The organism is Streptomyces sp. NPDC088732 (assembly GCF_044751205.1).
GTDB lineage: Bacteria > Actinomycetota > Actinomycetes > Streptomycetales > Streptomycetaceae > Actinacidiphila.
Genome location: NZ_JBIVLI010000009.1, coordinates 1 through 57,671 on the forward strand (window position 1 = coordinate 1; position 57,671 = coordinate 57,671).

Below are 57,671 nucleotides of genomic sequence, written 5' to 3' on the forward strand. Positions count from 1 at the left end.
GGCGTAGGCCTGCATCATGGCGTACTCGATGCCGTTGTGGACCATCTTCGCGAAGTGGCCGGCGCCGACCTTGCCCGCGTGCACCGACCCGAAGTTGCCCACAGGCTTGAGGGCGTCGAAGACCGGCTGGACCTTCTCGACGTGCTCGGCGTCGCCGCCGTACATCAGCGCGTAGCCGTTCTGCAGGCCCCACACGCCGCCGGAGACACCGCAGTCGACGAAGCCGATGCCCTTGGCCGCCAGCTCCTCGGCGTGCTTCTCGTCGTCCGTCCAGCGGGAGTTGCCGCCGTCGACCACCACGTCCCCGGGGGACAGCAGCTCGCCCAGCTCGTCAATGGTGAACTGGGTCGCGGCACCGGCCGGCACCATCACCCACACCACACGCGGCGCCGCCAGCTTGTCCACAAGTTCCTGCAGGCTGTGGACGTCGGCGAGGTCCGGGTTGCGGTCGTAGCCGATGACAGTGTGTCCGGCCTGGCGGATGCGGGTGCGCATGTTCCCGCCCATCTTGCCGAGACCGATGAGACCGAGCTCCATCGTTGATCCTTCGTTCGAAGCCTGCCTGACCTAGGTCGAGCCTACGTCGGCCCCTGAGGGCCGACGTGACCGGACAGGCCTCGCATCAGCCGGACAGCCGGACCGGCATGATGAGGTACTTGTACGCATCGTCCGCCTCGGCGTCGGCCGCCGGACGGCCGCTCAGCAGCGCGGGCTTGGTCGACGTGGTGAACGACAACTGCGCCACGGGGGAGTCGATCGCGCTCAGACCGTCCAGCAGGAACGTCGGGTTGAAGGCGATCGAGATGTCGTCGCCGTCCAGCTTCGCGTCCACCCGCTCCACAGCCTGTGCATCGTCGCTGGACCCGGCCTCCAGGGTCAGCACGCCCTGCTCGAAGCTCAGCCGCACCGGCGTGTTGCGCTCGGCCACCAGGGCGACGCGCTTGACGGCCTCGACGAACGGGGCGGTCTCGATGACGGCGACGGAGTTGAACTCGGTCGGGAAGAGCGTGCGGTACTTCGGCAGGTCGCCCTCGAGCAGCCGGGTCGTCGTACGGCGGCCCGCGCCCTCGAAGCCGATCAGGCCCTCGCCCGCGCCGGAGCCGGCCAGGGCGATGGAGACGGAGTCGCCGTTGGTGAGCGACTTGGCGGTGTCCAGCAGCGTCTTGGCGGGCACCAGGGCGACCGCGGAGATGTCCGGGGTCTCCGGCTTCCACAGGAACTCGCGGACCGCGAAGCGGTAGCGGTCGGTGGCGGCCAGGGTGACGGTGTCGCCCTCGATCTCGATCCGCACACCCGTCAGCACCGGGAGGGTGTCGTCACGGCCGGCGGCGATCGCGACCTGGGCGGCGGCCGCGGCGAAGACCTCGCCGGGGACCGTGCCGGAGGCGGTCGGCATCGCGGGCAGCGCCGGGTACTCCTCCACAGGCAGGGTGTGGAGTGTGAATCGCGAACTGCCGCAGACGACGGTCACGCGCACACCGTCGGTGGAGATCTCCACAGGCCTGTTGGGAAGTGCCCGCGAGATGTCGGCGAGCAGCCGGCCGGAGACCAGGACGGTGCCGTCCTCCTCGATGTCGGCCTCGACGGAGACCCGGGCCGAGACCTCGTAGTCGAAGCCGGACAGGCTCAGCTGGCCCTCCTCGGCCTTCAGCAGCAGCCCCGCAAGGACCGGCACCGGGGGACGGGCCGGGAGACTGCGGGCCGCCCAGGCCACTGCCTCCGCGAGTACATCGCGCTCCACCCGGATCTTCACCGGAACCGCCTCCTGCTGTTGCTGGCTGTCTGTGGCCGACTGTCTCTTGGCCCTGCTGGCCCTCTTGCCGGGGAACAGTCTGACAGCCGCCACCGACATGCGGTGCGCGTTGGGGTCAAGCCGGCGCGGGAGGGGTCGGGCGGTCGACGGCTCGTTTGTGCACAGGCCCCGCTTCGAAGCAGGTCTCCCGGTATCTATCCCTGGTCGTAGTAATAGGGGGTGTGGATACCGTGGATAAGTGGTTCCTGTGCAGGTCAGGCCGCGTTTTTTGTCCACCGCGCCTGTGGGTGGGGCCCGTGGACAAACAGCCCCGTCTGTGGACAGCCCGACGTTGTGCACACCCGATGCACAGGGCGATGCCAGTTCTCCCCAGGCCTGTCCCCAGGAATACCCAGGTTCTCCCCAGCCCAACCCACCACGTTGGTGTGACGCGGTTCACTCCGACCGGTGATGGGCCGTGTCGGGTTGCCGAACAGTGGACAGAACTGTGGAGAAGCCACCCGGATGTGGGGACAACCGCCCCGATCCTGTGGGCGGCCGGTGGACAACTTCGTGGACGTCCCCGGAGGGCGTCGGCGCATCCACAGTCTGTGGATCCGGGTTGCCCACAAATCCACACGCCTCCCAGCAGGCGCGATGAGTCTCCCACAGCCCCGGCTGTGGACGAGTTCTGGACAACTCGGGCGTCCCCAGGCTGTGGACGGGGAAATCCCTGCCGTCGCTGTGGAGAGACGTTCCTGTGCCCGGCCCGCGACCGGCACGTTCGAACAAGGCGAAGCGCCCCGGGAGTTGGACCCGGGGCGCTGAGGAGGTGCGGAGGCCGCAGAAGCCGCAGAAGCCGCTGAAACAGCCCGCGGAGGGCCGGCGGAAGCCCGCGGTCAGCTCTTGATGCGGTTGGTGAGCTCCGTGACCTGGTTGTAGATGGACCGCCGCTCCGCCATGAGGGAACGGATCTTCCGGTCGGCGTGCATCACCGTCGTGTGGTCGCGGCCGCCGAACAGCGCGCCGATCTTCGGCAGCGACAGATCCGTCAGCTCACGGCACAGGTACATGGCGATCTGGCGCGCCGTGACCAGCACCCGGCTGCGGGAGGAGCCGGAGAGGTCCTCCACGTCCAGCCCGAAGTAGGAGGCCGTCTCCGCCATGATCGCCTGGCCGCTGATCTCCGGAACGGAGTCCTCGCCGCCCGGGATCAGGTCCTTGAGGACGATCTCGGTCAGCTGGAGGTCCACCGGCTGCCGGTTGAGGCTCGCGAACGCGGTCACCCGGATCAGCGCGCCCTCCAGCTCGCGGATGTTGCGCGAGATCCGGGAGGCGATGAACTCCAGCACCTCCGGCGGGGCGTTGAGCTGCTCCTGCACGGCCTTCTTGCGCAGGATCGCGATCCGCGTCTCCAGCTCCGGCGGCTGGACGTCGGTGATCAGGCCCCATTCGAAGCGGTTGCGCAGCCGGTCCTCCAGGGTGACCAGCTGCTTGGGCGGCCGGTCCGAGGAGAGCACGATCTGCTTGTTCGCGTTGTGCAGGGTGTTGAAGGTGTGGAAGAACTCCTCCTGCGTCGACTCCTTGCTCGCCAGGAACTGGATGTCGTCGACGAGCAGGATGTCCATGTCGCGGTACCGCTTGCGGAACGCGTCCGCCTTGCCGTCGCGGATGGAGTTGATGAATTCGTTGGTGAACTCCTCCGAGCTCACGTACCGGACCCGGGTGCCCGGGTACAGGCTCCGCGCGTAGTGCCCGATGGCGTGCAGCAGGTGGGTCTTGCCGAGGCCGGACTCGCCGTAGATGAACAGCGGGTTGTACGCCTTGGCCGGCGCCTCGGCGACCGCCACCGCCGCGGCGTGCGCGAAGCGGTTGGAGGATCCGATGACGAAGGTGTCGAAGAGGTACTTGGGGTTCAGCCGGGCGGTCGGCTCGGCAGGGCCGCCGGAGCCGCCCGAACCCGTGCCCATGCCTCCCGGGCCCGCGCCCGGACCGCCGCTGTGGCCGGTGTGAGCGCTGTGGCCGCCGTGGCTGTTGTGGTTGCCGTGCCCTCCGGGGCCGACGGGACCGCCGCCGTTGTGGCCGCCCGGAGTGCGGGGGGCCGGCATCGGGGGCAACGGAGTCGCGGGAGGCTCGCGGCGGGGCGGGACCTGGTGCGCCGGCGGCATCTCGTAGCGCGACGGGGGCGACGGATACGGCTCGCGCTCCTGGAAGTCGGCGAGCCGCTGCTGCTGCCAGTGGTCCTCGGGGTCCCGGGGCGGCCAGCCGCCGGGAGCGCCGACCTGGTGCTCGGGGTAGGCGCGGCGCATCCGCGGGCCCTCCCCGTAGCCGTGCTGCGGCTCGTCATAGGGGGACGGCTCGGGGTCGTACGGTCCCTGCGGCATCTCGTGGGCGGGCGGCGGTGCGGGAGCCGCCTCCTGCTCGCTGCCCGAGGCGACGGCGATGGCGATGCCCACCGGGTGACCGAACTCACGGCTGAGCACTTCGGTGATCAGCGGGAGGAGCCGTCCCTCCAGCACGCTCTTGGCGAACTCGTTGGGAGCCGAGAGCACGGCGGTGCCCGCGACCAGGGCGAGCGGTTGGGTGCGCTGGAGCCAGTCCGCGTCCTTCGGCTTCAGGTCGTCGCCGTCGACAAGGAGTTTCTGCAGGACCCTTGGCCAGACTGAGGCAAGATCGGCAGTTACGTCAGCCACAGGGCACGCTCTCTCGGTCGCTGGTCGGTGCCGATGGGTCCCACGAAGGTGTGGTTCTTGGGACGGACGGGAATGTTTTGGGGTTCCGCCACGGTAGTCAGCAGGGCCTGCCTGGTTCAAGTCGTTGTCCACAGGGTGTGCAAAACCACGTCCGTATGGCGGCGCCGACGGGCCGCCGGACCCGCTGGTTTGACCTGATGCCTCAGCCGCGCGTACCGTAACCAGGTCGAGTTGTCGATGGCTGCTGCCGCCTGCCTACCGATGGGCGAGGATCACCATGGTGATCGTTGAGCGGTGCACACCTGGGATGTTCCGCGAGTTTCTCGTGGGCGCACGGTGACAGCCATGCGACGCCCCGCCAACACACGATTCATCCTGGAGCCCCCGAGTGAGCAAGCGCACCTTCCAGCCGAACAACCGTCGTCGCGCCAAGACCCACGGCTTCCGGCTGCGCATGCGTACGCGTGCCGGCCGCGCCATCCTCGCGACCCGCCGTAGCAAGGGCCGCGCCCGTCTGTCCGCCTGATCGCACCGAAGCGCGAGGTGTGATGTCGTGCTGCCCACCGAGAATCGGCTGAGGCGGCGACAGGACTTCGCGAGCGCGGTACGTCGAGGACGCCGGGCCGGACGACCCCTGCTGGTCGTCCACCTGCGCACCGACAGTGAGACAAAGGACCCGCACGCGGCGGGGGGAAGTGCTCCCCCGGCGCGTGCGGGTTTCGTTGTCAGCAAGGCCGTCGGAGGCGCTGTCACCCGGAACCTGGTCAAGCGTCGGCTTCGTCACCTTGTTCGCGAACGTCTGTCCGTGCTGCCCCCCGGTAGCCTGGTAGTCGTACGAGCGCTGCCCGGTGCGGGTGACGCAGACCATTCACAGCTGGCCCGAGACCTGGATGCCGCCCTCGGGAGGCTCCTGGGGGTGGCGAGATGAAGTACCCGCTGTTGGCGTTGATCAAGATTTATCAGTGGACCATCAGCCCGTTGCTCGGTCCGGTCTGCAAGTACTACCCCTCGTGTTCTCACTACGGGTATACGGCGATCGATCGGCATGGCGCGATCAAGGGCACCGCCTTGACCGCGTGGCGGATCCTGCGTTGCAACCCGTGGTCGCTGGGTGGCGTGGACCATGTCCCGCCCCGTAAGCGACCGCCGTGGCACGCTCGCCTGCGTGAAGCCCTCCGGGGCCGCACGGCAGGCGGGTCCGTTACTCCCGAGCCCGTCGAGACCCCTAATGCCCAAGGAGCCTGACCGTGGGGATCTTGAACCCCCTCTACGACGCAGTTTCGTGGATCATCGTCCAGTTCCACTCGCTGTACAGCCTTGTCTTTGACAAGGACAGCGGATTGGCCTGGGGTCTGTCGATCGTCTCACTGGTGGTCCTGATCCGGATCTGCCTGATCCCGCTCTTCGTGAAGCAGATCAAGGCGACCCGGAACATGCAGGCGCTCCAGCCGAAGATGAAGGCGATCCAGGAGCGCTACAAGAACGACAAACAGCGTCAGTCCGAAGAGATGATGAAGCTGTACAAGGAGACGGGCACCAACCCGCTCTCCTCGTGCCTTCCGATCCTGGCGCAGTCGCCCTTCTTCTTCTCGCTGTACCACGTCCTCAGCAACATCGCGCAGGGCAACCAGGTCGGTGTGCTCAGCGCCGACCAGGTCGCCAGCGCCCAGAAGGCCCACATCTTCGGCGCCCCGCTCGCCGCGAAGTTCACCGACGGCGCCGACAAGCTGGCCGCGCTCGGCGCCTCCGTGACCGACGTGCGCATCGTCACGATCATCATGATCGTCCTGATGTCGGCCTCGCAGTTCTACACGCAGCGCCAGCTGATGACCAAGAACGTCGACATGACGGTGAAGACCCCGTTCATGCAGCAGCAGAAGATGCTGATGTACGTCTTCCCGATCATGTTCGCCGTCTTCGGCATCAACTTCCCGGTCGGTGTCCTCATCTACTGGCTGACCACCAACGTGTGGACCATGGGCCAGCAGATGTTCGTCATCCGCCGCAACCCCACGCCGGGCAGCCTGGCCTACCAGCAGCGCCAGGAGCGCCTGAAGGCCAAGGGCATGCTCAAGGAGGAGCCGGTCGCCGCCAAGGAGGCGCAGGACGCCGCCCCGGTCAAGCGCGCGCAGCCCAAGCGGCAGACCAAGTCCCAGCGCCAGACGGGCGGGCCCGCCCAGCCGGCCACGGGCAGCAGCAAGCCCAAGCAGGGCGGTGGTGGCGCCGCGGGCAGCAAGCCGCCGAGGCCCAGCAGCGGTGCGGACAAGCCGAACCTGTCGAAGAAGAAGTAGTAGAGGAGCCCCGTCGTGACGGACGGCAACACCACCGACGCGCTGACCCGCCTCGAGCAGGAGGGTGAGATCGCGGCCGATTACCTCGAGGGGCTGCTGGACATCGCAGACCTCGACGGTGACATCGACATGGACGTCGAGGGCGACCGCGCGTCGGTCTCCATCGTCGGCGAGTCGTCGAGCCGGGATCTGAACAAGCTGGTCGGTCGGGACGGTGAGGTCCTGGAGGCACTCCAGGAGCTCACCCGCCTTGCGGTGCACCGGGAGACCGGTGACCGGAGCCGGCTGATGCTGGACATCGCCGGCTTCCGGGCGCGCAAGCGCACCGAGCTGACGGACCTGGGTGTCAAGGCCGTCGAGGAGGTCAAGGAGAGCGGTCAGCCGGTGAAGCTCAAGGCGATGACGCCGTTCGAGCGGAAGGTCGTGCACGACGCCGTCGCCGCGGCGGGGCTGCGCAGCGAGTCCGAGGGCGAGGAGCCCGAGCGCCGCGTGGTCGTTCTTCCGGCCTGACCGCCGTCCTTTTCATTTCCCCGCCGTATCTACGTGGCCCCGTCTGCTCGCAGGCGGGGCCGAATCTTGTCAGCCTGATGACGACGGCCCCTCATGGTTCTGAGGACCCCGCACTACGGAAGGACAGTTCTCGTGACGGAAGCAGCGGCGGAGCTTCCCCCGGCGCCGGAAGTGGCGCGGGAGGTCTTCGGGGAGCGTTTCGCGGACGCGGTGCGCTACGCGGAGCTGCTGGCCGACGCGGGGGTGGGGCGCGGGCTCATCGGGCCGCGGGAGGTTCCCCGACTGTGGGAGCGGCATCTGCTGAACTGCGCGGTCCTCTCCGAGGTGATCCCGTACGGCGCCTCGGTCTGCGACGTCGGTTCCGGAGCGGGCCTGCCGGGCATTCCCCTGGCGCTGAGCCGTCCCGACCTCACGATCACGCTTTTGGAACCGCTGCTGCGCCGGACCACCTTCCTGGAGGAGGCCGTCCGGCTGCTCGGTCTGGACAATGTCGGGGTGGTGCGCGGCCGCGCCGAGGAGATGATCGGCAAGCTGCCCCCGGTGGACGTTGTGACCGCTCGCGCTGTGGCGCCGCTGGACCGGCTGGCCGGCTGGGGGATGCCGCTGCTGCGTCCGCACGGCGAGATGGCCGTGCTGAAGGGGGACACCGCCGAGGAGGAGCTGAAGGCCGCGCGGGCCGCCCTCAGCCGGCTCGGTGCCGCCGAGACCTCCGTGGTGCAGGTCGGCGAAGGCGTGGTGGACCCCCAGTCCACGGTCGTCCGTGTGCTGGCGGGGGAGAGCCCCGGCGGCGTCCGTGCCGCGACCCGGCGTGCCAAGGCCGCCCGGGCGAACCGCCGTCGCCAGCGCTGAATGTGACGTTGGCGACATCCCCTGGCTGTGCTCCATACAACCGGTCAAACCAGGACAACCCGGAGTGTCGGATAGGAAACAGATGCGCGGCTGCGCATCGTGTTTCACGTGAAACGGCGCTCTCTGCTTCCAGGAATCCTCGGTCGCGCCCGTGCGGCGGCCGAATCGCTGACCCAACGGGCCTCGGAATCGATCGCTCCGGCGAGCCGACCGGAGGATTCATCCACAGGAGAACGGGCCTCACTGGTTCGCGACCCCGAAAGCATGGCAGGCTCTGTTCATTGCGAGCTTGTAGTCGAGGAGAGTGAATCCTTGCGGTCCGACGCCAACATCGCGGGACCGATGGCCGATCCGGTCCCCGGTCCCCGTACCGAGCTGTTCGGGGAGGATGTTTCACGTGAAACACCGCCCCCGATGGATGACACCCCCATCGGCCGAGCCGCCCAACTGGCCGTCGAGGCTCTGGGGCGGGCCGGTGAAGGACTCCCCCGCCCAGCCGAGACCAGAGTGATCGTCGTCGCCAACCAGAAGGGCGGCGTCGGCAAGACCACCACGACCGTCAATATGGCGGCCTCCTTGGCCCTCCACGGGGCCCGGGTGCTCGTCGTGGACCTCGACCCCCAGGGCAATGCCTCCACGGCGCTGGGGATCGACCACCACGCCGAGGTGCCGTCCATCTACGACGTCCTGGTCGAGAGCAAGCCACTCTCCGATGTCGTGCAGCCGGTGCCGGACGTGGAGGGGCTGTTCTGCGCCCCCGCCACGATCGACCTCGCCGGTGCGGAGATCGAGCTGGTGTCCCTGGTGGCACGAGAGAGCCGGCTGCAGCGGGCCATCGAGTCCTACGAGCAGCCCCTCGACTACATCCTCATCGACTGTCCGCCCTCGCTCGGTCTGCTGACCGTCAACGCCCTGGTGGCCGGCGCCGAGGTGCTCATCCCGATCCAGTGCGAGTACTACGCCCTGGAAGGTCTGGGACAGCTGCTGCGGAACGTGGAGCTGGTGCGCGGCCACCTCAATCCCAAGCTGCACGTCTCCACCATCCTCCTCACCATGTACGACGGCCGGACCCGGCTCGCCTCACAGGTCGCGGAGGAGGTGCGCACCCACTTCGGCAAGGAAGTGCTGAGCACCAGCATCCCGCGCTCGGTCCGTATCTCGGAGGCGCCCAGCTACGGCCAGACCGTGCTGACCTACGACCCGGGATCCAGCGGAGCGCTGTCCTACCTCGAGGCAGCACGGGAGATGGCGATGCGGGGTCTCGGGGGCGGTAGCGAGTTCAACGAACAGAAGAGCAGCACGGAGGGGATCCAGTGAGTGAGCGACGCAGAGGGCTCGGCCGTGGTCTTGGCGCGCTGATTCCTGCCGCACCCAACGGTGCGGACCAGGCAGCCGCGACCGTGGTGGCCACGGCGGCGGCTGCGGCCGCTCCCGCTGTGGCGGTCCTGGCGCCGGAGCGGGGGATCGCGGTGGCGAAGGTTGCCGCTCTGCCTGAGCACAGTGGGACCGTGGAGATCCCTGTTTCACGTGAAACGCAGGAAGGGACCGTCGACCAGGGGCCGGCCCCGGTGGCGGGAGCCTACTTCGCGGAGGTGCCGCTCGACGCGATCACCCCCAACCCCCGGCAGCCGCGTGAGGTCTTCGACGAGGACGCCCTGGCCGAACTCGTCGCCTCCATCAAGGAAGTCGGTCTGCTGCAGCCGGTGGTGGTCCGGCAGACCGGCACCGACCGCTACGAGCTCATCATGGGTGAGCGTCGCTGGCGGGCCAGCCGCGAGGCCGGGCTGGAGCGCATTCCGGCGATCGTCCGCGCCACCGAGGACGAGAAACTCCTCCTCGACGCGCTGCTGGAGAACCTGCACCGGGCGCAGCTGAACCCGCTGGAAGAGGCGGCCGCCTACGACCAGCTGCTGAAGGACTTCGCCTGCACGCACGAGCAGCTGGCCGACCGTATCGGCCGGTCCCGTTCCCAGGTCTCCAACACCCTGCGGCTGCTGAAGCTCTCGGCGCCCGTCCAGCGCCGTGTGGCGGCCGGTGTGCTCTCCGCCGGGCACGCCCGCTCCCTGCTCGCCCTGGAGGACGTGGAGGACCAGGACAAGCTCGCCAGCCGGATCGTGGCCGAGGGGCTGTCGGTGCGCGCGGTCGAGGAGATCGTGCATGTGATGAACTCCGAGACCGCACCCGTCCGGAAGTCCGCGACGCCACGGGCCGGCAGGCGGGTCTCCCCCGCCCTCACCGATCTGGCGCTCCGTCTGTCGGACCGCTTCGACACCCGGGTGAAGGTGGACCTCGGCCAGAAGCGCGGGAAGATCGTCGTTGAGTTCGCCTCGATAGAAGATCTGGAGCGCATCCTCGGTTCGATGGCTCCCGGTGAGAGCAACACCCTCCAGCGGTCGCTCACCGAGGAGACCGACGAAGACGAGGAGTGAGACCGGCCTGACCGCCCGGCTCCCAGAGCCGTCTCACCACAGCACAGCGGGCCACGTTCCCTTCCGGGAATGTGGCCCGCTTTTTGCTGGACCGTTGGTGTTGTCCGGTGTCGGACATGTCCTCCCGCAGCTACCATGCCTACCAGATGGAGCACGACCCCCCGAGGTGGGAGGCCCCATGCGATCGGTGCGGCGCGCTGGTGTGGAGCACGATTGGCAGACGGCCGCCTTCTTGGCCGCGGGACTGGGGCTGGGGGCGGTGGGTGGCTTCGTCGGCAGTTGGGTCCACGACAGAAACGAGGGTCTGACCTCATGGGGCGTCGGCTCGTTCCGCTCACTCTGGACAACCTCCCGGATCTCCCCAACCGCTGCCGCTCGTGCGTCTTCTGGGAACTCGACCCGGTAAGCGGTGAGGCCGCCGTCCAGGCCGGGAAACCGGAGCTGGAGAAGGAGTCCTGGATATCGGCCGCCCTGCTGGAGTGGGGATCGTGCGGCCGGGTCGTCTATGTGGACGAGGTTCCCGCCGGCTTCGTGCTCTACGCGCCGCCCGCATATGTGCCGCGTTCCACGGCCTTCCCCACGAGCCCCGTCTCCGCCGACGCCGTGCAACTGATGACGGCACGGATCATGCCGGGCTTCCAGGGCCAGGGGCTGGGCCGGGTGCTGGTGCAGACCGTCGCCAAGGATTTGGTGCGACGGGGCTTCCGTGCGATCGAGGCGTTCGGCGACGCGCGGTGGGAGGAGCCCGCGTGCGTGCTGCCGGCGGAGCATCTGCTGGCGGTCGGGTTCAAGACGGTCCGCTCCCACCCCCGCTTCCCCCGGCTGAGGCTGGAACTGCGGACGACGATCTCCTGGCGTGAGGACGTGGAGTTGGCGATCGACCGCCTGCTGGGAGCCGTGCAGAAGGAACCCGCACTGCGCCCGCTGTGAGAGAGCGTGAAAAGGCCCGCCCCCGAGAGGGGGCGGGCCTTTTCGCTGTCCGCCGTCAGGACCGGTGCGTCAGCCGATGAAGTCGGAGAGGTCGCGCTCGATGGCGGCCTTCGGCTTGGCGCCGACGATGGTCTTCACGACCTCGCCGCCCTTGTAGACGTTGAGGGTCGGGATCGACATGACGCCGTACTTGGCGGCGGTGACCGGGTTCTCGTCGATGTTCAGCTTGACGATGGTGATCTGCTCGGCGTGCTCGGCCGCGATCGCCTCCAGGGACGGGGCGATCTGGCGGCAGGGACCGCACCACTCGGCCCAGAAGTCGACGAGGACAGGCTTGTCGCTGGCGAGGACCTCCTCGTCGAAGGTCGCATCGGTCACGATCTTGGTGTTGCCGGCCACGGGTGTCTCCTCGGGGTGTTGTGCGGGTACTTCGGTGGGGGGCAGGTCAGACTGCGGCGGTGGTCTGCTCGGGCTCGCGGGTGTGCTCGGCCTCCGCGTCGCTCAGGGCGGCGAGGAAGCGCTCCGCGTCCAGTGCGGCGGAACAGCCCGTGCCGGCCGCCGTGATGGCCTGACGGTAGGTGTGGTCCACGACGTCACCCGCGGCGAAGACACCGGGGATCCGTGTGCGGGTGCTGGGGGATTCGACCTTCAGGTAACCCTCGCCGTCCAGGTCGAGAATGCCCTTGAAGAGGTCGGTGCGGGGGTCGTGGCCGATCGCGATGAACAGGCCGGTGACCGGAAGCTCCGAGGTCTCGCCGGTCTTGGTGTTGCGCAGCGTCAGGCCGGCGAGCTTGCCCTCGCCGTGGATCGTGTCGACCTCGCTGTCCCAGATGAACTTGATCTTGGGGTCGGCGAAGGCACGCTCCTGCATGGCCTTGGAGGCACGCAGGGTGTCACGGCGGTGGACCACCGTCACGGTCTTGGCGAAGCGGGAGAGGAAGGTCGCCTCCTCCAGCGCGGTGTCGCCGCCACCGATCACGGCGATCTCGTTGTCCTTGAAGAAGAAGCCGTCACAGGTGGCACACCAGGAGACACCACGGCCGGACAGAACGTCCTCGTTGGGCAGGCCGAGCTTGCGGTGCTGCGAGCCGGTGGCGATGATCACGGCCTTCGCCCGGTGCACGGTGCCCGCGGAGTCGGTGACGGTCTTGATGTCACCGTCGAGGTTCACCTCGATGATGTCGTCCGGGATCAGCTCGGCACCAAAGCGCTCGGCCTGGGCGCGCATGTTGTCCATCAGGTCCGGGCCCATGATGCCGTCGCGGAAGCCGGGGAAGTTCTCCACCTCGGTCGTCGTCATCAGTGCACCGCCGGCGGTCACCGCTCCCTCGAAGACCAGAGGCTTCAGCGAGGCGCGTGCGGTGTACAGCGCGGCTGTGTAGCCCGCCGGCCCGGAACCGATGATGATCACGTTTCGGACGTCGCTCACGGGTTCATTCCTCGTCTCTGTCTGCCAGCTGCGCCGGTGTCCCGGCGGGACTGTTGTATCCGCCTAACGGATCCTACGGGCCCCGCATTCCCAGCGCTCCGGCCCTAACGAGGGTATGTCTCCTCACGCAGCAGAGTGCCCGTTGCGGACGGCGTGGCGGCCGTGCAGGAGGCATCCACCACGAAGGCGTCGACCAGTGACCGGTCGCCGGGATGGGGGAGGACGACGAGGTAGGAGTCCGATCCCTCATAGGCCCCCCGACGGGAGGCGAGCGGGGTGCCGTCGTCCGGACGGCCGATCGCCCGCAGGACGCATGAGGGCGGCATGCCGTTGACGTCCATGAGCGGGGACTCCGCGGCGGAGTTGTTTTGCGGGCGGTTCGCCGTACCGCCCGACAGGAGCTGCTGCACCTGTGTGCGGAGTGGGTCGGCTGCTTCGGCCCGCTCGTCCGGTTGGCCGGCGACGGCCGCCGAGTCCTTGGTGTCCGCGTTGGCGGACATGTCGGTCTGCCCGGACGAGGACTCCACGAGGGCGGCGGCCAGCCCGCCGAGACCGAGCACCGCCATCGCGGAGACGGTCAGCAGCAGTCCCTTGTGCCAGCGACGGCGCGTGCGTACCGGCGGGCGGCCTGGACCGGTCGTGGCGGCGGCACGGCCCTCGGGTCCCCGTCCGGCGCCGTGCGATGTTTCACGTGAAACATGCGTCGCCGCCACCACGGGTGATGTTTCACGTGAAACATCGGGGGCGGTGGAGTCCAGCAGGACCTCTGCGGCGAGTGCGGCGTCGATCCGCCCGGCGATGTCCGCGGGCATCCGCGGCGGCCCGGGGAGCGTGCCGAGCAGTCCGCGGATCTCCTCCAGGGAGTCGCGTACGTCGGCACACAGGGGACAGCCGTCGAGATGGCCGCGGATGGAGGCGGACCGCTGGGGCGGCAGAATGCCCTCGGTGAAGTCCGAGATCTCGGCGACCTCGGGATGTTCGTTCGTTCCCGCCGGTGACGTCATCGATGTCCACCTCCGCCCTTCGTGATCCCGTGGCCCGGCCCGGTCTCCGTCTCTGGGACGGATGCGTTCTCCGTCCGGTTCCTTCCCCCGCCCCGATCGGGGCTACTCCCGGTCCCTTCGCGCAGATGGGTCAGGAGTGGCAGCAGCCGCGCACGACCCCGGGCGCATCTGCTCTTGACCGTTCCCGGCGGCACGTCCAGGACGGCCGCGGCCTCCGCCACGGGGTAACCCTGCATGTCGACCAGGACGAGGGCGGCGCGCTGTTCGGCCGGCAGTGTCGCCAGGGCCTTCAGCAACTCCCGATGGAGTTCCCCCCGCTCCGCCGGTGCCGCCGCCGACTCGTGCGGTTCGAGGAGTTCCTCGAACTGCTTCTCGTCGATGACCGACGAGGTCCGGCGGGAGGCCGCCTTGCGGGCCCGGTCCAGGCAGGCGTTCACGGTGATGCGGTGCAGCCACGTCGTGACGGCGGACTGACCCCGGAAGGTGTGGGCGGACCGGAAGGCGGAGACCAGCGCGTCCTGCACGGCGTCCGCGGCCTCCTCGCGGTCCCCCAGCGTTCGCAGGGCCACGGCCCACAGCCGGTCGCGGTGCCGGCGGACCAGCTCCGCGAAGGCGTCCGGATCCCCCGCTACATGACGGGCGAGGAGGTCGCTGTCCGCGACCTCCTCGCCCGTGTTCTGCTTCGGCACACTCCCCCCGTTCTTCCGCTAGCCGCTGACCTTGATCTCGGAGATCCGGCCGCGGTAGTTGCCCTCATCGGTGTGGGGGAGCTGGGTCAGCCAGACCAGCAGGTAGCGGGTCTTGACCGCCTGGCCCGGCTGGAAGGTGACCTTGCCGCCGGAAGCCTCGGCCACCTTGGTGAAGTCGTTGAGAGCGGTCGGCATGGAGTCGGCGCTCGCGTCCGCGGCCATCAGCTCGGCGGTGGTGTCGTCCCCTATGAAGTCGACCTTCACCTTGCCGACCTGCTGGGCACTGCCCAGGTCGACGATGACGCCGACACCGGACTTCAGACCGCCGAGGTTGGCCTGGGTGTACCAACTGGTCTCCCAGAAGGTGGACCCCTTGCCGTCGTACACGTTGCCCACGTCCCGGGGGTTCTCCGAGCCGTCGGTGCCCAGCGGGTCGAAGTCCTTGGCCCCGGTGATGGCGACGGGCTTGCCGGACGTCAGCTGTGCGGTGCCGCTGGGGTTGTCACTGCCACCCGTGGTGTGGGAGGTGGTCGTGCCGCCGTCCTTGGACCGGTTCTCGCGGTCCATGAGCGTCTCGGCGACCTGCCAGCTGCCGAGACCGAGGGCGGCGATCAGAAGGGCCGACACGGACCACTTGAGGGCCTTGCCGGTGCGACCGGTGAGGGTCGGGGGCGGGGTGGCCGGGAGGACCGTGGTGACGTGGGTCGAGGGGTGGGAGGCGGGCTGGCGGTAGGCGCCCTGCTGGTAGGTCGTCCGCGAGTACGAGGCCGTGGACGGCTCCGGGGGGCGGATCTTGGGGGTCGCGGCGACCGCCTTCGACAGCTCCTCCGGGGTGGCGCACGGGCCCGGTTCGCGGGACGCCGTGGCGCCGTCGTTGACCAGTGCCCGCATGGCGAGCTCGGACAGTCCGCGGTGGATCCCCGCCCGCACCTTGTCCGGGGCGACGAGACCGACGTCCTTGGGCAGGCCGCTGAGCCCGTACGCGTCCTCGGGGTACGGCCAGCGCTGGGTGAGGCACGCGTACAGCAGGGCGCCGATCGCCTCGGTGTCCTCGCGCTGCGGGCGCTCGGAGGTGATGCCGCGCAGCGCGGCCGCGACGGCCAGACCGCGGATGCGGTACTGGCCGGCCTCGGTGCGGAGCACGGCGTCCGGGTTGAGCCGGAGGTGGGCCAGGCCCTCGCGGTGGGCGGCGGCCATGGCCTGGGTGACCTGGCTGACCATCTGGTAGGCCTCGTGGGGCTCCAGCGGGTCGACGGCGATGAGCTCGCTCAGCTCACGCGCGTCGGGCAGCCACTCGTGGATGACGTAGACCAGGTCGTTCTCCTCGACGGCGTCGAGGACCTGGACGAAACGGGGGTCGCCGAGGAGTGCCGCCGAGCGGGCCGCGGCCAGCACCAGGCGGGCGCGGCCGTGGTCGGCGGGCAGGATGTGGATGCCCACGGCGCGGCGGAGTTTCTCGTCGAAGGCCTTCCAGCTGCTGAAGCCGTCGACACGGGTGAGGCAGTCCTCCAGGCGGTACCGCCTGGCGAGCTTGTGGCCGCTGTGGAGCTCCGGCGGCGCGTTCCTGGTCGGTGCTGTCTCCTCGGGGAGGGTCTTTTGCGGTGCGTCCTGCTCTTCGCTCAGGTCGGTCGCCTCGTCGGCCGTGGCACTGTCCGCGTGAGCGGTGAGCGGCTTGTCGCCGCTCTCGTTGGCCACTCCGACGGCAGCCGTGCTCCGTTCCGCCACCGTCGTTCCTGCCTCCCCATCCGTTGCAAGATCTGACAACACAGCCAAGGACAATTGTGCCAACAGTCCACCGCTATGCACGACACGCAAGAGCGGGCGATGGTTGCCCCGCGGCCTGAAATCAGCGGCCCAGCCGGCCACGGACCATGCCGACCATGGCTGTCATCTCCTCGATCCGCATGCGCTTGGCGGCGACGAAGAAGATTCCGCCCAGCACCAGGCCGCCGAGGACCAGTGACAGCAGTGAGGCGGCGGCACCGTGGCCCAGCGACTGCGACACAAAGTAGACGACGGCCCCCGCGGCGACCGCGGCGGGGATGCTCGCGCCGAACAGCCGGGCGTAGGTGCGCACCACGCGCTTGCCGTCGATGTCCCCGCCGAGGCGGTGGCGCAGCCGCTTCACCGCGACGCCCACGCCGATCGTGTAGGCCAGGCCGTAGCCGGCGGCCATGCCGACGACCGCCCAGCGGGCGGGCAGCAGGTAGAAGCACAGCGCCGCGGCCACCGCGTTGCAGGCCGCCACGATCACCGTGTTGTAGAAGGGGGTGCGGGTGTCCTCGTAGGCGTAGAAGCCGCGCAGGACGATGTACTGCACCGAGAAGGGGATCAGTCCGAGGCCGAAGGCCATCAGGATGAAGCCGATGTTCAGCGCGCCGCTGCCGGAGCCGCTGTACAGCAGGGTGGTCATCGGGACGCCGAGGGCCAGGAACGCGAAGGCGCACGGCACGATGGCCACGCCCGAGGTCCGCAGGCCGTAGGAGAGGTCGTCGCGCACCGCCGCGGCGTCGCCGTCAGCAGCGGCGCGGGAGATGCGCGGCAGCACGGCGGTCATGACGGAGACGGTGATGATCGCCTGGGGCATCTGCCAGAGCAGCAGCGCGTAGTTGAAGCCGGTGATGCCGGTGCCCTCCTGGCCCGCCTTCTCCGCCGCCGCGCCGGCCGCCGTCGCGAACTGGGTCAGCACGATCATGCCGATCTGGTTCGCGAGGACGAAGAAGAAGGTCCACTTGGCCAGCCGGGCCGCGTGGCCCAGGCCGTGGCCGCGCCAGTCGAAGCGGGGGCGGATACGGAAGCCGGCGTCGCGCAGGTAGGGGAGCATCGACAGCGCCTGCACGGCCAGGCCGAGCAGCGTGCCGATGCCGAGCAGCCGGACGCCGTCGGGGGTGATGGTCGCCGAGCTGACCCCGGTCGTGGTGAAGGAGCCGAAGGCCCAGATGAAGGCGCCGAAGGTGGCGATGGTGACGATGTTGTTGAGGACCGGGGTCCACATCATCGCGCCGAACCGGCCGCGGGCGTTGAGGATCTGGCCGAGCACGACGTGCACACCCATGAAGAACATCGTGGGGATGCAGTAGCGGGCGAAGGTGACCGCGACCTCGAACCGGACCGGGTCGGAGGCGATGTCGTGGGACATCGCCTGGATGAAGACGGGGGCCGCGACCACGCAGATCACGGTGACGACCGCCAGGCCGGTGACGACGAGGGTGAGCAGGCGGTTGGCGTAGGCCTCGCCGCCGTCCTCGTCGTTCTTCATGGCGCGGACCAGCTGCGGGATGAAGACCGCGTTGAGCGCGCCGCCGCCGACCAGGATGTAGATCATCGTGGGCAGCGTGTTGGCGACCTGGTAGCCGTCGTTCAGGGTGCCGACGCCGATCGCGGCGGCCATGACCAGGGTCCGCAGGAAGCCGGTGAGCCGGGAGACCAGGGTGCCGGCCGCCATGACGGCGCTGGACTTCAGCAGGCTGCTCCCGCGGCTGCCCGCGGCGGCCTGGACGGGCTCCACCACGGGCTCCGGCTCGGGAGCGGGCGGCTCCGGGTCGTCCCGGAAGAGGTGCGCGTAGGCGTCCGGCTGGGGTGCCTGGGCGCCCTGGTCGTCGGGGGCGTACGAGACGAGCTCGTCGACGCCCACGTAGCGGGTGGCCGCGTCGTCGGCGTAGGGCATCCGGTACGGCTGGTGGCCGTAGGGCTGCTGGCCGTAGCCCGGGGCCGGGTGCGCGGTGCGGTCGTACAGCGCATCGTCCACCGGGTCCTGCGCGGTGGGGTCCTGGCGCTGGTACGGATCGCGGGCATACGTGTCCTGCAGATACGGGTCGGGCACGGCGGGGGGCTGCCCGGGCTGGGCGGGGAACCGCTCCCCCGCTTCCCGTTCGCGTTCACCGTCGTACGGCGCGTTCATCACTGCCCCACCTCATCGGCCCCTGACTCGCTGACTATCGGTCCACCTTCTCACCCGTCCCGGACGGGTCCTTACTTTGCGCGGCGGTGTCCGCCGCCGGGTCACCCGGCTGCCCGGGCGCGGCTCCGTCCTGGGCACCTGCGGTGCCCTCGGCGGTGCCGTCGGCGGTGTTCTCCTCCGCGTCTTCCCCGTCCTCGGCCGCTTTCGCGTCCTCGTCGTCACCCTCGTCGTCTCCGTCGTCCCCGGCGGCGGCACGGCGCTTGCGCTGGTGGTACATCCGCACGCCGGCGAGGACGAGCATCAGCAGACCGACGGCGATCACCACCATGACGGTGGAGGTGATCGACGTGACGTCCACCGTGAAGGTGATCGGCTTGCCGTAGGCGACGTGGTCCTTGGTGTAGAGCTGCGCGGTGATGGTGTTGAGACCGTTGCGCGCCGCCGTCGCCGCGAACTTCAGGGAGCGGGTGTGTCCGCCCTCCACCGTGACCGGCTGGGGGGCGCCCGGATCCATGCTGTTGCCCTGGCTGGAGCTGAGCTCCAGCGTCAGCCCCTCGATGGTCTGGCCGAGCTCGTTCTTCACCGTCACCGGGATGGTGCCACTGCGGCCGGAGAGGGTGAGGGTACCGGTCTTGGGCAGGATCTGGACGAGCCCCATGAGATCGGAGAGGTATGTCCCGATCGCCGACCGGAAGGAGGCGGCGCCCCCGGGGTTGCCGCGCCACTCGGTGGACATCGACCGCAGCAGCGCCGTCGTGAACGGCGTCGTCACCCGGTCCTTGCGGCTGAGGATGACCAGGAAGCCGTTGAGCCTGGCCTGGGTGGCCTGGATCTGCCGGAACGCCTCCGTGCTCAGCTCGCGCTTGCGCAGGCTCGACGGGTAGGCCTTGCCGCTGGGCACCTTGCGGTTGGCCCGGGGGTCCGGAGTGGCCTTGGCGGCGTCGGAGAAGTCCATCGTCTCGGCCCAGGCGCTTGATTCGACGGAGGCGATGGCCTGGGCCATCGCCTGGGCCTGCGAGGCGCTGGGCATGCGCTGCGGCGCGACGACGATGCTGCGCTGCCGGTCGGGCGCCTGCATGGTGACCATCAGCGACTGGGAGAGGAACTTCTGGATCGCCAGCGTGGCGTTCTCGGCGCGCATCATGTCGCCCTCGAAGCCCTCGGAGAGCCCCGCGTCCGCCACGACGGCGGTGGTGCCGCCCCCGATGGGGCGGGCGGAGGTCGGCGTGTAGCCGGGCTGGCCGGGCTCGCCGAGGCTGTCGCTGCGGGCGATGACCTTGTCCGCGCCCGCGGAGGTGGCGACGTCGACGATGGAGGGGTCGACGGCACCCTGCACCGGCCAGGCCACGTCCGTGGCGGGCGTGATGTGCAGGACGGTCTCGAACGTCGTGGTCGCCAGCTCGGTGGCGGTGTTGAGGTGGGCCAGGGTCCCGGCGACGTTCTTGCCGTGGTGCGCGATCGAGGCGATGTCCGGGTCGGAGAACGGCAGGGCGATCACCTCGTCGCCCGTCAGTGCGGTCTTGAGGTCGGTCAGCCAGCGCTTGGCGTCGTCGGTCCCGGTGCCGGAGGTGGTGTGATCGAGATCACCGCCCGGACCCGCCACCTGGTAGCGCCGCGTCATCGCGTCGACGGTGGCGATCAGGTCCGGGTCGACCACCCAGGTGACCGGGAGGTTCCGGCCGAGCGTCACCAGCTGCTGGAGGCGCCCGCCGGGGGCCAGGTCCTGGGCGAGGTGGTCGTCGAGGAAGATCGGGCTCTGCTGGTCGTCGCCCTCGCTGCGCACGGCCAGGTGGGGGCGGTCGATCAGCGGCCACAGAAAGGTGTACCGGGTGCTCTTCGCGCTCGCGGTGGTGTACCAGGGAAGGAACGTCCGCTCGACGCCCAGGATCTGCCGGTAGCCGGTGGCCCGGGTCTGCCCGGCCAGGGAGATGCCGAGCTGGTAGACGCCGTCGGCGTCCAGGTGCAGGTCCTTGACGGGGATCTTGAGGGTGAATGAGCGGCTCATGCCGGCCGACAGGTCCTCGAGGCCGGCCGTGTGGCCGGCGATCTCGTAGCCGTCGACGCCGGGACTGTAGGTGCCGCGCCCGGCGGCGGTGCCGATGGCGCTGCGGGTGGTCAGGGGGCCGCCAGGGGCGACCTCGACGCCCATCTCGGCGTCGGTGACGGTCTGCTTGCCCTTGTTGGTGACCGTGCCCGTCACGGTGAGCGTGTCGCCCTTGGTGGGGACGGCGGGGGACAGCGAGTCCACCGACACGTCCACGCCGTGGCTCGAGGAGTCCGCGTGGGCCGCGGGAGCCGTCTGGGCCTGGAGCAGCCCGGCGAACATCGTGGCGCCGGCGAGCAGCGCCGCCGCTCGACGCAGCCTCGTACGGGCCGGAGCTGTCCCAGGGTGCTGTGCCGCCTCGCCCACGCGCTGGCCGTCCCTCGTCGTCATCGGATGTGCGTCCTGGAATGGTAACGATGCTCGATGAGTCGGAGTGCTGCGGCCGGGCCACAAGATCGGCACAATGAGGGCCGCGGAAGCTCCGTGGCGATCATGGGACGACACTAAACCGGTCCGCCGTAGGGCGCACGGGCACGTACCCTGTTCTGTTGTGCCGAATGCCAACAACGCCCCCCAGACCCTGAAGCCGGCGCCCGTCATCGCGCCGGTGGCCGAGGACCTCGGCCGCCGCTTCCAGGACGCCGGATTCCGTCTTGCCCTCGTCGGCGGTTCGGTCCGCGACACCCTGCTCGGCAGGCTCGGCAACGATCTGGACTTCACCACGGACGCCCGGCCCGACCATGTGCTCAGGATCATCCGCGGCTGGGCCGAGGCGGTCTGGGAGGTCGGCATCGCCTTCGGCACGGTCGGCTGCCGCAAGGACGGCTTCCAGATCGAGATCACGACCTACCGCTCCGAGGCGTACGACCGCACGTCCCGGAAACCCGAGGTCTCCTACGGCGACACCATTGAGGAAGATCTTGTACGCCGGGACTTCACCGTCAACGCGATGGCGGTCGCGCTGCCCGACCCCGAGTTCGTGGACCCCCACGACGGACTGAGTGATCTGGCCCAGCGGGTGCTGCGGACGCCGGGTACCCCGGAGGAGTCCTTCTCCGACGACCCGCTGCGGATGCTGCGGGCGGCGCGCTTCGCGGCCCAGCTGGACTTCGAGGTGGCGCCCGAGGTGGTCACCGCGATGACGGAGATGGCCGATCGGATCGAGATCGTCTCCGCGGAGCGGATCCGCGACGAGCTGAACAAGCTGGTCCTCTCCGACCACCCGCGCAAGGGCCTGCGTCTGCTGGTCGAGACCGGCCTGGCCGCCCGGGTGCTGCCGGAGCTGCCGGCGCTGATGCTGGAGCGCGACGAGCACCACCGGCACAAGGACGTCTACGAGCACACGCTGACGGTGCTCGACCAGGCGATGGCTCTGGAGACCGAGGGGCCGGACCTCGTGCTGCGCCTGGCGGCCCTGCTGCACGACATCGGCAAGCCGCGCACCCGGCGCTTCGAGTCCGACGGACGGGTCTCCTTCCACCACCACGAGATGGTGGGCGCGAAGATGACCAAGACCCGGCTGGCGAAGCTCAAGTACCCGAACGAGACGATCAAGGACGTCGCCCGGCTGGTGGAGCTGCACCTGCGCTTCCACGGCTACGGCACGGGCGAGTGGACCGACTCCGCGGTGCGTCGTTACGTGCGCGACGCGGGTTCGCAGCTGGAGCGGCTGCACAAGCTGACCCGCTCGGACTGCACCACGCGCAACAAGCGCAAGGCCGCCGCCCTGGCGCGTACGTACGACGGGCTAGAGGAGCGCATCGAGCGGCTGCGGGAGCAGGAGGAGCTGGACGCGATCCGGCCCGACCTCGACGGCAACCAGATCATGGGGGTCCTGGGGATCTCCCCGGGTCCGGAGGTCGGCAAGGCCTATGCGCATCTGCTGGAGCTGCGGATGGAGCACGGCCCGCTCGGTGAGGAGGCCGCGGTGACGGCGCTCAAGGAGTGGTGGGCCGCTCAGGGCGGCTGAGTCCCACGGGTCGGGAGTCCTCTCGAGCCGCGCGGACGCCGGAGGGGGGTCATGTTTCACGTGAAACATGACCCCCCTCCGGCATGACGGGGCGGATGTTTCACGTGAAACATGGCGATGGTGCCGTGCCTCACGCGAAACGGACCGGAGTGCGCGCGGTACTCACCGCCACCGCGGCATAGATCACGGCGAGCCCGATCACCAGGGCGGCGGAGCGGCCGTCGGCGGGCAGGATCAGGGCGCAGACCGCTGCCGCGCCGACGAAGGCCACATTGAAGAGGACGTCGTAGAGGGAGAAGACCCGGCCGCGGTAGGCGTCGTCGATCGAGGACTGGACGACCGTGTCGGTGGCGATCTTGGCTCCCTGCGTGGCGACGCCGAGAACGAAGGCCGCCACGAGTATCGGGACCGGGCGGAAGGGCAGCCCCAGCCCCGGCAGCAGGACGGCGGCCGAGGCCGCGCAGACGGTGATCCAGCCGAAGGTCCCGAAGCGTCCCGCCGACCACGGAGTGATCACTGCCGCGACGAAGAACCCCGCCCCGGACGCGGCGACCGCGAGGCCCAGGAGCGCCAGCCCGTCCCCACCGGAGTCGCCGCCGCCCGTACCGCCGCCGGCCCAGGCGTACCGGCAGAGCATGAGCACCGTCACCGTCAGCCCGCCGTAGCAGAAGCGCATCGCCGTCATCGCGGCCATCGCACGCGCGGCCCGCGGGCGGTCCCGCAGGTGCCGCAGCCCGTGGAGCAGGCCGCCGACGGTACTGCGCAGTGCCTCGCCGACCCGCGGCTGGACCCGGGTGGGATCGGGGCCCAGCAGATCGCGGCCCAGCGTCAGGGAGGTCAGCCCGGCCGACAGATAGATCAGGGCCGCCAGGAGCACGACCAGGGCGTCGGACGCCCGGCCCTCGGCGACCCCGAGGTGGATGAGGAACGCCATCCCGCCCCCCGCGGTCGCCGCGAGGGTGCCCGCGGTCGGGGAGAGCGAGTTGGCCATCACCAGGCGCTCGCCGTCCACCACGCGCGGCAGCGCGGCCGACAGGCCGGCCAGGACGAAGCGGTTGATGCCGGTGACCGAGAGGGCCGACAGATAGAACAGCCAGTCCGGCACCCGCAGCAGCATCAGGGCGGCGGTACCGGCCGAGAGCAGGGCGCGCAGCAGGTTGCAGTAGAGCAGCACCTGCCGCCGCCGCCAGCGGTCGAGCAGGACACCCGTGAACGGCCCCAGCAGCGAGTACGGCAGCAACAGCACGGCCATGGCGGAGGCGATGGCCGCCGGAGAGGTCTGCTTCTCCGGGGAGAAGACCACGTAGGCCGCCAGCGCCACCTGGAACACCCCGTCGGAGAGCTGCGACAGCAGCCGTACCGCCAGCAGGCACCGGAAGTCGCGGAAGCGCAGCAGCAGACGGAGATCGCGTACGACGGGCATGCGCACAGCCTCACACGACACACAGGCCCCCGGGTGTCATACCCGGGGGCCTGATGGGTCGCGTCGTGCGACGGGCGGTGAACGGTGGCTGAACCGCCGATCAGCGCTCGACCTCGCCGCGGATGAACTTCTCCACGTTCTCGCGCGCCTCGTCGTCGAAGTACTGCACCGGCGGGGACTTCATGAAGTACGAGGAGGCCGAGAGGATCGGGCCGCCGATGCCGCGGTCCTTGGCGATCTTCGCGGCGCGCAGGGCGTCGATGATGACACCGGCGGAGTTCGGGGAGTCCCAGACCTCGAGCTTGTACTCCAGGTTCAGCGGGACGTCGCCGAACGCGCGGCCCTCCAGGCGGACGTAGGCCCACTTGCGGTCGTCCAGCCAGGCCACGTAGTCCGAGGGGCCGATGTGGACGTTCTTCGCGCCCAGGTCGCGGTCCGGGATCTGGGAGGTGACGGCCTGCGTCTTGGAGATCTTCTTGGACTCCAGGCGCTCGCGCTCGAGCATGTTCTTGAAGTCCATGTTGCCGCCGACGTTCAGCTGCATGGTGCGCTCGACGATGACCCCGCGGTCCTCGAAGAGCTTGGTCAGCACGCGGTGCGTGATCGTGGCGCCGACCTGGGACTTGATGTCGTCGCCGACGATCGGCACGCCGGCCGCGGTGAACTTGTCCGCCCACTCCTTGGTGCCCGCGATGAACACCGGCAGGGCGTTGACGAACGCGACCTTGGCGTCGATGGCGCACTGCGCGTAGAACTTGGCGGCGGCCTCGGAACCGACCGGCAGGTAGCAGACAAGCACGTCGACCTGGCGGTCCTTGAGGATCTGGACGACGTCCACCGGCTCCTCGCCGGACTCCTCGATGGTCTCGCGGTAGTACTTGCCGAGACCGTCGAGGGTGTGGCCGCGCTGGACGGTCACGTCCGTCTGCGGCACGTCGCAGATCTTGATGGTGTTGTTCTCACTGGCACCGATGGCGTCGGCCAGGTCGAGCCCGACCTTCTTGGCGTCCACGTCGAAGGCCGCCACGAACTCGACGTCACGCACGTGGTACTCGCCGAACTGCACGTGCATGAGGCCGGGCACGCGGCCGGCCGGGTCGGCGTCCTTGTAGTACTCGACACCCTGCACCAGCGACGCGGCGCAGTTGCCCACGCCCACGATGGCTACGCGAACCGAACCCATTCCGGTTGCTCCCTGTGTGATCGTCACGAGGATCCCCGGTCGCTGCCGGGTCCCTCGTCGTTTTCCTGTTGGTTGTCCTGCTCGGCGTCCGAGGACGGAGCGGACAGGGGCCTGCTGCGCCCCGCCCGCTCCGTCTCGATCAGCTCGTTCAGCCAGCGGACCTCGCGCTCCACCGACTCCATGCCGTGCCGCTGCAACTCGAGCGTGTAGTCGTCGAGCCGCTCACGGGTGCGCGCGAGGGACGCGCGCATCTTCTCCAGGCGTTCCTCCAGGCGGCTGCGCCGACCTTCGAGGACACGCATCCGTACGTCCCTGGACGTCTGGCCGAAGAAGGCGAAACGAGCAGCGAAGTGCTCGTCCTCCCATGCGTCCGGTCCGGAGTGGGCGAGCAGTTCTTCGAAGTGCTCCTTGCCGGCCGCCGTCAGCCGGTACACGATCTTCGCTCTCCGGCCGGCCAGCGGCGTGGTGAGCGGATCGGACTCGGGGCCGGTCTCCTCGACCAGATAGCCCTGAGCGACCAGTGTCTTGAGGCAGGGGTAGAGGCTCCCGTAGCTGAACGCGCGGAACACACCGAGCGAGGTGTTGAGCCGTTTCCGCAGCTCATAACCGTGCATCGGGGATTCGCGCAGCAAGCCCAGGACGGCGAACTCGAGGATGCCCGAGCGTTTGCTCATGCCCTCTTCCCGCCTCCGTCCTTGCAGTCGTCGCCTCTTATCTCGCCGCGATGTATCGGCTCGATACATCGTGACGATAGAACGCCCGACCGGGGCCCGCAAGGTGCCGCACGGTGACCGACGTCACATCGGGAAATCTGCACAGCGTCAACCGCCCCTTATGTGATGAACATCGGGCTAGCAGGTCTTTTGACCCTGCGTACTCTGTTCGCCATGCAGAGCACCGGGAACCGTGGGGCGCAAGTGAGCGTCCTTGTCCGTGGTGCAGTGCGGCCAACGCACGCCGGGGGGACCGGAAAACCACTGCCGCTTTCAGGCGATTCCGCCTGTCCTAGGAGTAGCTGTTCATGAGCGAGCACCGTCGCAAGCCGCCGCAGACGCCGCCCGGCGGCGGCCGCGCAGCCGCCCGGCGCGGCGCGCAGCAGCAACCCCCGCCGCCAGGAGGCCGGCGGGAAGCGCCGCCATCGCAGTCGTACGGCACACGCGGACCCGGTCCGGCCCAGGGCACCCAGGGCACGGGCGGCGGTCCGCGTCAGCAGCCCCCCCGGGGCAGCGCCGCCGCGGGTCAGGGCGGACGGCCGTCCGGTCCGGGCCAGGGGGCACGTCAGAGCGCCGGCCACGGCGCGGTCCCGGGCCCGGGTGCGGGTCAGGGCGGACGCCGGGGCGGGGGCGAGCCCGCGTACCAGGGGCGCGCCGCCGCACGCCGCGCGGCCCAGGCCAATCAGAAGGGCGGCGGACGTCGCCGCACCGCGGAGGCGGGCGCCGGGGGCGGGCGCGGAGGCGGCCAGCCGCCGAAGAAGCGCATCCTCGACTACCCCCGCTGGGGCAGGGACGGCTGGCAGCGCTGGGTGCCGTCCTGGAAGCTCGTGTCGGGTCTGTGCGTCTTCTTCTTCGGCAGCCTGGTGGCGGCCGCGGGCATCGGTTACGCGATGGTCGGCATCCCCAACGAGAACGACGCCGCCAAGTCCCAGAACAACGTCTTCTTCTGGGCCAACGGCGACCGCATGGTGGCGACCGGCACCGGTGCCAACCGGCAGAACGTCACGCTCGCCGAGATCCCGAAGTCGATGCAGTACGCGGTCATCTCCGCGGAGAACAAGAGCTTCGAGAAGGACTCCGGCGTCGACCCCATGGGTATCGGCCGCGCGCTGTTCAACATGGCCAAGGGCGGTGACGCGCAGGGTGGTTCCACGATCACCCAGCAGTACGTCAAGAACACCTACCTGAGCCAGGAGCAGACGGTCAGCCGTAAGTTCAAGGAACTCTTCATCTCCATAAAGGTGGGGACGAAGCTCAGCAAGGACGAGATCCTCCAGGGCTACCTGAACACCGCGTACTACGGACGCGGTGCCTACGGCATCCAGGCGGCGGCCCAGACCTACTACGGCGTGGACGCCGAGAAGCTCAACGACAGCCAGTGCGCCTTCCTGGCCGCGCTGCTCAAGGGCCCCACGTACTACGACCCGGCCGGCGCCACGAGCATCGACCCGATCGCGACGCCCGAGGCGAACCGGAAGAACTCCGAGGACCGCTGGCGCTGGATCCTCGGTGAGATGTACAAGGACGGCCACCTGACCAAGCCCCTGTACGACAAGGCCGTTTCGGGGTACCCCGAGCCGCAGGGCCTGAAGGCCACCAAGGGCATGACCGGCCAGATCAGCTACCTGGTGGACACCGCCAAGAACTACGTGCTCAGCCACTCCAAGATCAGCCGGGCGGAGCTCGACCAGGGCGGCTACCAGATCTACACGACCTTCGAGAAGCCGAAGGTGGACGCGCTGGCCAAGGCGGTCAAGAAGGTCGAGGACGCCAACCTCAAGCCGAACAAGCGGGAGCTGGACAAGTACGTGCAGTTCGGTGCGGCCTCGGTGAAGCCGAACGACGGCGCGATCGTCGCGATCTACGGCGGCGCCGGCTTCGAGCACAACCACTTCACCAACAACGCCAACACCTCGGGTGTGCCGGTCGGTTCGACGTGGAAGCCGTTCGTGCTCGCCGCCGCCATGGAGTACGGCACGTACCGGAGCCACGGCGAGGGGATCTCGCCGCTGAGCAAGTACAACGGCAACGACCACCTGAGGGTCAAGAACAACGACGGCACCGATGTCCTCAAGAAGGACAACACGCCGTTCTACCAGGAGAACGAGAGTCCCCACGCCTGGGGCTTCATCACGCTGCGCAAGGCGATGGAGCAGTCCATCAACACCCCCTTCGTGCAGCTCGGCATGGACGTCGGCATGGACAAGGTGGCCTCGGTCGCCGAGAAGTCCGGCATCCTGAAGACCTCGATGGCCTACCAGAACCCCTCGTTCGCGCTGGGTACCTCGACCCCGAGCGCCATTCGCATGGCCGACGCCTACGCGACCTTCGCGGCCTCGGGCAAGCACGTGGAGCCGTACTCGGTCACGGCGGTCAAGCAGGGCGGTGTGGAGGTGCCCGGCTTCGACAAGCCGAAGGCCACCGAGGTCATGCCGTCGGAGGTGGCGGACAACGTCACCGACACGCTGGAGAACGTGATCAAGAACGGTACGGGTATGAAGGCGCTGGCGCTGGGCCGGACGGCGGCCGGCAAGACCGGTACGACCGACAGCAACAAGTCGGCCTGGTTCGTCGGCTACACCAAGCAGCTGTCGACCTCGATCGCGATGTTCCGCGAGAACCCGAAGACCCACAGCCTGCTCTCCATGAACGGCACGGCGGGTGTGGAGTCCATCCACGGTGGTGACATCCCGACCCAGGTCTGGACCGAGTACATGAAGGCGGCGCTCAAGGGCACGCAGGACGTCCCCTTCCCGGACCCGGTCAAGATCGGCGACATCCACGACGAGCTGGGCGCCCCGGCGTCGTCGAGCCCGTCCGTGTCGTCCTCGCCGACCGAGAGCGCGAGCACGCCGCCGACCCCGACGTTCACGCCGCCCACCCAGTCGCCCACCGCGACGGCGACCGAGACCTGCCGAGGGTTCTTCGGCTGCCAGAACGGCGGCGGTGGCAACGGCGGTGGCGGCAACGGCGGCGGTGGCAACGGCGGTGCAGCCAATGGCGGTGCGGCCAATGGCGGCGCCGACGGCGGCGGCACGGACGGCGGGGCCTCCGGCACACCGAGTTCGACCCCGTCCTCCAGCAATACCAAGGGCACCGGCCTCTTCGCGGGGGCCAACGGCTGAGGCCCCGTCCGGGGACCGCACCCGCACCGATCCGCGGCCGCGGAGGGCACCACGCCCTCCGCGGCCGCGGCCGTTCGTGATCGCGTCGGGATTGGGACAGCCCCCGCTCAGCCGCGTAGGGCAGGATGTCCGCATGACGAGCGTGCGCGAAGACCACCACCGGGAGGCCGGGGCGGCCGAGGAGCCCCGCGAGGCCGAGGAGGTCGTGCCTCCGACGGAGGAGGACCCGGTCGCCCGGGCCGGCAGCGAGGTCATCGGAGGGCCGCTGGGGCGGTTCGCCGCCGTGGGGCAGCGCGGGTGGTGGAACCCGCTGCGGGTGATCGTGCTGGTGGCGATCGGGATGTTCGCGCTCGGCATGGTGCAGAAGCTGCCCTGCTACGACAGCGGCTGGTTCTTCGGCGCGAACGCGCAGTACAGCCACGCCTGCTACTCGGACATCCCGCACCTGTACTACGGGCGCGGTTTCGCCGACGACCTGGTGCCGTACTTCGACCGCATCCCGGACACGGTCTCCGGCGGCATGGGCTACCTGGAGTACCCGGTCCTGACCGGTGTCTTCATGGAGGTCGCCTCCTGGCTGACCCCGCACGGCGGCACGATCCAGCACCGCGAGCAGATCTACTGGCTGGTCAACGCGGGGATGCTGATGGCGTGCACCGCGGTCATCGCGGTCTGCGTGGCCCGCACCAACCGCCGCCGGCCCTGGGACGCGCTGCTGGTCGCCCTGGCACCCGCGTTCGCGCTGAACGCCACGATCAACTGGGACCTGTTCGCGGTGGCCCTCGCCGCCGCCGGGATGATGCTGTGGTCCCGCAGCCGCCCGCTGGCCGCCGGCATCCTGATCGGCCTGGCGACGGCCGCCAAGCTGTACCCGGTGCTCCTGCTCTGGCCGCTGTTCGTACTGGCCCTGCGGGCCGGGAGACTCAAGGCGTGGAGCGTCACCCTGGCCGGGGCCGCGGGCGCCTGGGTCGTGGTGAACCTGCCGGTGGCGATCCTCGCCCCCGAGGGCTGGTGGCGGTTCTACGCCTTCAGCCAGGAACGGGGCGTCGACTACGGCTCGTTCTGGCTGGCCATCACGCAGACGACCGGCATCTCGATCGACAGGAGCGTGGCGAACCTCGGCGCCATGGTGCTGATGGCGCTGCTGGCGGTCGGCATCGGTCTGCTGGCGCTGTGGGCGCCGCGGCGGCCGCGCTTCGCCCAGTTGGCCTTCCTGATCGTCGCGGCCTTCGTCCTGACCAACAAGGTCTACTCACCGCAGTACGTGCTGTGGCTGGTGCCGCTCGCCGCGCTCGCCAGGCCGCGCTGGCGCGACTTCCTGATCTGGCAGGCCGCCGAGGTCATGTACTTCCTCGGCATCTGGTTCTACCTGGCGTACACCACGGGCGGCGGCAACAAGGGGCTGCCGATGTACGGCTACGACCTCGCCATCGCGGTGCACCTGGTGGGGACGCTCTACCTGTGCGCGGTCGTCGTCCGCGACGTGCTCCTCCCCGAGCGCGACCCGGTCCGCCGGGACGGTTCGGACGACCCCTCCGGCGGTGTGCTGGACGAGGCGAGGGACAAGGTCTCCCTGGGCGGCTCGGGCCGGCGCGCGCGCCACGCCGCCCCCTTCGCCGGCCCGGAGGGCCCGTACGGCCCCGGGACGCCGGTCCAGCAGCCCGTGCGGTGGGGTGTGGACCCGAACCCGCCCGCCTGATCCCGGCGGCGCTCCTGAGGCCCTCGCAGCGCTCGGCGGTGCGGGGGCCTCCTTGTGTGCGGACGCGGACGCGGAGCGCGGCGTCAGCGGTCGACGACGCGGTCGAACTGGGTCGTCGTGTGCCGCAGATGGGCCACCAGCTCGTCCCCGACGGCGGGCGGGGCCACGTCGCCCGGCAGGAAGAGGATCGACACCTGCATGTGCGGCGGCTCGGCGAACCAGCGCTGCTTGCCCGCCCACACGAAGGGGGACAGGTTGCGGTTGATGGTGGCGAGCCCCGCACGGGCGACGCCCTTGGCGCGCGGCATGACGCCGTGCATGGCCTTGGGGGCCTCCAGGCCCACCCCGTGGGAGGTGCCGCCCGCCACGACCACCAGGTGGCCGTCCTCGCCCGCCTTCTGCTGGCGGTAGCCGAAGCGCTCGCCCTTGGCGACGCGGGTGACGTCCAGGACGGCGCCGCGGTACTCGGTGGCCTCGTGGTCGCCGAGCCAGAGCCGGGTGCCGATGCGGGCGCGGAAGCGCGTCTGCGGGAACTGGGCGCGCAGCCGCTCCAGCTCGCCCGCCTTGAGGTGGCTGACGAACAGCGTGTGCAGCGGCAGCCGGGCCGCGCGCAGCCGCTCCATCCAGGTGAAGACCTCCTCCACCGCGTCGGAGCCGTCGGTGCGGTCCAGCGGCAGGTGGATGGCGAAGCCCTCCAGGCGGACGTCGTCGATGGCCGAGTGGAGCTTGACGAGGTCGTCCTCGCTCACGCCGTGGCGCTTCATGCTGCTCATGACCTCGATGACGACCCGCGCGCCGACCAGGCCGCGCACGCCCTCCACCGACGAGACGGACCTGATGGCGCGGTCCGGCAGCGGCACCGGCTCCTCGCCCAGCCGGTACGGCGTGAGGACGAGCAGGTCGCCGCCGAACAGGTCCTTGATCTGCGCGGCCTCGTACGTCGTGCCGACCGCCAGGATGTCCGCGCCCAGGCGGATGGCCTCCTCCGCCAGGCGCTCGTGGCCGAAGCCGTATCCGTTGCCCTTGCAGACCGGGATCAGCCCCGGGAACTGCTCCGCCACGGACTGCTGGTGCGCACGCCAGCGCACGGTGTCGACGTACAGGGAGAGCGCCATCGCGGGTGGGGTGGCCTTTCGGGTCGGCGGACGGACGGGCGGGTCAGCGGCGGGACATGTAGATGTCGAGCGCCTTGTGGAGCAGCTTGTTGAGCGGGAAGTCCCACTCGCCCAAGTATTCGGCAGCCTGCCCACCGGTGCCCACCTTGAACTGGATGAGCCCGAAGAGGTGGTCGCTCTCGTCCAAGGAGTCGCTGATGCCGCGCAGGTCGTACACGCTCGCGCCGAGCGCGTAGGCGTCCCGCAGCATGCGCCACTGCATGGCGTTGCTGGGCCGCACCTCGCGCTTGTGGTTGGCGGAGGCCCCGTAGGAGTACCAGACGTGCCGGCCGACGACGAGCATCGTGGCGGCGGCGACCGCCTCGCCCTCGTGCGTGGCGAAGTACAGGCGCATGCGGTTGGGGTCCTCGGCGTTGAGCACCTGCCACATGCGCTGGAAGTACGACAGCGGGCGCGGCCGGAAGTGGTCGCGCTCGGCCGTCACCTCGTACAGCTGCTGCCAGACCGCGAGGTCGTCGTAGCCGCCCTGGACGACCTCGACGCCGAGCTTCTCGGCCTTCTTGATGTTGCGGCGCCACAGCTGGTTGAAGCCCTTCTGGACGTCGTCCAGGCTGCGGTCCTCGAGCGGCACCTGGAAGACGTAGCGCGGCTGCACGTCGCCGAAGCCGGCGCCGCCGTCCTCGCCCTGCTGCCAGCCCATGCGGCGCAGGCGGTCGGCCACCTCGAAGGCGCGGGGCTCGATGAAGGTCGCCTCGACGTCGCGCAGGCGCTTGACGTCCGGATCGGCGATGCCCGCCTTGATGGCGTTCGCGTCCCAGCGGCGGATCACCACGGGCGGGCCCATCTTCACGGAGAACGCGCCCTGCTGCTTCAGATGCGCGAGCATCGGGCGCAGCCAGTCCTCCAGATTGGGCGCGTACCAGTTGATCACCGGGCCCTCGGGCAGGTACGCCAGGTACCGCTTCACCTTGGGCAGCTGCCGGTACAGGACCAGGCCCGCGCCGACCAGTTCACCGGTCCTGTCGTCGAACCAGCCCAGGTTCTCCGAGCGCCATTCGGTCTTGACGTCCGCCCAGGCGGGGACCTGGCAGTGGCTCGCCGAGGGCAGGCTCTGGATGTACGCCAGGTGCTGTTCCCGACTGATGGTCCTCAGGGTCAAGCTCATGCGGGGCGCTCCCCATCGCTGCTGCGGCTAAGGCGTCTCTGTCTGCACTACTACTGCGCCGAAGCCTACTGCGAACGGCGAACGCCCCTGCGAGGGCTGTGGACAACCGGAGGCCGCGGCTCGGGCCCGGACGGCCCGGAGCCGGGCCCGGCCGGGCCCGGGGGCGGCGTCGCGGGACGCCGCCGCGTGACCGTGCCGCGTGCCTGCTATCCCCCCAGCACTCCGCCGAAGAGACCGCCGTGGGCCATGCCGATGTAGAAACCGATGCCGGCCAGGCCCATTCCGATGATGAAGACGAAGCGCTCCGCGGTGGTGACCGAGCGGTACTGCCCGTAGGCGCCGACCAGGAGCCCGATGAGGCCGGCCCAGGAACTCAGCAGGTGCAGTCCGCTCCAGAAGGCGGCGATGGAGGCCAGCAGGCCCAGTACGAGCGTCGCTACGGCGAGGCCGTTCTCCACCGGGTGCGGCTGGCCGTCGCTGTTGAAGGTGAACCGGGAGAGCCGGAAGCGGTGGTGGTGGGCGTCGGTGGTGGGTCGTACTGCCTGTGCCATGGGGCACCTCCGTGATGGAGAAGTGGCGCATCGTAGCGCCGGACACACCCGATGTGTACAGATTGGGGGCTTCCACCCGCGGATTTCAACCGGAAGCACGGGGCCGGGTAGTGTGTACCGTCTGCACCGGTGTCTGTGCAGGCCCCTGCAACGGTCCGCAAGGTCTCCGGGATGCGATCCACGGAAGGCCCAGGGCGTTGTCGGTGGCCCGCGATACCGTTGCGACGCGATGCAAACCCTCCTGCCATGGAAACGCCATGGCCGCTGAGTCCGAAGGAGGTGGGTTCCACATGCGTCACTACGAGGTGATGGTGATCCTCGACCCCGATCTCGAGGAGCGTGCTGTCTCCCCGCTGATCGAGAACTTCCTTGGTGTCGTCCGTACGGGCGGCGGCAAGGTCGAGAAGATCGACACCTGGGGCCGTCGTCGTCTCTCTTACGAGATCAAGAAGAAGCCCGAGGGCATCTACTCGGTCATCGACCTCAACGCCACACCCGAGGTCGTCAAGGAGCTCGACCGTCAGATGAACCTGAACGAGTCGGTCCTCCGGACCAAGGTCCTCCGCCCCGAAACCCACTGAGCCTGACGGCTCACGGCATTCGGGATACCGAGCAGCCAAGAAAAGCCGAGAGGTCACCCACCATGGCAGGCGAGACCGTCATCACGGTCGTCGGCAATCTCGTCGACGACCCCGAGCTGCGCTTCACCCCCTCCGGTGCGGCGGTCGCGAAGTTCCGTGTCGCGTCCACCCCCCGCACCTTCGACCGGCAGACCAACGAGTGGAAGGACGGCGAGAGCCTCTTCCTCACGTGCTCGGTCTGGCGGCAGGCGGCGGAGAACGTGGCGGAGTCCCTTCAGAAGGGCATGCGCGTGATCGTGCAGGGCCGGCTGAAGCAGCGGACGTACGACGACCGCGAGGGCGTCAAGCGGACGGTCTACGAGCTGGACGTCGACGAGGTCGGCGCCAGCCTGCGCAGCGCGACCGCCAAGATCACCCGGGCGAGCGGCGGCGGAGCCGGCGGCTCCCGCGGCGGTCAGGGCGGTTACGGCGGCGGCGGTCAGGGTGGAGGTGGCGGCAACTGGGGCGGTGGCTCCGGCGGCGGCCAGGGCGGCGCGCCCGCCGACGACCCCTGGGCGACCAGTGCTCCGGCCGGTGGCGGCCAGGGTGGTGGCGGCAACTGGGGCGGTGGCTCCGGTTCCGGCGGCGGCTACTCGGACGAGCCTCCCTTCTGAGGGCGGCGCACCACACTTCTTGATCACACTGGAGAGAGACAATGGCGAAGCCGCCTGCTCGCAAGCCGAAGAAGAAGGTTTGCGTGTTCTGCAAGGACAAGATCACGTACGTCGACTACAAGGACACGAACCTGCTGCGGAAGTTCATTTCCGACCGCGGCAAGATCCGTGCCCGCCGGGTCACCGGCAACTGCACCCAGCACCAGCGCGACGTCGCCACGGCCGTGAAGAACAGCCGTGAGATGGCGCTGCTGCCCTACACCTCGACCGCTCGCTAAGGAAGGGTGACTGAGCAATGGCGAAGATCATCCTCACCAATGAGGTCAGCGGCCTCGGCGCCGCAGGCGACGTCGTCGAGGTCAAGAGCGGCTACGCCCGCAACTACCTGATCCCCCGCGGTTTCGCGATCGCGTGGACCAAGGGTGGCGAGAAGGACGTCGAGCAGATCCGCCGTGCGCGCCGGATCCGCGAGATCGCGACCATCGAGCAGGCCAACGCCGTCAAGGCGCAGCTCGCCGGTGTCAAGGTCAAGCTGACGACCCGCGCCGGTGACGCCGGCCGTCTGTTCGGTTCGGTGACCCCGGCCGACATCGCCGCCGCCATCAAGGCCGCGGGCGGTCCGGACGTGGACAAGCGCCGTGTCGAGATCGGTTCGCCGATCAAGACGCTGGGCTCGCACAAGGTGTCGGTGCGTCTGCACCCCGAGGTCGAGGCCGGTCTCGACGTCGAGGTCGTCGCGAGCTGACACCCACCGCGTGAGCGAAGGGCCCGGAACCGCGTGGTTCCGGGCCCTTCGCCGTCCCTGCCGGCGGTCAGGCGCGGACCGCGCCGGTGACGGCCCACTTCCCGGAACGGGCGCGCAGTTGCAGGGTGACGAGCCGGGTCAGCATCATCAGGTCCATCGCCCACCACAGTGCGGTCAGGCCGCCGCCCAGCGCGGGCACGGCCAGCGCGACCGGGGCGAAGACCACCAGGGTGACGATCGTGGAACCGGCGAGGTAGGCGCCGTCCCCCGCGCCGATCAGCACCCCGTCCAGGACGAAGACCGCGCCGCTGACCGGCTGTGCCAGCGCCGCGACGAGCAGCACCGGGACGAGGGCGGAGTGCACCGACGGGTCGGAGGTGAACAGTGGCGCTATCAGCGGCCGGCCGACCGCCGTCAGCAGCCCGATCAGGACGCCGGCGGCGACGCCCCACTGGACCATGCGGCGGCAGGCGGCCCGGGCGGCCTCCGCGTCGCCGGCCCCGAGGTGCCGGCCGATGATCGCCTGCCCTGCGATGGCGAGGGCGTCCAGCGCGTAGGCGGCGAGGGTCCACAGGGCGAAGGTGATCTGATGGGCGGCTATCGAGACGTCCCCGAGGCGCGCGGCGACGGCTGTGGCGATCATGAGGACGGCGCGCAGGCTCACCGTGCGGATCAGCAGCGGTGTCCCGGCCTGGGCGCAGGCCCGGATCCCGGCCAGGTCGGGACGCAGGGAGGCGCCGTGCCGCCGGGCGCCGCGGACGACGACCGCGAGGTAGACGGCCGCCATGGCGTTCTGGGCGATCACGGTGCCCCAGGCGGAGCCGGCGATGCCGAAGCCGGCGCCGTAGACCAGCAGCACATTGAGCGCGGCGTTCGCGGCGAAGCCGCCGACGGCCACCTGGAGCGGGGTCCTGGTGTTCTGCAGGCCCCGCAGGACGCCGGTCGCGGCGAGGACGACGAGCATCGCGGGGATGCCGAGTGCGCTGATCCGCAGATAGGTGACGGCGTACGGGGCGGCGGTGCCGGACGCGCCGAAGAGGCCGGTGAGGGCGGGTGCGGCCGGAATGGTCACGGCGACGGCCGCGACGCTGATCAGCAGGGCGAGCCAGATGCCGTCCATGCCCTGACGGATCGCGGCGGGCAGGTCGCCCGCGCCGACCCGGCGGGCCACGGCGGCCGTGGTGGCGTAGGCGAGGAAGACGAAGACACCGACGACGGTGGTGAGGAGCGCGCCGGCCACACCGAGGCCGGCCAGTTGCGCGGTGCCGAGGTGGCCGACGATCGAGCTGTCGACGAGGAGGAAGAGCGGTTCGGCGACCAGGGCGCCGAAGGCGGGCAGGGCGAGGCCGAAGATCTCGCGGTCGTGGCGGCGGGCGGACTGCTGACGGGAGAACTCGGCGGTCTGAGGCACGCGGCCAGCGTAATCATCCACATGTAATAGCCGCAAGGTGGCTTCGTCCATTACCTGTCGCTGCACAGGGTGATCTGCTCCGCGTCGTTTGTCGCGATCTTGAGCCGAAGGGGGAAGTTTTTCTTGTCCACAGTGGGTGGATGAAGAAAGCCCAGGTCAGAGCCGTGATCATTGGGTGATTGTGTGCTTGTCCACGTCGCTGTCCCCCGGCCTGTACACAGCTTGGGCGGGCTTCTCCACAGGCGGAGCCGTTTCTTCAACAGGTCGTCCCCAGCCCCTGTGGATAACCGTCTTGGCTCCGGGCCCCGCAGACCCCTACGGTGGGGCGTCGCCCGACGCGCCACAGGCGTGCGCGGGCGTCTCGACTGCAAGACCTGAGAACTGTCAGAGCGATGGCGTAGGAAAGAAGCGCCGCGCTGCGCGAGCGGTGCGCGTCCACGGGAGGAGGTGGCAGGGGGGTGAGCCAGCCCGAACCCGCGGAGGACCACTGGGGAGGCGAGCCGCCCTTCCCGCCGGACGGCCCCGGCGACCGGCAGCCCGTCGCCCGCTTCCGCCGCAAGGACGACCGCGACCGCGATCACGACCGCGACGAGGACCGCGGGGGCGGCGGCTTCGAGCGCGTCCCCCCGCAGGACCTGGACGCCGAGATGTCGGTGCTGGGCGGCATGCTGCTGTCCAAGGACGCCATCGCCGACGTCGTCGAGGTCCTCAAGGGCGCCGACTTCTACCGTCCCGCGCACGAGACGGTCTACGCGGCGATCCTCGACCTGTACGCACGCGGCGAGCCCGCCGACCCCATCACGGTCGCCGCCGAGCTCACCAAGCGCGGCGAACTCACCCGCGTCGGCGGCTCCCCCTATCTGCACAGCCTCGTCAACGCGGTGCCCACCGCCGCCAACGCCGAGTACTACGCCGAGATCGTGCACGAACGCGCGGTCCTGCGGCGCCTGGTCGAGGCCGGCACCCGCATCACGCAGATGGGATACGCGGCCGACGGCGACGTCGACGAGATCGTCAACTCCGCCCAGGCCGAGATCTACGCCGTCACCGAGCAGCGCACCAGCGAGGACTACCTGCCGCTCTCCGAGATCATGGAGGGCGCCCTCGACGAGATCGAGGCCATCGGCTCCCGCAGCGGCCAGATGTCCGGCGTGCCCACGGGCTTCGCCGACCTGGACTCCCTCACCAACGGCCTGCACCCCGGCCAGATGATCGTCATCGCCGCCCGTCCCGCGATGGGCAAGTCCACGCTCGCGCTGGACTTCGCCCGCGCGTGCTCGGTCAGCAGCGGCATGCCCAGCGTGTTCTTCTCCCTCGAAATGGGCCGCAACGAGATCGCGATGCGCCTGCTGTCCGCCGAGGCCCGCGTGGCGCTGCACCACATGCGCTCCGGCAACATGACCGACGACGACTGGACCCGGCTCGCCCGCCGGATGCCGGACGTCTCCGCGGCCCCCCTCTACATCGATGACTCCCCGAACCTGTCGATGATGGAGATCCGCGCCAAGTGCCGCCGCCTGAAGCAGCGCAACGACCTGCGCCTGGTCGTCATCGACTATCTCCAGCTGATGCAGGCGGGCGGCTCGCGCCGTCCCGAGAGCCGCCAGCAGGAGGTCTCCGACATGTCCCGGAACCTCAAGCTCCTCGCCAAGGAGCTGGAAGTGCCGGTCATCGCGCTCTCCCAGCTGAACCGCGGCCCCGAACAGCGCACGGACAAGCGGCCGATGGTCAGCGACCTGCGCGAGTCGGGCTCCATCGAGCAGGACGCCGATATGGTGATCCTGCTGCACCGCGAGGACGCCTACGAGAAGGAGTCCCCCCGCGCCGGCGAGGCCGACCTGATCGTCGCCAAGCACCGCAACGGCCCCACGGCGACGATCACCGTCGCCTTCCAGGGGCACTACTCGCGCTTCGTGGACATGGCGCAGACCTGACGAGCGGCTTCTAGGGTCTCAGTCGATCTATGGAATCAGCACCCGCCGGACTGAAAATCTGAGGAAACTCGGCGGATTGTCGGTGGCCGCCGTGGTGTGCGGTCGGCTGTGTTCTCAAAGGTCTTGTCTGGCTGGATCCTGGGTATGGCCGGCGCCTCAGAGTGTGGTGCTCGCGGGGAGGGGCGGGATGGAGCCGTTGGGGGTCGGGGATCCAGCCAGTGTGGGCGGGTTCGTGCTGCGGGGCCGTCTGGGTGCGGGCGGTATGGGGCGAGTGTTTTTGGGCCGCTCGCTGGCTGGGCGGGCGGTGGCGGTGAAGGTGGTGCATCCGCACTACGCGCAGCAGCCCGAGTTCAGGATCCGTTTCCGGCAGGAGGTCACTGCCGCGCGGGCGGTCAGCGGTGCGTTCACGGCGCCCGTAGTGGCGGCCGGCCCGGATGACGATCCGCCGTGGCTGGCGACTGTCTACGTGCCAGGTCCGAGCCTGTCCGAGGCGGTCGTGGCCAATGGTCCGCTGCCCGAGGCATCGTTGTGGCCATTGATGGCCGGGCTGGTGGAAGCGCTTCACGCGATCCACTCGGCCGCCATAGTGCATCGGGACCTGAAGCCCTCGAACGTCCTCCTGGCTGCGGACGGCCCGCGGGTAATCGACTTTGGTATTGCCCGGGCGATCGATGGCACGGCGTTGACCGCCACAGGAACGGTGATCGGCACGGCCGGCTTCATGTCGCCGGAGCAAGCCGTGGGCGGACAGGCGGGCCCGGCCACCGATGTGTTCTCCCTCGGGGCGGTGGTCACCTTCGCCGCCAACGGAACCGGGCCGTTCGGCGAGGGACCGAGCGCTGCGCTGCTCTACCGCATCGTCCACGCTGCGCCCGTACTCGACGGCGTGCCCAGTCCGCTGCGCGACCTGATAGCCGCCTGCCTGATCAAGGATCCTGTCAAGCGGCCCACCCTGACCGAGCTTGCCACAGCAATCGCAGAGCGGTGGACCCCTCCGGAGGAGTTCTCGGGGGCCGTGTCGTGGCCAACCGCGGTAACCAGCCTGATCCAAAACAAGCAGACGCCAGTACCGAAGCTACCCGCCGCGGCCCTACAGCTCGGCGATGGGGCCACACATCCGCCGACCGCACGGGACATCGCTACTTCCTCATCAACCCTCCTCGCGTTCCGGAAGGAATCCAGGGAGCGCTTCCGTCAGGCCCAGCGGATCGGCGATGCCGGCGATGCGAGGCAGGCAGCCCGGCTTATGGCCGACCTGGCTGCGGAGCGACAACGCGTAGAGGGCCCGGACCACGAGGGCACACTGCTTTGCCGCTCCGAGCATGCCCATTTCGTCGGGGAGGCCGGCGACCTGGCAGAGGCGCTGCGTCTAACGGCCGACCTCGCCATCGACAGCGCGCAGGCGTTAGGGCCGGACCACCCCGGCACCCTGAGACGCCGCGCCCATCACGCCCGCCTCGTTGGCGATGCCGGAGATCCTGCGCAGGCGGCGCAGCTCCTGGCCGACCTATTCGCCGACCGGGCTCGGGTGCAGGGTCCGGACCACAAGGACACGCTGGAGTGCCGCTCCTTGCAGGCGCATTTCGTTGGGGCAGCCGGTGATCCGACGCGGGCGGCGATCCTCGTATCCGATCTCGCCAATGACTGCGCTCGGGTGCTGGGGCCGGACAACCGCAACACCCTGAACTGCCGCGCCCATCACGCCCGCCTCGTTGGCGATGCCGGAGATCCGGCACAGGGAGCGCAGCTCATGGCCGACGTGGCCACAGACAGTAAGCGGACATTCGGACCGGACACCCGCGACACCCTTAACTTCCGTCGCCATCACGCCCGCCTCGTCCGGGATGCCGGAGATCCGGCAAAGGCAGCGCAGCTCATCGCCGATGCTGCTGCTGACACAGTCCGGGTGCTCGGGCGGGATCACACTGACACGCTGGAGTGCCTCGAGTGGCACGCTCGGCTCATGGGAGAAGCCGGAGATCCAGTCGAGGCTGTCCGGCTGATGACCGGGGTGGCGGCCGAGTGCGCACGAGTGCTGGGCCCGGATCACCGCGTGACCCGTAGCAGTCGCAGCCACCTCACTTATTGGCAGGAGCGGGCGGCACTGCACTGAAATACGGTGCTCGAAGGCCACCCGGGTCCTGAGCCGTGTCGGGTGAGCCAGTCCAGGGGTAAGCGCAGCGGGCCGGCTACCTGGCTTCTATCGCTGGAAACCGGGTGGTATACGCTCCAGCTTCCGAGCATCCGTTCGGCTACCGGCGGCTCCGCGAGCTGCGAGATTGCCGCGATCGAGTCAAAGGATCACCACGCCGTGTCCCGGCACATACGCTTCGTCTCTGCTTTCGTCGGTTCCGCCTGCCTGGCAGCTGTTGCCCTCGGCTCTCCGGCCGCTGCGGACACCGCTGCCAACCTCACCCAGGTCAGCATCGACACCCTCGCCTCGGGCCATGACTCCTCCGGCACGGTCACTCCGGGCCAGACCGTCACCGGCACCGCTGATGTCACGTTCACCGTGCACGCCGATCCGGACTACGAGCCCTACGCCGCCGTCGTGAGTATCACCGGGCACACCAACGCGCAGGGGACCGGTGAGGTCAGCCAGCGGATCGATCTGGCAGCCGGCGACTGCCTGCCGTCGTGCACCCTCCATGCGGCTGTGGACACGGCCGCGACGAAGAAGTTCGGCGGCACCGACACGATCGCTGCACCACTCGTTGAGGACGGCGCCAACGAGATCCGCGTCGAGGTTTTCACCGCGCGGCCCGAGATCAGAACCGCCACAGCGGACGTCACCGTCGACAACGACCGTCCGATCGTGACCCTGCCCGACGTCCCCGGCGAGGACGCTTGGACCTCCTTCAAGCCGGTCGGTCTCACCGCCGATCAGCGCCTGAACCTGCGGGCCGTCGCGACGGACACCGGAGGCGGCGTCTCCCGCGTCGAATACTTCTCCAACCACCCGGTCTGGCCGGCAGCATCCGACCTGGCCGGCCCGGACAGCGACGGAATGTGGACCGGCACCGTCGACACCAGCAAGGTTCAGTCGGCGCTCTGGCCCTCCTCCGCGTACGTCGTCGCCTTCGACAACCAGGGCCGTGCCGGCAGTCCCGTGCGGGCCACTACGCTCGTCGACCACGGCTTCACCGTGACGACCGCGGTCAAGGCAGTGATCCGGAACGTGCCGGACACGGCCTTCCTGACCTACAAGTACCCGCGCGAGCTCGACCAGCCCTGGCCGCGCAACCTCAACTACGCCTACCCGGTCAGCACCCGGGTGACGCTGGACGGCGCGCTCCTGGCCACAACCCGGGTGTCCGATTTCGTCCTGGTCGGCTACCAGAACTACTTCTACGCCCGGCTCGGCGACAAGCCCCTCCCATACGGCAAGCACACCCTGACCTTCGACGTCACCGACAACCGCGGCGCTCACGGCACGACCAACGTGCCGATCAACGTCGTCTCCGGCATCGACCCGACCTGGACCGCCGGCCTCGACAACTTCTCCGTGGCCGGCAAGCCCTGGAAGTTCGCCGCCAACACCCACGCCGCCGACAAGGTCAGCCACGCGCAGAACTGGACCCTGACTGTCGACGGCAAGACCATCAGCACCGGCACCTACCCGGCCCAGCCCTCGGGAACGTGGACCGCAGGAACGCCCGGCATGCACGAGGTGTCCCTGACGATGGTTTCGCAGTTCGGGGACTCCTCGGTCAGCACCCAGCCGATACGGGTCCTGGCAGCCACGGCCACAAAGCTGACCGGGCCTGCCCTGACCACGTACGGCGCCAAGCAGAACCTCACGGCAACGGTCACCCAGACCGGATCCAAGCCGGCCACAGGCGCTCAGATCTCCCTGCAGTTCCGTCCCGCGGACAGCATCACCTGGACCACCGTCGCGAAGGCCACCGCGGACAGCAAGGGCACCGCCCACTTCACCACCACCGCCAAGCGCAACGGCACCTGGCGCGCGGTCACCGCAGCCAAGAACCTCGCTTGGGCCTCCTCGACCAGCAGTACCGTCACCGGCCATGTCAAGGCCACCTTGTCCATGAAGAGCCCTGCCACGAAGGCCCACCACGGCAAGGCCGTCGCCTGCACCGCAGTCTCCTCGCCCTATGCGGCCGGAACGTGGATCCAGTACCAGATCCGCAAGAGCAACGGCACCTGGACCACCCTCACCACCGCCAAGCTCGCCACCAACGGCACCGCCGCAGGCAAGCTGACCTTCGCCCACACCGGCACGTACACGCTGCGTGCCTACCGTCCGGCAACCGTTACCCTGGCGGCCTCATCCTCCGCAGCGTGGACCGTTCGCGTCAGCTGACAGGCGACCGCACCGATTAGAACAACGCTTCAGCAGGGTAGGGGGCCAGGTCAGGAAAGTGACCTGGCCCTCCGCACGTCCACGGCCCGCAGGGCCAGCTCCTCCAACGGCAGTGGTCCGGCATCGACAACGGACCCACCCCCGCAGCCACCCGGCATACCGCCTAATCGATGCCACTGCCGTTCGGGCCGTGCTGCACTGATCAGTCGCAACATCTGCGACATCTGCGAAGCCTGGTGTGTCTACTCGGAGTAGACAAGGACAGGATGTGTGGGGTCAGCCTCGCATCCGAGGAGCCACAGCAGTCCGTTGCGGGCGGGCCAGATGTCGACCGGACGGTTGTCGTCCCAGTCATCCGGGTCGCCCCAGCGAAAGCCGGGGGAATCCACTGGTTGCCACGGACCGAAGAGATCTTCTGAGGTCGCTCCCAGGAGCATGAATGTGCCAGCGCCACACTCGCAGTGTTTGGCAGGCGTGGGCCAGAAGCCGACGTAGGGTACCCAGCCGCCCAGTTTCCATCCGGGGACGCTGCAGTGGTCGGAGTAGTCCTGTTGGTCGAAGTTCTCACGCGGGCTGCCTGTGGCGGTCCAGAGGGCGCAGGCCAGCTCAAGGTGGGCTGGCAGGATGCCCAGCAGGGTTTCGGAGAAATTGCTCTCATGCGGTTCCTGGAGCGTGATGGGCGGATACTCCTGGACCAGTTCGGGGTGGACGACGCAGGCGCGGGGAACGAGGTTGTCCTCGCCTTCCTGTGTGAAGACATTGAGAGCAGGGTTGCTAGACCTGACATCCTCCAGGCGGCTTTGCTGTCGCCAGCGCAAGGTTGCCTTTGGGTCGTCGGTGTCCACGTGGGGGTTCGGGCACCACAGCACTTGGAGTACGTCGCTGCCGTTGGGAAACATCCACTCGGGCGCGCTCAGGAGGCTGACCGGCAGGTCGCGTCGGAAGAGTTGGAGGACCGAGGCCATGACGACACCCTCTGCCGGGCCCTCGGGACCGTCGCCGTAGTGCTTTTCATAGCAGAGCGGCCAGGGCTCGTGGACCGGCCACATCAGCGGTCCACCGACGGAGCTCTCATGCACCGTGGGTATGCCGCGTCGCGGATGCAGGCGCAGTGCTGTCCGTGCGTAGCCAGCCAGCTCCGGGTACTGATCCAGAAGCAACGTGCGCCGACCCGGCGTCGTATTCACCATCGTGCTGTCTCCAAAGGCCCTGCAGCCGCCGTGCTGCGCGCAGCCTAGCTCGACGACAGTTGGCCCTTGACGGCGAGCCGTCCGATCCAGCTCGCCTCAGACTGGAAAGGCATTCCTGGTCGGTCTGGGCCGTCGCCGATGCCTGGCATGCCTTGAAGGTGAGCGGTGTGCCGCCGCGCAGCGTGGGTTGGCCGGCCAACTAGGCAAGCCGCAGGCATCGCGCTCGCACGGCTTCACGGTCTTTGAAGTCGATACGGTCGCGGGTCGGCACCTCGCTGGGAATCAGGTTGGGCGGGCTCACCCCCCACAGTCGCCGGCCAGGTCTTCGCAGACAGCCCAGACCGTGTCCCCAGTTCGCCTGCCGCCTGAGTCCCCCAACACGACCCTGTCGCGGCGCGGGACACTCATGGGTGCGCGATCTGGGTTCGCCGGTAGTCCTCGTGCTCGGCGCTCAGCGTGGTGTACTCGGCCGACACGGGCCAGCCGCCTGATCTCAACCTCGCCCTCGCGAGGAAATGCCACGGATTTGAGACCGATCATGGGTGACAAGGCCGTGAGACAGCCAAGAACGCCCAGGTCACGCGAGATCAACATGACGCGAGTGGCGAGATCCTACAGCGGGTCCCCGCAGCATTGAGACAGCGGGAAGCTGCTCACCGCCTCGTCTCGTACCGCGTCAGGACCACGCCGCCGGGACACGTGCGCGTCTCCACCAGGTTCAGGTTCACCCAGTTGTCCAGCGCGGTGAAGAACGGCGTGCCGCCGCCCACCAGGACCGGATGGGTGGCGATCACGTACTCGTCGATCAGCCCGGCGCGCATGGCTGCCGCGGCAAGCGTCGCGCCGCCGATGGTCATGGGGTCGCCGTCCTCGGCCTTGAGCCGGGTGATCTCGGCGATCGCGTCGCCGGTGACCAGGCGGGTGTTCCAGTCGACCTTGTCGATCGTCGAGGAGAACACCACCTTCGGCGTGTCCCGCCAGTTCCGCGCGAACTCGATCTCCGCCGGGGTGGCGCCCGGCTGCTGGTCGCCGGTCGGCCAGTAGGAGCTCATCGCCTCCCACAGCTTGCGCCCGTACAGCGACAGACCACTGGCCTGCTCGTGGTCGAGCCACCACTGGAACAGCTCGTGGCTCGGCGGTCCGCTCCAGCCGATGTCGTCGCCGGGCGTGGCGACATAGCCGTCCAGTGTCAGGTTCATGCCGTAGATCAGTTTCCGCATGGGCCGGCCTTCCGTCCGTGGGTGTCCGGCGTACAGACCGGCGCGGCGCGGGAAACTCATCGGTGCGCGATCCGGGCTCGGGGCCCAGCGTGCTGCACTCGGCCGGCACGGGCAAGCCGCCTCGTCTCGGCCTCGCCCTCGCCAGGGGGTGGGGCTACTCGGTGTGGACGAGGACGGGGTGAGTGGGGTCGGCCTAACAGCTCATCAGCCACAGGCGGCCGTTGCGTCCGGGCCAGATGCCGGCGGGTTCGTTGTCGCAGTCCCCGTCCTCCGGGTCGCCCCAGCGAAAGCCGTCGTATTCACCATCGCCCCCTCCAAAAGCCGTGAAGCCGCACTCTTGGGCGCAGCCCAGGCTCGACGGCGACCGGCTTGCTCAGGGGCGTAACCGGCCCTGGAGTTAAGGAGCGTTGAACAGTTTGTTCCGGCTGTTCTCGAATGATGTGCAATGTCGCTAGGTTCCCCGCGTGAAGATCCTCAAGTGCCACGTTCCGGCCACTGTGGCGCTCTTCGGCGCCCTGGTGGGGTGTGCGGTGGCACCCGCGTACGACTCGGAACCCGTGGGAGCGCCGGCGGTGCGTGCCGCCTCGGCTCCTCCTTCGCCGCGGCCCACGCCGTCGGCCTCGACGCAGCCGACGCAGCCGACGCGGATCAAGCCGACGCCACCGCAGTCGCCCCGGCCGACGCACGCCGCGGGCTCGCAAGGTGCCGGATCGACGCCGGCGCACGTGGCCGTGCCACCGGCCGCCCGTCCGTGCCGCTCGGCGGATCTGGAGGCCACGGCCGAACAGCCCTGGCGGCCCCTCGGCAGTGAGCCAGGTGACACATTCATGAGCATCGTGCTGAGCAACATCTCCGGCGGTACCTGCTCGCTGCAGGGGTGGGCAGGGCTGTCGGTGTTCGGCGACGACATGCCGGTCGCGTGCAACGGCGATCATGATCCTGGCTGCGGCAAGGGGCGGAACACGACGGAACCCAGAACGATGGACGTCACCCGTGTTCCGGGGCTCACGGCGGACCTCGTGGTGCTCGCGGCCGGGGAGCGGACCTCGTACAGCCTGCTCTGGTCGGAATGGCGGAGCGCCGGGTGCGACGCGACGGCCGTTTGGAACCCGCCGTACGGTGCCCGGATCCGGATTCCCGGCGACTCCCGGCCGCTCACCGTCGCCCCGTTGCCCCAGATGCACGTGTGCGGGGGACGCGTGCGGCTGGCGCCGATCGGTGCGCTCTTTCCGTCCTACGGCGGGACTGCCGGGGGCACGGGCTGAGCCCGCACGGCGGGGCGGCCGGTGGCGTCAGCCCAGGGCCACCATGAGCGGGGTGTGGCGGCGGGTGTCGTCGCCGGGGAGGGCGCGGTCGCCCAGCACCATCAGGGTGTTGGGGAAGACGGGCAGGACGCCGTGCTCGGCGGCCCAGGCGGGCAGGGTGTGGCGCAGGGGGTCCTCGGTGCGCAGGTCGAGCCGGACGGGGCCGCCGCCGTCGCGGGCGATCGCGGTGACGAGCCGCCGGGCGCCGGCCGTGGTGTCCGCGACGACCGGGCCCACGACGAGGGTGCCGTCGTTGCGCCAGGCGGAGGCCCAGCCGGTCAGCCTGCCGTCCTCCTCGGTCACCAGGGTGCGTTCCGCGAACCGGGGGAGGTCCCGCAGCAGGGGCGAGCGGTCGGCGCCGAACACCTCGGCGTCCAGGGCGAGAAGGGCCGGCAGGTCGGCCTCCGTGACGGGGCGCGGGCGGGCTGGGTGGTCCGGGTGGTCCGGGTGGTGCGGTGCGGCGGCAGCCGGCGGACGGAAGGTGCCGCGGTGGGTGACGACGGTGCCGACGGCGCGGAAGCCGAGCTTCTCGTACAGGGGGCGGCCGCGGTCCGTGGCGTGCAGGGTGACGGTGTCGTCGCCCGCCTCGCCGAGGACGTGCGTCATGATGCGGCGGCCGAGGCCGCGGCCCTCGTGGCGGGCGGCGACGAGCACCATGCTGACGGCGGCCAGCCCGCCCGCGTAGCGGGTGAGGACGGTGGTGGCGGCCAGGCCCCGGCCGTCGGGGGCGTCGATGCCCCAGCCGGTGCCGTGGGTGAGCAGGAAGTGCCACTTGTGCTCCTCGGCGCCCCCGCCGCGGCTGACGGCGAGCTCCGAGCAGGCGGCGAGGTCGGCGGGGCCGAGGCGGCGGACCGGCAGGGTGGCGGGCAGGGGCGGCAGGGGTGCTGTCATACGGGCAGCGTGGCCGGGCGCAGGGGCACGGCGGGCATAGTTTTCCCCTATGGACATCGGCCGGGGCTGGCTATCCTCCGCCTGTGACGCTGACCTTGCCCGGGTTGCGGGCGTTCGTCGCGGTGGCGCGCACGGGATCGTTCTCGGCGGCCGCGCGGATGCTCCAGGTACGCCAGCCGACCGTCAGCGAGTCGGTGCGCCGGCTGGAGGCGGCGGCGGGGCAGCCGCTGCTGCTGCGCACGCGTGAGCACGTCCGGCCCACCGCCTTCGGCCGCCGGATACTCGCCCACGCGATGGCGGCCGTCGACGCGGCCGACGAGCTGGAGGGGCTGCTGGGCGGGGCCCCGCGGCCGTTCACGGTCGGCTTCCTCGGGGAGGCGGCGGCCGGCAGGACGCGGGAGCTGCTGCGGGCGGTGGAGGCTCGGGTCGCCGGTGACGTGCGGCTGCGCCGCTACGACGTCGACGAACCGTCGTGCGGGCTGCTCACCGGGCAGTCCGATCTGGCCATCGTGTGGCCGCCGTTGGACGCGCCGGGGCTGGAGATGGTGACGATCGCGACCGACCGGCGCTGCGTGGCGCTGCCGGCGAGCGATCCGCTCGCCCGCCGCGCCGAGGTCGCCCCGGAGGAGCTGGGCGGCCGCGTGTGGGTGCTGCCGAGGACCGCCGACGCGGCGTACTCCGGCTTCCGGCACCCTGCCGCTGTGGGGGTCGCGGACGTGGCCGGGACGGTCCTGTCCGGGTCGCTGGAGGAGACGCTGGAGCTCGTGGCGGCGGGCCGGGGCTGCGCCCTGGCCAGTACGTCCACCGACGAGCACTACGCGCGCTCCCATGTGGTGATCGTGCCGCTCGCCGGGGACGTGCGCTGCACGGTGGCGCTGGCCTGGCGGGCGGCGGACCGCAGGCCCGCGGTGCGCGGGGCGGCGGGGGAGGCGGTACGGCTGTTCGGCGCCGGCTGAGCCGTCGCGTACCGTGCCGGGGTCGGGCGAGGGGAGAGAGGGCACGTGGGACGGCTGCACATCTTCGACATGGACGGGACGCTGATCCACGGCTCCTCCGCGAGCATGGAACTCGCCCGGGAGCTGGGCCTGGTGGCCGAGTTCCGCGAGCTGGAGACGGCGCTGGCGGGCAGTGCCATCGACCCGCCCGGCTACGCCGAGCGCGCCTGGGGGATGTACGGGCGGCTGACCGGCGCCCACCTCACGGCGGCCTTCGAGGGCGCCCCGTGGCTCGCGGGGATACGCGAGGTGTGGGCGGACATCGCGGCCCGCGGCGAGCACTGCGCCGTGGTCTCGCTCTCGCCGGACTTCTTCGTACGGCGGCTGCTGGCCTGGGGCGCGCACGAGGTGCGGGCGTCGGCGTTCCCCGAGGTGCCGTTCGCGCCGGACGCTCTGCTCGACCCGTCGGGGATCCTGGTCCCGCAGTCCAAGGTGGCCGCGGCGGACGAGCTGTGCGCCCGGTACGGGGTGAGCCGCGCGGAGTGCGTGGCGTACGGGGACTCGATGTCGGACACCGCGCTCTTCGCCGCGGTTCCGGTCTCGGTGGCCGTCAACGGCGACCACCATGTGAGCGGCCTGGCGACCCACGCCTACGCCGGACGTGATTTGCGGGAAGCATATGCACTCGTCACGGGGTGACCGGCTGAATTCCCCTCGGGCGCGCATGCCGCGGCAATAGGGAACGCACGGCTCCGGGCAGGTCCCGTAGGCGAACGAGCCTAACGGGATTTCTCTTCGCGTTTCCCGTACTTCCGGCTATTTGTCCGTTCGGGCCTATGTGCCTGGCAGGCTCTCCGCGCAGAACGTGTGTCACTGACGGACACCGACCCGGAGAAGCTCGAGGCGAAGCTGATCATGGACGCTCTGACCACGAACGCGGGCGGGCCCGGCAAGGGGGCCGACGCCGACACCGACGGATGGTTCAGCCCCCGAAGGCCGCCCGACGGGCCGCGGCCGCACCACGACGGCACGGCGGGCGGCGCGCGGGCTCCCGGGAGCGGGACTCCCAGCAGACCGGTGCGGCCGATACGCCCGGTGGGCACGGGTGCGGACCGGATGTCCGCGCGACCGGCGACCGCCGCCGGCCCCGCGGGTCACCGCGCGCCCCCGCCCGCCGCGGACCCGCAGCCCCCACCCCCGCCGCACCCGCAGGTCCTGCAGGTCCCGGACGCGCCGCCCCGGGCGGAACCGCGGCCCGCGGAACGGGGGGTGAGCGCGGACGCGGCGCTGATCCGCAGGACGATGGAAACGGTCGCCCCTGTGGCTGACAAAACGACGTCGTATTTCTATGCGCTTTTGTTCATACGCCACCCGGAATTGCGCGAACTCTTCCCGGCGGCGATGGACACCCAGCGGGACCGATTGCTGAAAGCGCTTCTCACCGCGGCCGAACACATTGACGACGCGGAGACGCTCACCGAATACCTGGCCCATCTGGGCCGCGGGCACCGCAAGTACGGCACCCGCCCCGAGCACTACCCCGCGGTCGGCGAATGCCTGATCGGCGCCCTGACGCGCTACGCCGCCGACATCTGGGACGAGGAGGTCGAGGCCGCCTGGGTCCGCGCCTACACCGCGATCTCCCAGATCATGATCGACGCCGCGGCCGCCGACGAGAAGCACGCCCCGGCCTGGTGGCACGCCGAGATCGTCGCGCACGACCTGCGCACCCCCGACATAGCCGTGGTCACCGTCCGGCCCGACCAGCCCTACCCCTTCCTCGCGGGGCAGTACACGACGCTGGAGACCCCCTGGTGGCCCCGGGTGTGGCGGCACTACTCCTTCGCGTCCGCCCCCGGGGCCGACGGCCTGCTGGAGTTCCACGTCAAGGCCGTCCCGGCCGGCTGGGTCAGCAGGGCGCTGGTGCACCGCGCGCAGCCGGGCGACATCCTCCGGCTGGGCCCCCCGTCCGGCTCCATGGTCGTGGACCACAGCGCCGACAACGGCCTGCTCTGCCTCGGCGGCGGCACCGGCATCGCCCCCATCAAGGCGCTGGTGGAGGACGTCGCCGAGCACGGCAGGCGGCGCGCCATGGAGGTCTTCTACGGCGCCCGCAGCGACCACGACCTGTACGACCTCGACACCCTGCTGCGGCTGGACCGCACGCACCCGTGGCTGTCCGTCCGCCCGGTGGTCTCCGAGGGCGGGCCCGGCAGCCTGCACGGGCAGCTGCCGGAGATCGTCCACCAGTACGGCCCCTGGCCGGAGTTCGACGCCTATCTCAGCGGGCCGCCCGGCATGATCCGCAGGGGCGTGGACAGCCTGCTGCGCAGCGGGATCCCCTCGCAGCGCATCCGCCACGACCTGATCGAGGAACTGGTCGCGGCCGGCGACTGACGCACCCGGGCACCCCCCTCGCCCCCGCCCTCACGAGGAAAAACGTTGCCGCACCACCAGCCGCCCGGATCAGCCCAGGTCGGACGAGAGCAGTCCCAGCACGCCTTCGATGTTGCCATCCAGGTAGTGCCGCAGGGTGAGCGGGACGACCTCCACCGAGGCGAGCCCGACGCGGCTGAAGGGCACGCGCACGATCTCGTACGTCCCCGAGGGTTCGTCCACCTCGGGGCCGTGCCGCCGGGCCGGATCCATGGACGCGAGCCGGCAGACGAAGAAGTGCTGCACCTTCACGCCGTGCGAGCCGTCGCCGGCGATGTGCTCGACGGTGTCGACGAAGGCGGGGACCACATCGGTGACCTTGGCGCCGAGCTCCTCGTCGAGCTCGCGGTGCAGGGCCTCCACCACGGTGGAGTCCTCGGCCTCCACGCCCCCGCCGGGGGTGACCCAGTACGGGTGGAGCCCCGGCTTGGTGCGCTTGATGAGCACGAGGGAGTCGCCGTCCAGCAGGATGGCGCGGGCGGTGCGCTTGACCACGGGCCGGGTGGCCGGCGCGGTCGGCGGAGCGGGTGGGGCGGGTGTTCCGGTGTCCGGGGGCATGCCTGAGATCTGCCGCGGCGCGGGAGGGCGCAAACGCCTCCGGGACGGCGAATCGGAACGCGCAGTTCCCTCGGACGTCACCCGCCGGCCGCCCGGCGCGCGCTCACCAGCCGGCGGCCGCGCGCACGAGCTGCTCGTGCACCCGCGCGATGTGCGGCAGGGCGATCGTCCCGGCGCGCACGGAGACGAAGTAGGTGCGCAGCGGGGGCACCGGCGGCTCCAGCAGCGCGGCGACGGACCCCTCGGCCAGCGCCTCGCCGCACAGGTAGCGCGGCAGCACGGCCATGCCGACCCCGGCCGCCACGCACTCCAGCACCGCCCGCAGGTCCGGCACCACGACCGCGGGCACGATGGCGGGGCTGCTGTCGAAGACCGCCGACCAGTAGTGGTCCAGCAGCGGCATGCCCTCGTCGTAGGAGATCACCGGGACGTCGTCAAGGACGCGCGGCCCGTGGGTGTGCACCGCCTGCGGGCCGCCGATGCGCTCCTGCCAGACGGGCGCGGCGACCAGGATCTGCTCCTCGTCCCACAGCGGGGTGGCGGCCAGCAGCCGGTCGCGCGGGCGGATGGTGCCCAGCGACACGTCGTGGTGGCCCGCGGCGAGACCGGCCAGCCCCTCGTCCTCGCCGGCGAGGGTTATGCGCAGTTGCAGGCCCTCGGCGACCAGCGGGGCCAGGGCGGGCAGGGCGCGCAGCGAGGTGAAGGTGGGCGGCCCGGCGAGGTGGACGGTGCGGTTGCCGGAGTCCTCGGCGAGGTCCCCCTGGGTGATCTCCATGAGGGCGTCGAGATGCGGGGCGACCTTGTGGGCCAGGTCGTTGCCGACCGGTGTGGGGCTGACGCCGCGCGGCAGCCGCAGGAACAGGGGCCGGCCGACCTGCCGTTCGAGGCTGCGGATCTGGCTGGTGACCGCGGGCTGGGACAGGCCCAGCAGCTGGGCGGCCCTGGTGAAGGATCCGGCTCGGTGCACCGTGACGAACGTGCGCAGCAGAGCCAGATCCATGGAACCGCTCCCTTGAAGGGGTTGTCGTGTCCGCAACTATAAATATATCGATAGGTCTGCATCGCAACTGTGATTGGACACTGACGCAGAGTCAACTAGCCTTGTTCGAGCGGATCTCCGCGCGTAAAGCCAGGGTGGTCCGAGCCACGAGGGGGGAGGCTCGGGCCACCCATTCTGCGTAGCGCCGTCTACGTAGATATATCTGTTCCGGGTGAACAGCAGGCGCTACTTGGCGGCATCGAGCGCGTGCAGCACGTCCCGCACGATGTCGGCCGCGTCCTCCACCCCCACCGAGAAGCGGACGAAGCCCTCGGGAACCGCGTCCCCGCCCCAGCGCGCCCGTCGTTCGGCCGTGCTCGTCACGCTGCCGAAGCTGGTCGCCTCGGTCGTCAGCAGCAGCGCGGACAGGAAGCGTTCGGCATGCGCCTTGTCCGGGAGGGTGAAGGAGACGACGCTGCCGAAGCGGCTCATCTGCGCGGCGGCGACGGTGTGCGCCGGGTCCTCCGGGTGCCCGGGGTGGCGCACATCGGTGACCTCGGGCCGCTCCAGCAACGCGGCCGTCAGCGCGAGGGCGTTGGCGGCCTGCCGGTCCACGCGCAGCGCGAGGGTGGACAGCGAGCGGTGCGCGAGCCACGACTCCATCGGGCCCGGGATGGCGCCGACCGTCTTGCGCCACAGCCGCACCTGGGCGGCGAGTTCGGGGCGGCGGGTGGTCACGTAGCCCAGCAGCAGGTCGCCGTGACCGGACAGGGCCTTGGTGCCACTGGCCACGGAGAAGTCCGCGCCGAGGTCGAGCGGGCGCTGACCCAGCGGCGTGGCCAGGGTGTTGTCCACCGCGACCAGCGCGCCCGCGGCGTGCGCCGCGTCGGCCAGCCGCCGGATGTCGCACACGTCGAGGCCCGGGTTGGACGGGGTCTCGATCCACAGCAGCTTCGCGCCCTGGAGCACCTCCGCCTGCGCGTCGCCGGCGGTGGGCGCGAGCCGTACCGCCACCCCGTAGTCCTCCAGGCGGCCCTGGAGGCTCCGGGTGGCCTGGTAGCAGTCCGAGGGGAGCACCACGGTGTCCCCGGTGCGCACCTGGGAGAGCAGTACGGAGGAGATCGCGCCCATGCCGGAGGAGAAGACCAGCGTCTCGGCGTCGGCGTCCGGGGACTCCAGGGCGGAGATCGCCTCTTCCAGCCGGGTCCACGTGGGGTTCTCGTCGCGGCCGTAGGTGTACGGGCCCGTGACGTCGCCCGGCAGGTGGAAGTGCGCGGCGAAGACCGGGCCGGGCAGCGCGGGTTCGTGCGGGCGGGCCTCCGGGCGTCCGGCGTGCACACTGCGCGTGCTGTCCCCCGGCACGTTCTCGTACTCCGTCATCGCGCTCTCCTCGCTCTCCCCGCCGCGTCGGACGTACCGGCGGGCCATGTCGGTGTACGGCCCATCCAACCTGATCAGGGGCTAGGCCCGCGACAGGGCCTCCCGGGCGGCGTTGCCGGCGGCGGCCCCGTAGCGGCCGCCGAAGAGTGCCGCGTGCACCAGCAGGGGGTGCAACTGGTGCAGTGGCACCCGCTCCCGCCGGCCCGGCACCGGGCGCACCTCCTCGTACGCGGCGAGGATCCGCGGCAGCTGCGGGCAGCCGAACAGCTCCAGCATCGCCAGGTCGGCCTCGGGCCGGCCGCCCTGTGCGGCCGGGTCGACGAGCCGGGCGCGGCCGTCGGCGGCGAACAGGACGTTGCCGGACCACAGGTCGCCGTGGATCAGCGCGGGCGGTTCCGGGGGGCCCGCGATCCGCGGCAGCAGGGCGCAGACCCGCTCCACCGCCCGCACATCGGCCCGGGCCATCGACCCGCCGTCGGCGGCCTGGCGCAGAAAGGGCAGCAGGCGGTACTCGGCGTGGAAGGCCGGCCACTGCTCCGGGGCGGCCGGGGGCGTTCCGGCGGGCGACGGCAGGGGGAGCCGGCCGATGAAGCCGGGGCCCGCGGTGCCCCAGGAAGCGGCCCGCACGCCGTGCAGCGCGGCCAGTTCGCGGCCCAGCCGCTCGGCCTGGGACGGGGTGGCGGGCCCGGGCTCGATCCACTCCAGGACCAGGGTGTGCCGGTCGGCCGCCCATACCTCGGGCACCGCGACCGTGCCGGTGGCGGCCAGCAGCCGCAGTCCCGCCGCCTCCGCGGCGAAGAAACCGTCCGGGGCGCCGTCGAGCGTCTTGGCGAAGACCGCCTCGCGGCCGGCGGGGCCGCCGAGGCGGGCCGCGGTGCAGACGGAGCCGCCGCCCAGCGGGACCGGGTCGCCCACGTCGCGGCCCAGCAGGGCCGCCACCCTGGCGCCGAGGCCGCCGGGCCGGTTCACGGCGCCGGGGCGGGCTCGCCGAGGGCGTCGCGCACGTCGGCCAGCAGCCCGTCGGCCGCGGCCTCGCACATCTCCAGGCAGAGCTCGAAGCCGTCCATGTCCCCGTAGTAGGGGTCCGGCACGTCGAGTCCGGTGCCGTCCGCCGGGCCCGCGGCCGCCGGGTCCCAGCTGCGCAGCAGCCGTACCTTGGCGGCGTCCTGCGGGGTCGGCGCGAGGCGCCGCAGGGCCCGCAGGTGCCCGGCGTCCAGAGCGACGACCAGGTCCAGGCCGGCGAACCACTCGGGCTGGAACTGCCGGGCGACGTGGTCGTGCCCGTACCCGGCGGAACGGAGCACGGAGACCGTGCGGTGGTCGGCGCCGTCCCCCTCGTGCCAGGACCCGGTGCCCGCGCTGTCGACCACGACCAGGCCGCCGAGCCCGGCCTCCTCGACGCGGGCGCGGAAGACGTGCTCGGCCATGGGCGACCGGCAGATGTTGCCGGTGCAGACGAAGCACACGCGGAACGGGTCGCGGGACGAGTGAGCGCTCATGGCCTCCATGATGCAGCCGCCGCGCTCAGTCCTCGTCGGGAAGGACCATGTTCAGCGCCCAGGACACGATGCTGATGATCAGACCGCCGAGCACGGCAGCCCAGAAACCGTCGACATGGAAGTCGAGTCCCAGCTTGCCGGACAGCCAGGAGGTCAGCCACAGCATCAGGGCGTTCACCACCAGCGTGAACAATCCCAGGGTGAGGATCAGCAAAGGGAACGAGAGCAGCTTCACCAACGGCTTCACCAGCCAGTTGACCAGGCCGAAGACCAGCGCCACCAGGACCAGGGTGAGTGCCTTGTGCGCGGTGTCGTCACCGGTGAGCGTGATGCTGCCCACGAGCCAGATGGCCACCAGCAGGGCCCCGGCGTTCGCGAGCGTCTTGACGACGAAGTTCATCATGGCTGAGATCGTCGCAGAAGAGATCGCGCAGGCACAGGGGTGCAAGGGAGCGGGCAATTGAAGGTGTTCCGGCTGGACGACCTGGAGGCCGAACGTGCCGCCAACAACGGCGCGTACCTGAGCTTCCTGCGGGAGCGGAACATGTCCGCCGGGCTCTACGCGCTGGGCGCCGGCGAGCTCGACCCGCAGAAACCGCACGGCCAGGACGAGATCTACCTCGTGGTGAGCGGCCGCGCCCTGATCACCGTGGGGGAGGAGACGACGCAGGTCGCGCGGGGCAGCGTGGTCTACGTGCCGGCCCGGGTGCCGCACCGCTTCCACCACGTCAGCGAGGACCTGCGGGTCCTGGTGGTCTTCTCGCCGCCCGAGGGATGAGGGACGTCCCCCCGGTCCCGTAGGGGGACGGTCAGGGACGGATGGGGACCGCCGGGCCTCCGCGCGGGGCCCCCGCGGCCCTAGCCTTGAGCCAAGGACGAAGACGATACGGAGGAGGAAACGGTGAAGCTCTTCGAGGGCGTTCCCTGGTGGGTCAAGTGGATCGCGGTGCCGGTCATCGCGATCGTGGTCTTCGGCGGCATGATCGCCAGCGCCGTCGGCTTCCTGTTCTGGCTGCTGTTCAAGGTGCTGATCTTCGTGGCGCTCGTCGGCGGACTGGTCTTCGTCGTGAAGAAGGTCACCTCGTCGTCGTCCTCGGACTCCCACGACAGGTGGTGACCCCCGCGGGGCCCGGAGACGACCGGACCCCGCGGGAGCGCGCCGCTCAGTCCTTGAGAGGGACGTGCTCGGGGCGCTGCGGCGCCGAGCCATTGGCCGACGGCTCGGCCCCACCGTTCATCTGGGCGAGCAGCTGGCGGGCCAGCCCCAGGCCCGTGCCGCCCATGGTGAGCGCCTTGGCGAACATCTCGGACATGCCGTCCGCGCCGTTGAGCAGCACCATGTGGTCGACGTTCCCGAAGGCGGACGCGCCGGCCCGGACGATCTCCGGCCAGTTCTCGGCCAGTTGCTGGGCGACGACCGCCTCCTGGTTCTCCGCCAGCGCGGCGGCCCTGGCCTTGATCGCCTCGGCCTCCGCCAGACCCCTCGCCCGCGCGGACTCGGCCTCCGCCAGACCGCGCGCCTGGGTGGCCGCGGCCTCGGCCTCACCCGTGGCCCGGGTGGCCGCCGCGCTCGCCTGACCGCTGAGCTTCGTCTGCTCCGCCTGCGCGGCGGCGGCCGACTTCACCCGGTTCGCCTCGGCGATCGCGGCCAGTTCCGTCTCCTTGGCCTTCGCCTCGGCCGCCGAGATCCGCGCGTCGCGCTCGGCCTCGGCCAGCGTCCGCTTCTCGTACGCGGAGGCGTCCGCCGGCTTGCGGACGTCCGCCTGGAGCTGCTGCTCGCGCCGCTGGGCCTCCAGCTCGGCGACCCGGGTCTCCTGCACCACGACCTCCTGCCGGGCCGCGGCCTCGGCGAGCGGGCCCGCCTGCCGGGAGGACGCGGTGGCCTTGTCCCGTTCGGCCATGTAACCGGCCTGCAGGATCTGGCTGTCCCGGGTGGCCTCCGCCATACGCGCGGCGGCCTGCTGCTCGGCCTCGGTGGCCATCCGGTCCGCCTCCGCCTGCGCGATGCGCGCGTCGCGGTGGACGGCGGCGGCGTGCGGGGCGGAGAGGTTCTTGATGTACCCGGTCGGGTCGACGATCTCGTGGATCTGCAACGAGTCGATGATCAGGCCGAGCTTCTCCATCTCCGAGCCCGACGCCGCCCGGGTCTCGGCCGTCAGCCGCTCCCGGTCGCGGATCATCTGCTCC

At 70.3% G+C, this 57,671-nt stretch carries 51 protein-coding genes and 1 pseudogene (1 of these 52 running past the window's edge); 25 read left to right on the plus strand and 27 right to left on the minus strand.

Features of this window, described 5'->3' with window-relative positions; all coding sequences use genetic code 11:
* The 3 genes and pseudogenes from ACIP9H_RS16700 to dnaA form a co-directional block, all read right to left on the minus strand.
* Positions 1–543, minus strand: a pseudogene (locus ACIP9H_RS16700) (NAD(P)-binding domain-containing protein); the annotation flags it as partial.
* A gap of 79 nt (positions 544–622) precedes the next feature.
* Positions 623–1,753: a DNA polymerase III subunit beta gene (gene dnaN, locus ACIP9H_RS16705; protein ID WP_401959591.1), complete on the minus strand. Its 1,131-nt coding sequence runs from the start codon at positions 1,751–1,753 to the stop codon at positions 623–625.
* A gap of 878 nt (positions 1,754–2,631) precedes the next feature.
* Complete coding sequence (gene dnaA, locus ACIP9H_RS16710) at positions 2,632–4,425, minus strand: chromosomal replication initiator protein DnaA (protein ID WP_401959593.1); 1,794 nt, start codon at positions 4,423–4,425, stop codon at positions 2,632–2,634.
* Between the two features lie 388 nt (positions 4,426–4,813).
* On the opposite strand from dnaA, the gene rpmH reads away from it, so the two are divergent.
* From rpmH to ACIP9H_RS16755, 9 genes are all read left to right on the plus strand, one after another.
* On the plus strand, positions 4,814–4,951 hold the full coding sequence (gene rpmH / locus ACIP9H_RS16715) for a 50S ribosomal protein L34 (RefSeq protein WP_003975051.1): 138 nt from the start codon (positions 4,814–4,816) through the stop codon (positions 4,949–4,951).
* A gap of 27 nt (positions 4,952–4,978) precedes the next feature.
* Positions 4,979–5,353, plus strand: a complete 375-nt coding sequence (gene rnpA / locus ACIP9H_RS16720) for a ribonuclease P protein component (RefSeq protein ID WP_360904518.1) — start codon at positions 4,979–4,981, stop codon at positions 5,351–5,353.
* A complete protein-coding gene (gene yidD / locus ACIP9H_RS16725; RefSeq protein ID WP_401595210.1) occupies positions 5,350–5,670 on the plus strand; it encodes a membrane protein insertion efficiency factor YidD in 321 nt (106 codons plus the stop codon). Before rnpA ends, yidD begins: the two co-directional genes overlap by 4 nt.
* A gap of 2 nt (positions 5,671–5,672) precedes the next feature.
* Complete coding sequence (yidC, locus tag ACIP9H_RS16730; protein ID WP_401595213.1) at positions 5,673–6,716, plus strand: membrane protein insertase YidC; 1,044 nt, start codon at positions 5,673–5,675, stop codon at positions 6,714–6,716.
* A gap of 15 nt (positions 6,717–6,731) precedes the next feature.
* Positions 6,732–7,226, plus strand: coding sequence for a R3H domain-containing nucleic acid-binding protein (locus tag ACIP9H_RS16735; protein WP_360904509.1), 495 nt, complete (start codon positions 6,732–6,734; stop codon positions 7,224–7,226).
* 132 nt (positions 7,227–7,358) lie between these two features.
* The gene (rsmG, locus tag ACIP9H_RS16740; protein ID WP_401595216.1) at positions 7,359–8,075 is read left to right on the plus strand and encodes a 16S rRNA (guanine(527)-N(7))-methyltransferase RsmG; all 717 of its coding nucleotides are present in this window, start codon (positions 7,359–7,361) and stop codon (positions 8,073–8,075) included.
* A gap of 264 nt (positions 8,076–8,339) precedes the next feature.
* Positions 8,340–9,392, plus strand: a complete 1,053-nt coding sequence (locus ACIP9H_RS16745; protein ID WP_401595218.1) for a ParA family protein — start codon at positions 8,340–8,342, stop codon at positions 9,390–9,392.
* Positions 9,389–10,504, plus strand: a complete 1,116-nt coding sequence (locus ACIP9H_RS16750; RefSeq protein ID WP_401595221.1) for a ParB/RepB/Spo0J family partition protein — start codon at positions 9,389–9,391, stop codon at positions 10,502–10,504. The genes ACIP9H_RS16745 and ACIP9H_RS16750 overlap by 4 nt, the downstream gene beginning before the upstream one ends.
* Positions 10,505–10,816: 312 nt before the next feature.
* Positions 10,817–11,434 (plus strand): GNAT family N-acetyltransferase, encoded by a 618-nt coding sequence (locus ACIP9H_RS16755; protein WP_401595224.1) that lies wholly within the window; start codon positions 10,817–10,819, stop codon positions 11,432–11,434.
* Positions 11,435–11,503: 69 nt separating this feature from the next.
* Here the strand turns inward: ACIP9H_RS16755 and trxA are convergent, their stop codons facing one another.
* From trxA to ACIP9H_RS16790, 7 genes are all read right to left on the minus strand, one after another.
* Positions 11,504–11,833, minus strand: coding sequence for a thioredoxin (gene trxA, locus ACIP9H_RS16760; RefSeq protein WP_319663357.1), 330 nt, complete (start codon positions 11,831–11,833; stop codon positions 11,504–11,506).
* Between the two features lie 46 nt (positions 11,834–11,879).
* Positions 11,880–12,863 carry a thioredoxin-disulfide reductase gene (gene trxB / locus ACIP9H_RS16765; protein ID WP_401595226.1) on the minus strand — a complete coding sequence of 328 codons (984 nt, stop codon included), beginning with the start codon at positions 12,861–12,863 and terminating at the stop codon, positions 11,880–11,882.
* Between the two features lie 104 nt (positions 12,864–12,967).
* A complete protein-coding gene (locus ACIP9H_RS16770) occupies positions 12,968–13,867 on the minus strand; it encodes an anti-sigma factor family protein (RefSeq protein ID WP_401595229.1) in 900 nt (299 codons plus the stop codon).
* Positions 13,864–14,556, minus strand: coding sequence for an RNA polymerase sigma factor SigM (sigM, locus tag ACIP9H_RS16775; protein ID WP_401595232.1), 693 nt, complete (start codon positions 14,554–14,556; stop codon positions 13,864–13,866). The genes ACIP9H_RS16770 and sigM overlap by 4 nt, the downstream gene beginning before the upstream one ends.
* Before the next feature lie 18 nt (positions 14,557–14,574).
* Complete coding sequence (locus ACIP9H_RS16780) at positions 14,575–16,281, minus strand: serine/threonine protein kinase (RefSeq protein ID WP_401595235.1); 1,707 nt, start codon at positions 16,279–16,281, stop codon at positions 14,575–14,577.
* Between the two features lie 121 nt (positions 16,282–16,402).
* Entirely contained in the window at positions 16,403–18,457 is a 2,055-nt protein-coding gene (gene murJ / locus ACIP9H_RS16785; protein ID WP_401595237.1) for a murein biosynthesis integral membrane protein MurJ, read from the minus strand.
* 34 nt (positions 18,458–18,491) lie between these two features.
* Positions 18,492–20,891 carry a DUF6049 family protein gene (locus tag ACIP9H_RS16790; RefSeq protein ID WP_401595240.1) on the minus strand — a complete coding sequence of 800 codons (2,400 nt, stop codon included), beginning with the start codon at positions 20,889–20,891 and terminating at the stop codon, positions 18,492–18,494.
* A 160-nt stretch (positions 20,892–21,051) separates the two neighbouring features.
* Between ACIP9H_RS16790 and ACIP9H_RS16795 the strand changes: the two genes are divergently transcribed.
* Positions 21,052–22,470, plus strand: a complete 1,419-nt coding sequence (locus ACIP9H_RS16795; protein WP_401595243.1) for a CCA tRNA nucleotidyltransferase — start codon at positions 21,052–21,054, stop codon at positions 22,468–22,470.
* A 130-nt stretch (positions 22,471–22,600) separates the two neighbouring features.
* Here ACIP9H_RS16795 and ACIP9H_RS16800 read toward each other — a convergent pair whose 3' ends face one another.
* The 3 genes from ACIP9H_RS16800 to ACIP9H_RS16810 form a co-directional block, all read right to left on the minus strand.
* Positions 22,601–23,893, minus strand: coding sequence for an MFS transporter (locus tag ACIP9H_RS16800; protein ID WP_401595245.1), 1,293 nt, complete (start codon positions 23,891–23,893; stop codon positions 22,601–22,603).
* A gap of 100 nt (positions 23,894–23,993) precedes the next feature.
* Positions 23,994–25,076, minus strand: a complete 1,083-nt coding sequence (locus ACIP9H_RS16805) for an inositol-3-phosphate synthase (protein ID WP_401595248.1) — start codon at positions 25,074–25,076, stop codon at positions 23,994–23,996.
* Positions 25,077–25,099: 23 nt separating this feature from the next.
* A complete protein-coding gene (locus ACIP9H_RS16810; protein ID WP_401595250.1) occupies positions 25,100–25,750 on the minus strand; it encodes a helix-turn-helix transcriptional regulator in 651 nt (216 codons plus the stop codon).
* Between the two features lie 347 nt (positions 25,751–26,097).
* On the opposite strand from ACIP9H_RS16810, the gene ACIP9H_RS16815 reads away from it, so the two are divergent.
* Both ACIP9H_RS16815 and ACIP9H_RS16820 read left to right on the plus strand, forming a co-directional pair.
* Positions 26,098–28,914, plus strand: coding sequence for a transglycosylase domain-containing protein (locus ACIP9H_RS16815; protein ID WP_401595252.1), 2,817 nt, complete (start codon positions 26,098–26,100; stop codon positions 28,912–28,914).
* Between the two features lie 133 nt (positions 28,915–29,047).
* Complete coding sequence (locus ACIP9H_RS16820; protein ID WP_401595255.1) at positions 29,048–30,613, plus strand: glycosyltransferase family 87 protein; 1,566 nt, start codon at positions 29,048–29,050, stop codon at positions 30,611–30,613.
* Between the two features lie 83 nt (positions 30,614–30,696).
* Here ACIP9H_RS16820 and ACIP9H_RS16825 read toward each other — a convergent pair whose 3' ends face one another.
* The 3 genes from ACIP9H_RS16825 to ACIP9H_RS16835 all read right to left on the minus strand — a co-directional run bounded on the left by ACIP9H_RS16825 (position 30,697) and on the right by ACIP9H_RS16835 (position 33,444).
* On the minus strand, positions 30,697–31,728 hold the full coding sequence (locus ACIP9H_RS16825) for an alanine racemase (protein ID WP_401595258.1): 1,032 nt from the start codon (positions 31,726–31,728) through the stop codon (positions 30,697–30,699).
* Between the two features lie 43 nt (positions 31,729–31,771).
* Positions 31,772–32,893: a peptidoglycan bridge formation glycyltransferase FemA/FemB family protein gene (locus tag ACIP9H_RS16830; RefSeq protein WP_360904454.1), complete on the minus strand. Its 1,122-nt coding sequence runs from the start codon at positions 32,891–32,893 to the stop codon at positions 31,772–31,774.
* Between the two features lie 206 nt (positions 32,894–33,099).
* Complete coding sequence (locus ACIP9H_RS16835) at positions 33,100–33,444, minus strand: hypothetical protein (protein ID WP_401595260.1); 345 nt, start codon at positions 33,442–33,444, stop codon at positions 33,100–33,102.
* Positions 33,445–33,734: 290 nt separating this feature from the next.
* Here ACIP9H_RS16835 and rpsF point away from each other — a divergent pair, with 290 nt between their 5' ends.
* From rpsF to rplI, 4 genes are all read left to right on the plus strand, one after another.
* Positions 33,735–34,025, plus strand: coding sequence for a 30S ribosomal protein S6 (rpsF, locus tag ACIP9H_RS16840; RefSeq protein ID WP_319663375.1), 291 nt, complete (start codon positions 33,735–33,737; stop codon positions 34,023–34,025).
* A gap of 62 nt (positions 34,026–34,087) precedes the next feature.
* A complete protein-coding gene (locus ACIP9H_RS16845; protein WP_360904448.1) occupies positions 34,088–34,678 on the plus strand; it encodes a single-stranded DNA-binding protein in 591 nt (196 codons plus the stop codon).
* Between the two features lie 41 nt (positions 34,679–34,719).
* Positions 34,720–34,956 carry a 30S ribosomal protein S18 gene (rpsR, locus tag ACIP9H_RS16850; RefSeq protein WP_026250812.1) on the plus strand — a complete coding sequence of 79 codons (237 nt, stop codon included), beginning with the start codon at positions 34,720–34,722 and terminating at the stop codon, positions 34,954–34,956.
* Positions 34,957–34,973: 17 nt separating this feature from the next.
* Positions 34,974–35,423, plus strand: coding sequence for a 50S ribosomal protein L9 (gene rplI / locus ACIP9H_RS16855; protein WP_360904444.1), 450 nt, complete (start codon positions 34,974–34,976; stop codon positions 35,421–35,423).
* A 67-nt stretch (positions 35,424–35,490) separates the two neighbouring features.
* On the opposite strand, the gene ACIP9H_RS16860 is transcribed toward rplI, so the two are convergent.
* Entirely contained in the window at positions 35,491–36,834 is a 1,344-nt protein-coding gene (locus tag ACIP9H_RS16860) for an MATE family efflux transporter (protein ID WP_401959602.1), read from the minus strand.
* 458 nt (positions 36,835–37,292) lie between these two features.
* Here ACIP9H_RS16860 and dnaB point away from each other — a divergent pair, with 458 nt between their 5' ends.
* The 3 genes from dnaB to ACIP9H_RS16875 all read left to right on the plus strand — a co-directional run bounded on the left by dnaB (position 37,293) and on the right by ACIP9H_RS16875 (position 43,092).
* The gene (gene dnaB / locus ACIP9H_RS16865) at positions 37,293–38,768 is read left to right on the plus strand and encodes a replicative DNA helicase (protein ID WP_401595267.1); all 1,476 of its coding nucleotides are present in this window, start codon (positions 37,293–37,295) and stop codon (positions 38,766–38,768) included.
* A 220-nt stretch (positions 38,769–38,988) separates the two neighbouring features.
* Positions 38,989–40,881 (plus strand): protein kinase, encoded by a 1,893-nt coding sequence (locus ACIP9H_RS16870; RefSeq protein ID WP_401959603.1) that lies wholly within the window; start codon positions 38,989–38,991, stop codon positions 40,879–40,881.
* 198 nt (positions 40,882–41,079) lie between these two features.
* Positions 41,080–43,092, plus strand: a complete 2,013-nt coding sequence (locus ACIP9H_RS16875; RefSeq protein WP_401595271.1) for a hypothetical protein — start codon at positions 41,080–41,082, stop codon at positions 43,090–43,092.
* Between the two features lie 242 nt (positions 43,093–43,334).
* On the opposite strand, the gene ACIP9H_RS16880 is transcribed toward ACIP9H_RS16875, so the two are convergent.
* Together ACIP9H_RS16880 and ACIP9H_RS16885 are read right to left on the minus strand one after the other, a co-directional pair.
* Positions 43,335–44,282, minus strand: a complete 948-nt coding sequence (locus ACIP9H_RS16880; protein WP_401595273.1) for a hypothetical protein — start codon at positions 44,280–44,282, stop codon at positions 43,335–43,337.
* Between the two features lie 653 nt (positions 44,283–44,935).
* Complete coding sequence (locus tag ACIP9H_RS16885) at positions 44,936–45,502, minus strand: dihydrofolate reductase family protein (RefSeq protein ID WP_401595275.1); 567 nt, start codon at positions 45,500–45,502, stop codon at positions 44,936–44,938.
* Between the two features lie 731 nt (positions 45,503–46,233).
* On the opposite strand from ACIP9H_RS16885, the gene ACIP9H_RS16890 reads away from it, so the two are divergent.
* Entirely contained in the window at positions 46,234–46,767 is a 534-nt protein-coding gene (locus tag ACIP9H_RS16890; protein WP_401595426.1) for a DUF4232 domain-containing protein, read from the plus strand.
* A 27-nt stretch (positions 46,768–46,794) separates the two neighbouring features.
* Here the strand turns inward: ACIP9H_RS16890 and ACIP9H_RS16895 are convergent, their stop codons facing one another.
* A complete protein-coding gene (locus ACIP9H_RS16895; protein ID WP_401595278.1) occupies positions 46,795–47,697 on the minus strand; it encodes a GNAT family N-acetyltransferase in 903 nt (300 codons plus the stop codon).
* A gap of 83 nt (positions 47,698–47,780) precedes the next feature.
* On the opposite strand from ACIP9H_RS16895, the gene ACIP9H_RS16900 reads away from it, so the two are divergent.
* From ACIP9H_RS16900 to ACIP9H_RS16910, 3 genes are all read left to right on the plus strand, one after another.
* Positions 47,781–48,653, plus strand: a complete 873-nt coding sequence (locus ACIP9H_RS16900; protein ID WP_401595281.1) for a LysR family transcriptional regulator — start codon at positions 47,781–47,783, stop codon at positions 48,651–48,653.
* 45 nt (positions 48,654–48,698) lie between these two features.
* Complete coding sequence (locus ACIP9H_RS16905; RefSeq protein WP_401595284.1) at positions 48,699–49,331, plus strand: HAD family hydrolase; 633 nt, start codon at positions 48,699–48,701, stop codon at positions 49,329–49,331.
* Positions 49,332–49,547: 216 nt separating this feature from the next.
* Positions 49,548–51,029 carry a globin domain-containing protein gene (locus tag ACIP9H_RS16910; RefSeq protein WP_401595429.1) on the plus strand — a complete coding sequence of 494 codons (1,482 nt, stop codon included), beginning with the start codon at positions 49,548–49,550 and terminating at the stop codon, positions 51,027–51,029.
* 69 nt (positions 51,030–51,098) lie between these two features.
* On the opposite strand, the gene ACIP9H_RS16915 is transcribed toward ACIP9H_RS16910, so the two are convergent.
* The 6 genes from ACIP9H_RS16915 to ACIP9H_RS16940 form a co-directional block, all read right to left on the minus strand.
* Positions 51,099–51,626 carry an NUDIX hydrolase gene (locus tag ACIP9H_RS16915; protein WP_360904420.1) on the minus strand — a complete coding sequence of 176 codons (528 nt, stop codon included), beginning with the start codon at positions 51,624–51,626 and terminating at the stop codon, positions 51,099–51,101.
* Between the two features lie 103 nt (positions 51,627–51,729).
* A complete protein-coding gene (locus tag ACIP9H_RS16920; RefSeq protein ID WP_401595286.1) occupies positions 51,730–52,626 on the minus strand; it encodes a LysR family transcriptional regulator in 897 nt (298 codons plus the stop codon).
* Positions 52,627–52,851: 225 nt separating this feature from the next.
* Positions 52,852–53,985 (minus strand): cystathionine gamma-lyase, encoded by a 1,134-nt coding sequence (locus tag ACIP9H_RS16925; RefSeq protein WP_401595288.1) that lies wholly within the window; start codon positions 53,983–53,985, stop codon positions 52,852–52,854.
* An 81-nt stretch (positions 53,986–54,066) separates the two neighbouring features.
* Positions 54,067–54,954: a fructosamine kinase family protein gene (locus ACIP9H_RS16930; RefSeq protein ID WP_401595291.1), complete on the minus strand. Its 888-nt coding sequence runs from the start codon at positions 54,952–54,954 to the stop codon at positions 54,067–54,069.
* Entirely contained in the window at positions 54,951–55,484 is a 534-nt protein-coding gene (locus ACIP9H_RS16935) for a low molecular weight protein-tyrosine-phosphatase (protein WP_401595294.1), read from the minus strand. Before ACIP9H_RS16935 ends, ACIP9H_RS16930 begins: the two co-directional genes overlap by 4 nt.
* Before the next feature lie 25 nt (positions 55,485–55,509).
* On the minus strand, positions 55,510–55,887 hold the full coding sequence (locus tag ACIP9H_RS16940; RefSeq protein ID WP_360904405.1) for a phage holin family protein: 378 nt from the start codon (positions 55,885–55,887) through the stop codon (positions 55,510–55,512).
* A 57-nt stretch (positions 55,888–55,944) separates the two neighbouring features.
* Between ACIP9H_RS16940 and ACIP9H_RS16945 the strand changes: the two genes are divergently transcribed.
* Both ACIP9H_RS16945 and ACIP9H_RS16950 read left to right on the plus strand, forming a co-directional pair.
* Positions 55,945–56,262, plus strand: coding sequence for a cupin domain-containing protein (locus ACIP9H_RS16945; protein WP_360904402.1), 318 nt, complete (start codon positions 55,945–55,947; stop codon positions 56,260–56,262).
* A gap of 123 nt (positions 56,263–56,385) precedes the next feature.
* Complete coding sequence (locus ACIP9H_RS16950) at positions 56,386–56,601, plus strand: DUF5326 family protein (RefSeq protein ID WP_401595297.1); 216 nt, start codon at positions 56,386–56,388, stop codon at positions 56,599–56,601.
* A gap of 46 nt (positions 56,602–56,647) precedes the next feature.
* On the opposite strand, the gene ACIP9H_RS16955 is transcribed toward ACIP9H_RS16950, so the two are convergent.
* Positions 56,648–57,671: the 3' portion of an SPFH domain-containing protein gene (locus ACIP9H_RS16955; protein WP_401595300.1), read on the minus strand. It continues 434 nt past the right edge of the window; only the last 1,024 of its 1,458 coding nucleotides appear in the window; the start codon falls outside the window, past its right edge; its stop codon occupies positions 56,648–56,650.

Coding starts and splice junctions, on each gene's coding strand:
- ACIP9H_RS16770 (WP_401595229.1), bottom strand. CDS start 13,867: ATGACGTCACCGGCGGGAACGAACGAACATCCCGAGGTCGCCGAGATC.
- rplI (WP_360904444.1), top strand. CDS start 34,974: ATGGCGAAGATCATCCTCACCAATGAGGTCAGCGGCCTCGGCGCCGCA.
- ACIP9H_RS16845 (WP_360904448.1), top strand. CDS start 34,088: ATGGCAGGCGAGACCGTCATCACGGTCGTCGGCAATCTCGTCGACGAC.
- yidD (WP_401595210.1), top strand. CDS start 5,350: ATGAAGTACCCGCTGTTGGCGTTGATCAAGATTTATCAGTGGACCATC.
- ACIP9H_RS16835 (WP_401595260.1), bottom strand. CDS start 33,444: ATGGCACAGGCAGTACGACCCACCACCGACGCCCACCACCACCGCTTC.
- ACIP9H_RS16805 (WP_401595248.1), bottom strand. CDS start 25,076: ATGGGTTCGGTTCGCGTAGCCATCGTGGGCGTGGGCAACTGCGCCGCG.
- ACIP9H_RS16880 (WP_401595273.1), bottom strand. CDS start 44,282: ATGGTGAATACGACGCCGGGTCGGCGCACGTTGCTTCTGGATCAGTAC.
- ACIP9H_RS16925 (WP_401595288.1), bottom strand. CDS start 53,985: ATGACGGAGTACGAGAACGTGCCGGGGGACAGCACGCGCAGTGTGCAC.
- ACIP9H_RS16800 (WP_401595245.1), bottom strand. CDS start 23,893: ATGCCCGTCGTACGCGATCTCCGTCTGCTGCTGCGCTTCCGCGACTTC.
- ACIP9H_RS16755 (WP_401595224.1), top strand. CDS start 10,817: ATGGGGCGTCGGCTCGTTCCGCTCACTCTGGACAACCTCCCGGATCTC.
- rpsF (WP_319663375.1), top strand. CDS start 33,735: ATGCGTCACTACGAGGTGATGGTGATCCTCGACCCCGATCTCGAGGAG.
- ACIP9H_RS16915 (WP_360904420.1), bottom strand. CDS start 51,626: ATGCCCCCGGACACCGGAACACCCGCCCCACCCGCTCCGCCGACCGCG.
- ACIP9H_RS16920 (WP_401595286.1), bottom strand. CDS start 52,626: ATGGATCTGGCTCTGCTGCGCACGTTCGTCACGGTGCACCGAGCCGGA.
- murJ (WP_401595237.1), bottom strand. CDS start 18,457: ATGAACGCGCCGTACGACGGTGAACGCGAACGGGAAGCGGGGGAGCGG.
- ACIP9H_RS16820 (WP_401595255.1), top strand. CDS start 29,048: ATGACGAGCGTGCGCGAAGACCACCACCGGGAGGCCGGGGCGGCCGAG.
- ACIP9H_RS16940 (WP_360904405.1), bottom strand. CDS start 55,887: ATGATGAACTTCGTCGTCAAGACGCTCGCGAACGCCGGGGCCCTGCTG.
- ACIP9H_RS16790 (WP_401595240.1), bottom strand. CDS start 20,891: ATGACGACGAGGGACGGCCAGCGCGTGGGCGAGGCGGCACAGCACCCT.
- ACIP9H_RS16895 (WP_401595278.1), bottom strand. CDS start 47,697: ATGACAGCACCCCTGCCGCCCCTGCCCGCCACCCTGCCGGTCCGCCGC.
- rpsR (WP_026250812.1), top strand. CDS start 34,720: ATGGCGAAGCCGCCTGCTCGCAAGCCGAAGAAGAAGGTTTGCGTGTTC.
- ACIP9H_RS16825 (WP_401595258.1), bottom strand. CDS start 31,728: ATGGCGCTCTCCCTGTACGTCGACACCGTGCGCTGGCGTGCGCACCAG.
- ACIP9H_RS16910 (WP_401595429.1), top strand. CDS start 49,548: ATGGACGCTCTGACCACGAACGCGGGCGGGCCCGGCAAGGGGGCCGAC.
- ACIP9H_RS16830 (WP_360904454.1), bottom strand. CDS start 32,893: ATGAGCTTGACCCTGAGGACCATCAGTCGGGAACAGCACCTGGCGTAC.
- ACIP9H_RS16810 (WP_401595250.1), bottom strand. CDS start 25,750: ATGAGCAAACGCTCGGGCATCCTCGAGTTCGCCGTCCTGGGCTTGCTG.
- ACIP9H_RS16815 (WP_401595252.1), top strand. CDS start 26,098: ATGAGCGAGCACCGTCGCAAGCCGCCGCAGACGCCGCCCGGCGGCGGC.
- ACIP9H_RS16935 (WP_401595294.1), bottom strand. CDS start 55,484: ATGAGCGCTCACTCGTCCCGCGACCCGTTCCGCGTGTGCTTCGTCTGC.
- ACIP9H_RS16745 (WP_401595218.1), top strand. CDS start 8,340: ATGGCAGGCTCTGTTCATTGCGAGCTTGTAGTCGAGGAGAGTGAATCC.
- ACIP9H_RS16885 (WP_401595275.1), bottom strand. CDS start 45,502: ATGCGGAAACTGATCTACGGCATGAACCTGACACTGGACGGCTATGTC.